Source organism: Cohnella thermotolerans DSM 17683 (assembly GCF_000429825.1).
Classification (GTDB): domain Bacteria; phylum Bacillota; class Bacilli; order Paenibacillales; family Paenibacillaceae; genus Cohnella; species Cohnella thermotolerans.
The window spans coordinates 56,456-114,126 of sequence record NZ_AUCP01000013.1 but is presented as its reverse complement, the minus strand read 5'-3'; the positions used below and the strand labels follow the sequence as shown (position 1 = coordinate 114,126).

The following is a 57,671-nucleotide window of genomic DNA, read 5'->3' as shown; positions in this document are numbered from 1 at the left end:
CTCGCGGGCGCCGATCGGATCTACCGCGCGCTGCGCGCAACGTCCGGCTACGCCAAATACCAGGGCGACATCGATCCGATCTTCCGCGCCATCGCGGAAGGCCGAAGGTGGGACGAGGAGGCGGACATCCGCCGCAAGTGGAAGATCGAGACGTAGCCGCGGCCCCTTTCGCGACGGCCGTCGTTATGGTAGGGTAAGAGTACGATAAAGGCACAGGAAGAGAGAGCGGAGGGAACGATGGAGAGAGAGCAACGTTCGGACATCGAACGGCGCAAGAACGAGCATATCGACATCTGCCTGAACGAGGACGTCCGGGGCAGCGGCGTGGACAGCGGCTTCGGCCGCTACCGGTTCCGGCACAACGCGCTGCCCGAGACGGATTTTGCAAGCGTCGACACGTCCGCGTCGTTCCTCGGACGTCCGCTCAAGGCGCCGCTTCTCATCAGTTCGATGACCGGCGGAACGACCGAGGCCTACCGGATCAACCTCCGGCTGGCCGAAGCGGCCGAGCGCCGCGGCTGGGCGTTGGCGCTCGGCTCCGGGCGGGCGGCGCTCGAGAATGCGGCGGCCGCCGAGTCGTTCCGGGTGCGCGGCCGGGCGCCCACCATACCGCTCGTCGCCAATCTTGGGGCGGTGCAGCTGAATTACGGCTTCGGCGCCGACGAATGCCGCCGGCTGATCGAACTGACGGAGGCGGACGGTCTGGTGCTGCATCTGAACGCCTTGCAGGAGGTGTTCCAGCCGGAGGGCAATACCGACTTCAGCGGCTTGCTCCGCAAGATCGAACGGGTGTGCCGGGAGCTGGACAAGCCCGTCGGCGTCAAGGAAGTCGGCTGGGGGCTGGACGGCGACAACGTGCGGAGGCTGACGGAGGCGGGCGTCAGCTTCGTGGACGTCGCCGGAGCCGGGGGCACGTCCTGGAGCGAGGTCGAGAAGCACCGGCTTCGGGACGTCGTTCGCCGCGCGGCTGCGGATGCGTTCGCCGGCTGGGGCTGGCCGACGGCGGCCTGCGTCGTCGAAGCGAGAGCGGCGGCGCCGGGCGGCTTCGTCATTGCCAGCGGCGGTCTTCGCGGCGGCGTCGACGCGGCGAAGGCGATCGCGCTAGGCGCGAATATGGCCGGCTTCGGCCGATCGCTGCTCGCATCGGCGATCGATTCGGTCGAGAAGCTCGAAGAGCGGCTCGCCGTCGTCGAATTCGAGCTGCGCGCCGCCATGTTCGGAATCGGAGCGGCGACGCTCGCGGATTTGGCGGCGACCGAGCGGCTCGTCAGAATCGACTGAGGGCAGCCGTTCCCCGAATGGGGAACGGTCCGTTTCTCTTACGCCCGATTAAGCGATAGCGGTTGTTTTTTGCTATAATATTAGGATACCGCCCGCCGTCGCCCGCTGTCCGGCCGTTCATCCGGGAAGCGCGGCGGCGAGCCGGGCGAAGCGCAACACCGTGGGAGGAAACCGATGGCCGGCTACACACCGATGATGCAGCAGTACCTCTCCGTCAAGGCTGAGGCACAGGACGCGCTGCTTTTTTTCCGTCTGGGCGATTTCTACGAAATGTTTTTCGACGACGCCCTTACCGCGTCCCGCGAGCTCGAAATTACTTTAACGGGGCGCGATGGCGGGCAGGAGGAACGGATCCCGATGTGCGGCGTTCCGTATCACTCCGCCGAAGGATACATAGCGAGATTGGTAGAGAAAGGCTACAAGGTCGCGATTTGCGAGCAGGTGGAGGATCCGGCTACCGCCAAAGGCGTCGTCCGGCGGGAGATCGTCCGCATCGTGACCCCCGGCACGGTCATGGAGACCAAAAATTTGGGCGAGACGGCGAACAACTTCATCGTCGGCACCGCCGAACGGGACGGCCGGTTCGGGCTCGCCGCCTGCGACCTGACGACGGGCGAGCTGTACGTCACTTCGTTCGACGCTGCCGGCGAAGCCATTCGCAACGAACTGAACGTGTATCGTCCCGCCGAAGCGGTCGGCGACGCGCCGTCGCTCCGGCGGCTGCGCGAGGAGGCGGCCGGCACGGGACGGACGCTGCTGTGCACCGAACGGGAAGCGGCGGACGACGCGCCGGAAGCGCTGGCGGCCCAATTTCCGGGCGAGCCGTGGGACCGCCACGAGCCGGTGCGGCGGTTGGCCGTCGCGCGGCTCGTCGCGTATTTGGGCGAGACGCAGAAACGTTCGCTCGGCCATCTGCGGTCGGTCAAGTCCTACGATCCGAAGCAGTTTATGGCGCTGGACGCGTTCACGCGCCGCAACCTCGAGCTGACGGAGACCGTCCGGGACCGCTCCCGCAAAGGCTCGCTGCTCTGGCTCCTGGACAAGACGCGCACGGCGATGGGCGCCCGGCTGCTCAAGCGCTGGATCGATCAGCCGCTGCTCGACAGCGTGGCGATTGAAGAGCGGCTGGACGCCGTCGAAGCGCTTCACGGCAACTGGATGCAGCGCGAGGAGCTTCGCCGGGAATTGAACGATGTGTACGACCTGGAACGACTGGTCGGGCGCATCGCTTACGGCACGGCGAACGCGCGCGACCTGAACGCGCTCAAGGCTTCGCTGCAGCGCATTCCCGCCATCCGCTCCGTCTGCGGGCAGCTTGGCGATTCGCCGCTCGCCCGCCTGGCGGACTCGCTCGACGACTGCGCCGACCTCGCGGAAGCGATCGCGGCCGCCATTGCGGACGAACCGCCGGTGTCGGTTCGCGAGGGCGGATTGATCCGCGGCGGGTACGACGCCAAGCTGGACGAGCTGCGGGTCGCGAGCCGGGACGGGAAGAAGTGGATCGCCGAGCTTGAGCGCAAGGAGCGGGAAGCGACGGGCATCAAATCGCTGAAAATCGGCTTTAACAAAGTGTTCGGCTATTACCTGGAAGTGACGAGAGCGAACCTGTCTTCTCTGCCGGAAGGCCGGTACGAGCGCAAGCAGACGCTCGCCAACGCGGAGCGGTTCGTGACGCCCGAGCTGAAGGAGAAGGAAGCGCTCATTCTGGAAGCCGAAGAGCGGATGGTCGATCTCGAATACGAGTTGTTCGTGCGGCTGCGCGACCGGATCGCGGAGCATATTCCGAGGCTGCAGAAGCTGGCGGAGCAGGTGGCGGCGCTGGACGTGCTGCAGTCGTTCGCGGAGGTGAGCGCGGAGCGGCGGTATACGAGGCCCCGCCTGAACCGCGGATACGACCTGATCGTCCGGGACGGCCGCCATCCGGTCGTCGAGGCGGTCAGCGAAGGGACGGCGTTTATCGCGAACGACGCCTCCCTGACGGAGGACAGCTCCATTCTGCTCATCACCGGGCCGAACATGGCCGGCAAGAGCACGTATATGCGCCAGGTCGCGATGATCTCGATCATGGCCCAGATCGGCTGCTTCGTGCCGGCGAAAAGCGCGGAACTGCCGCTGATCGACCGTATTTTCACGCGCATCGGCGCGGCCGACGACCTGGTCGGCGGACAGAGCACGTTCATGGTCGAGATGAAGGACATCCAGGTGATGACCGAGCAGGCGACCGCCCGCAGCCTCGTCATTATCGACGAGCTGGGCCGCGGGACGTCCACGGACGAAGGGATGGCGATCGCGCAGGCGGTCATCGAGTACGTGCACGACGCGATCGGCTGCAAGGCGCTCGTCTCGACCCACTTCCACGAGCTCGCGCATCTGGAGCAATCGCTGGCCAAGCTCCGCAACGGCTGCATGGCGGTCAAGGAGAGCGCGGACGGCGTCACCTTCCTGCGCAAGCTGGTGGCGGGAGCGGCCGATTCGAGCTACGGCATCTACTGCGCCCAGCTCGCCGGTTTGCCCGAATCGATCGTGTCGCGGGCGTACGGCCTGCTGGAAGCTTCGGCCGCAGGCGAGCTTGCGGCCGCGCGCGCCAATTCCGCGGAGCGGGCGGCGGACGATCGTGCCGGCAAGCTTCCGGCAGCCTCGGGCGAACCGCTCGCCGAGCCGCTTGACGAGCCCGGCGAAGCGATCGTCCAACTGGCCATGTTCGCCGAGCCGGAGCCGCCGCGGCCGGAACGTCACCGCAAGGCGGGCTCCGCTCCGGCGGACCGGATCGCGGACAAGCTGCGCAAGCTCGACGTGATGCGGATGACGCCGCTGGAAGCCTTGCAGTGGCTCAACGACGCGCGCAATCAATTAATAGAGAGCGGGGAACTTTCTTGATTCGGAACTCATCGATTCGTCTTCGCCGCGCCCTGTCTTTGCTGATGCTCTCCTCGCTGCTGGCAGGCGCCGCTCCGGCCGCCTACGCGGCCAGCGAAGCCCAGACCGAGGACGTCAAAAACCTGCTGGAGCAGTACCACCTGAGCAAACCTTCGGACGAAGAGCTCAACGATGCGGCCATCCAAGGCATGGTCGATTCGCTCGACGATCCGTACACTGAATATTTCACCGACGACGAGTGGAAGCAGTTCCAATCGTATCTGGAGCAAACGTATGTCGGCGTCGGCATCGTCACGGTGCTGGACGAAGGCACGCTGTACGTCCAGGAAGTCGTGCAAGGCAGCTCGGCCGCCAAAGCCGGCGTCCAGCCCGGCGACGCGATCGTGGCGGTCGACGGCCAGAGCGTCCGGGGGAAGACGCAATATCAGATCAATCAGATGATCGCGGGCAAGGACGGCACGTCCGTCATTCTTACGCTCAGCCGCAACGGCAAGACGCACGCGTACACGCTCACGCGGTCTTCCGTGCAGCTGCCGGCGGCGACGTCTAGGCTGCTGAACGGCGGCATCGGCTATTTGTCGCTGAGCGCGTTCACCTCGGACGCCGGCGAGAAGTTTGACGCCGAGCTCGGCAAGCTGGAGAACAAAGGCATGAGGGCGCTCATTCTCGACTTGCGGGACAACGGCGGCGGGTATGTGAACCAGGCGCAAAAAATCGCGGAAAACTTTATTCAAGACGGCGTGCTGGCCCACATGACCGACCGCGACGGGAAGGACAATCCGCTCGAAGTCAAAGGGGTACGCAAGCCGTATCCGGTCTACGTGCTCGTGAACGAAAACACCGCCAGCGCCTCCGAGCTGCTCTCCGGCGCCTTGCAGGATTACGGCGTGGCGAAGCTGATCGGGACGCAAACGTACGGCAAAGGCGTCGTGCAGCAGTTTTTCAACGTGTCGTCCGGCGGCGTGCTGAAAGTGACGATCGAGGAGTATTACACGCCGAACGGACACAAAGTCGATCATACCGGACTGAGGCCCGACATCCAGGTGCAGGGAGCGCCCCAGCAGCTGATCGCGGCCATCCGGGCGGCGGGCGGAGCTCCGGCGGGCCTGACGGCGGGCAAAGGCGTCGTCTCGATCGACGGCATCCGGATGGCCTCGAAGGCTTCCGTCGTCCGCAAGAACGGCGCCGTCTATATCGACTTGAAGCTGGCCTCTTCGTTCGCGGGGGCGGCGCTTCGGTACGATCCGGCCACGAAGACGATCGCGTTCGCGCTCGGCGGCAAGGCCGAACGGATCGCCGTATCGGATTCTAGGATTCTCGTGCAGAACGGATCGAGCAGCATCGACGTCCGGCTGCTAGCCAAGTGGGATGCCAATTTGAGCTGGTCGGACGCGGGCGGGGTTCTCAAGCTGACCAATCATCGATAAAAGAGAGGCGGGATACGGATGGGCGTCATACGGTTGCTGGACGAGCATTTGGCCAACCAGATCGCCGCCGGAGAAGTCGTGGAACGGCCGTCCTCCGTGCTCAAGGAGCTCATCGAGAACGCGGTCGACGCCGGAGCGACGACGATCGACGTGACGGCGGAGGAAGGCGGGCTGGCGCTGCTGCGCATCGTCGATAACGGCTCCGGCATCGCGCCGGACGATCTGAGGACGGCGTTCCAGCGTCACGCCACGAGCAAAATCGCGACCGGCAAAGATTTGTTCCAGATCGTCACGCTCGGCTTCCGCGGCGAGGCGTTGCCCAGCATCGCGGCCGTCGCCAAGGTGCGCTGCGTCAGCGCGTCCGATTCGAGCGGACTCGGCCGGGCGCTGGAGATCGAAGGCGGGACGGTCAAGCGCGAGGAAGACGCCGCGGCGCCGCAAGGGACGGATATGACCGTGCGGGAGCTGTTCTACAATACGCCGGCCCGGCTCAAATACATGCGGACGGTGCAAACCGAGCTCAGCCACTTGTCCGATGTCGTCTACAGGCAGGCGCTCGCCCGCCCGGACATCGCGTTTACGTTCGCGCATAACGGAACGACGTTGCTGCGGACGCCGGGCAACGGCGACTTGCGGCAGGTGGTCGCCGCCATCTACGGGACGGCCGCCGCGAAGGCGATGGTCGAAATTCGCGGGGAGCATCCCGATTACACGATCGGCGGCCTCGCGGCCTTGCCGGTGGAGACGCGGTCGAACCGCAACGCCGTCACCGTGCTCGTCAACGGCCGGTACGTGCGCAGCTCCGCCGTCACGCAGCCGCTGCTGCAAGCGTACCATACGCTGCTGCCGATCAACCGGTATCCGCTGGCGGTGCTGGATTTGCGCATGCATCCGTCGCTCGTGGACGTCAACGTTCATCCGGCGAAGCTGGAGGTCCGCTTCAGCAAGGAGTCCGAGCTGCGGGCTTTCGTGGAGGAATCCGTGCGCAAGGCGCTTGGCGGCCAGGCGTACATCCCTTCCGGGAACGCCGTCCGGACGCCGAAGACGCAAGTCTGGGTTCAGGATCAGATCCGCTTCCGGATGCCGCCGGATCGGCAGCCGGAAGCGGAGGCGGGAGGCGGTTCGTCCGCGGAAGCCGGCGGCGCTTACGAAGTGGCGGCCTCCTTCGAAAGTCTGGTGCGCGAGAGCGGGTTCGCGGGCAGCGCTTCGGTCTCCGAGGACCGGGAAAGCGGCGCGGCCGGAGCCCGGGTCGAAGCGAACCCGCAAGGAGCGGCCGCCCGAGCGCCGGAGCCCGGGGCTTTCCCCGGGAAGGCGGAGGAGACGGGATCGCGGGGCTATGCGAACCCAAGGCTCTCGGGCCCGCCGGCGGCCGGGACGGCGAATTTCGCGCGCGAACGGCCGGAGCGAGCGTCGGCGCCTTCCGCCCGGCTGCCGGAGCAAGTGTGGCAGTCGGCGTACGCGGCGCCCGAGCGGGAGCCGGCGCCGCCGGCTTTCCCCGAGCTGCACTGGATCGGCCAATTGCACGGCACGTATCTGATCGCGCAGAACGAGACGGGGCTCTACTTGATCGATCAACACGCCGCTCACGAGCGGATCAACTACGAATTCTACTTCGAGAAGTTCGGCAAGCCCGAGGAGGCGAGCCAGGAGCTGCTTCTTCCCGTCACCATCGGCTTCGCTCCGGACGAATGCGTCGCCCTGCGGAACCGGCTTCCCCTGTTTGAGCAAGTCGGCGTATACTTGGAGGATTTCGGGGGCAATACCTTTATCATACGCGCGGTGCCGCATTGGCTTCCGAAAGGGGAAGAAGCCGACATCGTCCGGGAGATGGCCGAGTGGGTGCTCGGCGAACGCAGCGTCGATCTTCGCAAGCTGAGGGAGAAGGCGTCCGTTCTCTGCTCCTGCAGAGCGTCCATCAAGGCGAACCAGCCGCTGACGCGGGAGGCCGGCGAGACGCTGATCCGGCGGCTCGCCGAATGCCGCCAGCCCTACACGTGCCCGCACGGCCGCCCGATCGTCGTCAGCTTCTCGACGTACGAATTGGAGAAAATGTTCAAGCGGGTGATGTAAATTGATCGTCACAACGACCGAGCGCCCGGAGCCGGGGACGATCGAGCGGGCGCGCCGGCTGGCGGCGGAACTGAAATGCGCTTGCGTTCCGCGCGGCCGGAACACGCTTCGCAAGCTCGGCCGCCTTCGGCCCGACGCCGCGGACGGCATTCTGGTCGTCGGCCCGGATACGCTGCGGTTCGTGCGCGGGGAAGAACCTCCGCTTTTTTACCATCCGAGCATGGGACTGATCCGGGTGAAGCGGCTTCGCGAGGGCGGCGACGACGGGCTGGTGCGGGCGGCCGACGCGCGGCCCGGGGATACGGTGCTGGATTGCACGGCCGGACTCGGCTCCGATTCGCTCGTGCTCTCGTACGCGGTCGGAGAGAGCGGCCGGGTGACGGCGCTGGAAGCGTCGGACGTTCTCCACGTCATCGTGCGGGAAGGCATGCGCGTGTACCGGTCGGAGCTGCCCGACGTCGACGAAGCGATGCGGCGCATCGAGCACGTCAAAACCGATCATCTGCGGTATCTCCGCTCGCTTCCGGACCGCAGCTGCGACATCGTCTACTTCGATCCGATGTTTACGAAGCCGGTCATGGCGTCGGCCTCGCTGCGGCCGCTTCGCGCCGTGGCGGAAGACGCGCCGCTCTCGGAGGAGAGCGTGGCCGAGGCTCGCCGCGTCGCCCGCAAGCGGATCGTGCTCAAAGAACACCGCGACAGCGGGGAATTCGAGCGTCTCGGCTTCGAGCGGGGCCGCATGACGGATTCCTCCGTCGCTTACGGAGTGATTGACGTTTGACGACGATTACGACGGCCGCGCCGCAAGTCGGAGGCGCGGCCGATGCGGAGGACAAGCGTCCTCCTTTGCTCGTGCTGGTGGGGCCTACGGCCGTCGGCAAAACCGAGCTCAGCCTGAGCGTCGCCGAGAAATTCGGCTGCGAAATCATTAGCGGCGATTCGATGCAAGTGTACCGGGGGATGGATATCGGGACGGCGAAGCTTCCGCCCGAAGAGCGGAGGGGCATTCCGCACCATCTGATCGACGTCCGCGATCCGAAGGAGCCGTTCTCCGCGGCCGACTTCCAGGAAGCATGCACCGCTGCGATCCGGGACATCCACGGCAGAGGCCGGCTCCCGTTCATCGTCGGCGGAACCGGCTTGTACGTCGAATCGGTCTGCTACGGCTACCGCTTCCAAAGCTACGGCAGCGACGAGGCGTTCCGCGAGCGGATGAGCGCTTTCGCGCGGGAGCACGGGTCGCAGGCGCTTCACGACCGGCTGGCCGAAGTCGATCCGCCGTCGGCGCGGAAGCTGCATCCGAACGACGAGCGGCGAATTATCCGCGCGCTCGAAATATACGAGCTGACGGGCCGGCCTCTGTCCGACCTGCAAAGCCAGGAACGGGGCGACGACAAGACGTCGCCGTACCGGCTCTGTCTCATCGGCTTGACGATGGACCGCGCCGAGCTGTACCGGAGAATCGACGCCCGGGTCGATAAAATGCTGGAGCAGGGGCTCGTGAAGGAGGTGTCCCGCCTGCTGGAGGAAGGCGTTCCCCGCGGGGCCGTCTCGATGCAGGCGCTCGGCTACAAGGAGATCGCCGCCTACCTCGCGGGCGAGCTCGATTACGAAGCCGCCGTTACGCTGCTGAAGCGGGATACGCGGCATTTCGCGAAGCGCCAGCTGTCGTGGTTCCGGCATATGAGAGATCTTCAATGGGTGGAGGCGGGCGAAGGAAGAAAAAACTCCGATCTTTTCAAAGAGATTTGTGCTATAATAGCAGGAAAGTTTCCATTCGATCTTGAATATATTTGTTCATAATCTATATGGCGATGGGGGTTACCGGTAATGAACAAGTCCATTAACATCCAGGATACGTTTCTCAATCAATTGCGCAAGGACAGTATTCCGGTCACGGTTTATTTGACCAACGGATTCCAAATCCGCGGCGTCGTGCGCGCCTTTGACAACTTCACGATCGTCATCGACAGCGAAGGGCGCCAGCAGATGGTATACAAGCATGCCATCAGCACGTTCACGCCGCAGCGCAACGTATCCCTTCAGCAGCAGGACACCGGATCGGATGCCTGAAGCGTTCCTCCTCCGGGGCGGGTTTTTGAAACTTTTCACCCCCACATTGCGTCTAACAGAATAGACCGGCCAATCGAGCAACCCGTGAGCGGGTTGTTCTTCTTTTGACTGGACCATCATAGAGACAGACAAAACTGCAAAAAGGGGAGATTCCATGAGATCGGCAGAAAAAGCGGACAAGAAGCGAAAGGGCAAAGCGCCGCGCGGCAAACGCAGCAAGGGAAGACCGTTGCTGTGGCTGTCCTTCGTCGTTCTGTTCGCCGTCGTCTGCGCAGTCGTAGGATATCTGCTTGTCATACTGAACGGGGAACGCATTCTGAGCCGCAACGTCGACAAGCTTAACGATATGGAGCAAGCCTCCCGCATCGTGGACGCTTCCGGCAACGAAATTTCCAAGCTCTATGTGTCCGGGGGCAACCGGGAATACGTGAAGATCAGCGACATTCCCAAAGAAGTCCGGGACGCCTTCGTGGCCGTGGAGGACAAGCGGTTCTACGAGCACGGAGGCGTTGACCTGTGGGGCATCGGCCGGGCGCTGGTAAAGGATATTATCGCCCGCAGCGCCGCGGAAGGCGCCAGCACGATCACGCAGCAGGTGGCGCGCAATCTGTTCCTGAACGCGGACAAGACGCTTTTCCGCAAGGGAACGGAGGCTTCCATCGCGCTTGCGCTGGAGAATCATAAATCGAAGGACGAAATTCTGGAGCTGTACCTGAACCGGATCTACTTCGGCAAAGGGAACTGGGGCATCAAGACGGCGGCGAAATATTACTTCAACGTCGACGATCTGAACAAGCTGACGACGGCGCAAATCGCCATCCTGGCCGGCATTCCGAAAGCGCCGAGCGTCTACAACCCGATCTCCAATCCGGAGAAGTCGATGGAGCGCCGGGCGGTCGTGCTCGGCATTATGGAAGACCAGGGACTGATTACCGAAGCGGAGAAGCAGAAGGCGCTGGCCTGGAAGTACGAGCCACCCGCGTCGTCGAAGCAGGGATCGCAGTATTTGACCTATATCGATTACGTGGTGGACGAAGCGCAGCAGGTGACCGGCATGACCGAAGACCAGCTGCTCACCGGCGGCTACACCATTTATACGACGATCGACACGGGCGCCCAGAAGGCGATGGAGGATCAGTTCGAGAACGACGACAACTTTGAGAAAAGCGAGGACGATACGCCGATCCAGGGCGCGATGGTCATCATGGACCAGCACGACGGCTCGCTCAAGGCGATGGTGGGAGGACGCGACTACGCCAAGAAGGGATGGAACCGCGTCACCAAGGGAAGACAGCCGGGTTCGTCGTTCAAGCCGATCGCTTCTTACGGGCCGGCGATCGAGACGGGCGACTACTTCCCGTGGTCGATTCTTCGGGACGACAAGGTTTGCTACGACAACGGCAAGTATTGTCCGACCGATTCCAACAGCAGAAAGTATATCGGAGCGGTCACGATGGCGGACGCGATCAAGGATTCCCGCAACCAGCCGGCCGTATGGCTGCTCAACCAGATCGGCGTGCAGAAAGGCATCGATTTCGCCGACAAGCTGGGCATCGAGCTGAGTCCCGAAGACCGGAACCTCGCCATCGCGCTCGGCGGCTTGACGGACGGGGTATCCCCGCTGCAGATGGTCCGCGCTTACGGCGCCTTCGCGAACGGAGGCACGCTGCAGGACCCGCACAGCATCGAGAAAATTACGAACATGTCGGGCAAGACGATTTATGAGTTCAAATCGAACGCCAAGCAGGTCATGAATCCGAAAACGGCTTATTACGTGACGGAAATTATGAAAGGCGTCGTCTCGGACGGCACCGGCACGAAGGCGAAAATAAGCGGACGGACGGTGGCGGGCAAGACGGGGACGACGCAGCTCGGCCTCAAGGGCGTCAGCTCCAGCGGCAACCGCGACGTCTGGTTCGTCGGCTATACGCCGGAGTGGACGGCGGCCGTGTGGATGGGCTACGACGTGACGGACAAGGATCATTACGTGAAGAAAAGCAGCGGCCAGGCGGCCGCCCTGTTCTCCAAGGTCATGTCCGCCGCCCTCAAGGGCCACAAGAAGCTGTCGTTCCCGAAACCGGAGGGCGTCGACCAGGTGAAGGCGCCGGATTCGGTGACGGGCCTGGTCGCCAACTACGATACCGAGCAGGTAAATGTGGGGCTGACCTGGACCCCCGTCGCCGGAAACAACATCACCTACAAGGTGTACCGCAAGGCGGACGGTGAGGCGAACTTCAGCCTGCTGGCCGAAATCGGCGAACCGGCCTACACCGATATGGCCATTCTTCCGGAGATGACCTACACGTACTACGTGACGGCGTACGACGCGAATACGAAAACCGAAGGGCCCGCCTCGCCGCAAGTGTCGGTGACGATCACGACGGACTTGCCGTCGGAGAGCCCGGGGCAGAACGGAGAACTGCCGCCGAGTGAGCCGCCCGCGGATTCGGGAACGGACACCGGCGTGCCGCCGACGGACGGGCAGGATCAGGGACCGGGACAAGGAGAAGTTCCGGGCCAAGATCAGGGACCCGGGCAAAGCCAAGAACCGGGTCAGGATCAAGGTCAGGGCCAAGGCCAAGATCAGGGATCCGGCCTGGGCCAAGGTCAGGGCCAAGGCCAAGGCGCGAACCAGGGTCAAGGGCAAGGCGACGCTCTAAATATGCAGGGAGGCTCGCCGAGCCCGCTGCCGGGCGCATCGGACACCGGCGTGACCGTTACGCCGGCCAGGTGAACCGGCAAGAGCGGAGGGGGGCTGTCCCCAAAGGTTGGAATAAACCTGCGGGATAGCCCCCTTTTTATCCAATCTTCATGAAGGAGCGACGCTACACATGGAAAGTCTAAAAGTAACGACCGCTGAGCAGCTTGCCGAAGGATTGCGCGTCCGCAAAGCGGTATTCGTGCAGGAACAAGGCGTGCCCGAAGATCTGGAATGGGACGAATACGACGCTTCGCCGGAAGCGTGCCGGCATTTTATCGTCAAGGATGGGGACGAGACGATCGCCGCCGCCCGCTGGCGGGAATACAAGCCCGGCATCGCCAAATTTCAACGCATTGCCGTGCTCGCAAGCTACAGAGGCCGTTCGGTCGGCCGGCTCATCGTCGGCGCCATGGAGGAGGATGCGCGCAGCAGCGGCTGCACCGGCGTCGTATTGGACGCCCAATGCTCCGCGGAGCCTTTTTACCGCAAGCTCGGCTATGAGACGGTATCGACCGAACCGTTCCTGGACGCCGGCATTCCCCACGTCCGCATGGTTAAAAATTGGCGTTGAAACGAGGCGTCCCGCCCGACGAATCCGCCGTTCGCTGGTGAGCGGCGGTAAGTTGTGGTAAGCTTTGTGTAAATCAATTACCGGAGACGAACACAGTCATGAAACGTAAATTTTCGGACCGGGCGAATTGGCGCCGGATACTTAAGAAAAGTTATGCCTGCTTTCCGATCGACGAGCCGAATTTCCACGGCTTCGTCACGATGTATCGTATTCACGATTTGAGGGACCCGCTGTGGAAGGAATACAACGGACGCCGGATGTGCCTGGCGGACAAGGGGTATTTATGGATGCAGCATTTTCCGCGCGGGGAGCATTTTGTCGTGACGACGATGTTTGACGATAAAGGCAAAGTCGTGCAATGGTACATAGACGTGTGCAAAACGCAAGGGCTGACCGATCAGCAGGTGCCCTGGTTCGACGACCTGTACTTGGATATCGTTGTGCTGCCGACCGGGGAGACGCTGCTTCTCGACGAAGACGAGCTGGAGGAAGCGCTGGACGAAGGGCACATTACCCCGCGGGATTCGGCCATGGCGCAGAAGACGGCCGGGCGCCTGCTCTCGATGATCCGGCAGAAGAAGTTCCCTTACTTCGATATGAGTTTGCGTCATCGCAAAACGCTGCTTGAGCAGCTCGGATGGGAGAAGGATGCAGAATGAACCTGCCGCCGCCCGAACGCACGGAGGGCGACGCGATGAACAGCCGTTCCCAAGCGAATGACAGGCCGAAGAGAGCTTCCCTCTCCGGAAGCCGCCGTCTGCTTCGCCTGCTGGCCTGGTGCTTGGCGCTGGGAGCCGCGGCGCTTATCGTTTGGTGCGCAACGTTGTTCTTCATCATCTTGCGCTACGACGGTCAGCCTGCAGGGGGCGCGCTGAAGCATGCGGACGTCGGCATCGTGCTGGGCGCCAGCTTATGGCGGGACAAGCCGAGCCCCGGGCTCCGGGAAAGGCTGGACCATGCGCTGGAGCTGTACCGCGCGGGGGATTTCGACCGTTTTCTCGTGAGCGGGGGATTGGACAATAACGGAGCGACGCTGACGGAGGCCGAAGGGATGCGCAATTATTTGCTGGCGCAAGGCGTACCGGCAGACGCGGTCGTAATGGAGACGAAATCCCACAGCACCTGCGAAAACTTGAAATTTTCGCAAGCGATCATGCAACACAACGGTTGGACCACCGCGATTATCGTCACGCATCAGTACCACGGTTCCCGTGCCGGGGACATCGCCGCTTCGCTCGGCTATTCTCCCGTGCAGGTCAGCGTCACGGACAGCCAGGCCATGAACATGGCCTACCACCGCACACGGGAAGTGCTGGCCTACACGAAGTGGCTCGGCCAGAAGTGGTTGTTGCATGGAGGCTGATTCGCCGGAATACATTGTTATTGCGGCGATTTGCCGACTGACGCGGCAGCGGGGGGATTCGTTTGAACGGAAGAATGGGAGTTGCGGGCAGCCGGAGTGCGGCTAACGCGAGACCTTCGCGGCAAATTAACGTCATCCTGAGATCCAACGATTCGGCGGGCGCGGCGACGACGTCTGCGCCGTTCGAGCCGATCAAGACGATTCCGAACAGCGGCCCGTGGCTCGAATGGCAGCGGGAGCTCGACAAGATGGTCGGTTTGGACAGCGTCAAGGAACTGGTGTTCGAAATATACGCGCTTCTCCAAATCGCCCAAATGCGCGGCGAGGCGGGGCTCCACAGCGAGGCCCACGTTTATCACATGATTTTCAAAGGCAATCCGGGAACGGGCAAGACGACGGTCGCCCGCTTGCTCGCGAAGCTGTTCCAGGGCATGGGGCTGCTGAGCAAAGGTCATCTGATCGAGGTGGAGAGGGCCGATCTTGTCGGCGAGTACATCGGCCATACGGCGCAGAAGACGAGGGATCTTGTGAAGAAAGCGCTCGGCGGCGTGCTGTTCATCGACGAGGCCTACAGTCTGGCGCGGGGCGGAGAGAAGGATTTCGGCAAGGAAGCGATCGACACGCTTGTCAAAGCGATGGAAGATTACAAAAATCAGTTCGTGCTCATTCTGGCGGGCTATACGGTGGAGATCGACTTTTTCCTGATGACGAATCCGGGGCTTCCGTCGCGTTTTCCCATTCAAATGGAGTTTCCCGATTATACGCTCGACCAACTCATTCAAATTGCGGTAGGAATGGCCAAGGAACGGGATTATACGCTGCTGCCCCAGTCGCTGGTGAAGCTCCGGCAGCTGATCGTGCAGGAGAAGGGAGAATCTCCGTTCCATTTCAGCAACGCCCGGTTTGTCCGGAACGCGCTGGAGAGAGCCATTCGCAATCAGGCGGTTCGGCTGCTGTCGCAATATCCGGAAGGTTCGCCGGGACGGCAGGAGCTGATGAGCCTGAGGCCGGAAGATTTGCGCGCTGCTGCGCCGTCCACGGCCGCCGCTTCGGCCGCCGCGTTCGCGGGGCCTTCGATCCTCTAAACGTCTTTCGAACATGGAGGCAACGATTCGTTACATGAGACCTACTTCATACGAGACAGAAGCCAACCTGCGCGAGCGGGCGCTTCTGGTCAGTCTGGTCACCGACGAGACGCGCCGCTCGGGCGTCGATCCGCAGCTGTCGCTCGACGAGCTGATCCAGCTGGCCGAGACGGCCGGCGTCGAAGTCGTGGAGACGCGAATGCAGAACAAGGACGTCCCGGACGCCAAATGGTTCGTCGGCAAGGGCAAGGCGCTCGAGCTCAAAGAGCTGATCGCGGAGCGCGGCATTACGACGGCGATCTTCGATCAGGAGCTGTCGGGGGCCCAGGTCCGGAATCTCGAGGAAGCGCTGGATGCGAAGATCATCGACCGCACCCAGCTTATTCTCGATATTTTCGCCGGTCGGGCGAAGACGAAGGAAGGCATCCTGCAGGTCGAGCTGGCGCAATTGACGTACCTGCTTCCGCGCTTGTCGGGACAAGGCAAAAATTTGTCCCGGCTGGGCGGCGGCATCGGGACGAGAGGACCCGGGGAGACGAAGCTGGAGACGGACCGGCGGCATATTCGCCGGCGGATCGGCGAGCTGAAGCGGCAGCTCGAGAGCGTGGCCGCGCATCGCGGTCTGCATCGCGAGCGCCGCCGCAAGGCGGGCGTCGTGCAAGTGGCGCTCGTCGGCTATACGAACGCGGGCAAGTCTACGCTGCTGCGGCAGCTGACGGCTGCCGACGTGCTGGCGGAGGATAAGCTGTTCGCCACGCTCGACCCGACTTCGCGCACGCTGAAGCTGCCGAGCGGCAAGGAAGTGCTGCTCACCGATACGGTCGGGTTCATTCAGCATTTGCCGCACGATCTGGTCGCCGCGTTCCGGGCGACGCTCGAGGAGGCGAACGAGGCGGATCTGCTGCTCCACGTGACCGACGCTTCTTCGCCGATGCGGGACCGGCAGCGGGAAGTCGTCGAGCAAGTGCTGACCGAATTGGGGGCCGCCGGCAAGCCGAAGCTGCTTGTCTACAACAAGATCGACGCCTGTTCGGCGGCTTCGATGGCGCTCCTTCCCGGCGGGCCGGACACGGTGCGCGTCAGCGCCTTTAGCGAACACGACATGAACCATCTGCTGCATCGCATCGAGGACAAGCTGCTCGGCGCCGTCTGCCGGCTGCGGATTCCGGCATCCCGCGGCGATCTGGCCGCCCTGGCGTACCGGGTGGGCGACGTCATGCAGCAGGAGACGGAGGAAGATTGGCTGGTGCTGACAATTCGGCCGAATCCGGCCGATATGGAGAAATACGGACATTCGCTGGAGCCCTACCGGCTGGACACGGACGGCACGGTACCGGCCGGCGAGAAGACAGAAACGGAGACGGAAGACTTCAAATGAGTAATTGGGACGGCAATTGGGAAAGCTTGGCGAGAACGGCCGAAGACAAAGCGGCAGGCCGTCTCGCCAAGATCGACGAGATCGCGGAACGCAATCAATGGAAAGTCATTCGGGCGTTTCAGAAGCATAAGGTGAGCGATTTTCATTTCGCGCCGTCGACCGGTTACGGTTATAACGACCGGGGACGGGAAGTGCTGGACGAAGTGTACGCGGAAGTGTTCGGCGCGGAGGCGGCCATCGTGCGTCCCCATCTCGTATCGGGAACGCACACGATCGGTGCGGCTCTATTCGGCGTTCTGCGGCCGGGAGACGAGATCGTCTTCGTGACCGGGAGACCTTACGATACGCTGCACAAGGTCATCGGGAAGCCGGGAGACGGCACGGGCTCTCTCGCCGATTGGGGCGTGAAGGCGGTCGAAGTGCCGCTCGCCGCGGGCGGAAGCGTCGACTGGGACGGGGTGGCGGAAGCCGTGACGGAGCGCACGAAAGTGTTCGCCATTCAGCGATCCAGAGGGTACGACTGGCGGCCCTCCTTTACGGTCGGGGAAATCGGCGAAATGGCGTCGCGGCTTAAACGGCTCAAGCCGGACGCGGTCGTCTTCGTGGACAACTGCTACGGCGAATTTACCGAAGAGCGCGAGCCGACGGAAGTCGGAGCGGACTTGATCGCGGGTTCCCTGATCAAAAATCCGGGAGGCGGGCTCGCCACGAGCGGCGGATATATCGCCGGCCGCAAGGATCTCGTGGAGCTGGCCGCTTACCGGGTGACGGTGCCCGGCATCGGCGGGGAAGTGGGCGCGATGCTCGGAACGACCCGGCTGATTTACCAAGGCCTGTATATGGCGCCTTTGCTCGTCGGACAAGCGGTCAAGGGCAGCGTATTTGCGGCTTCGGTATTCGAGGAGCTCGGCTTCGAGACCCACCCCGGACGGAACGACCCCCGCACGGATTTGATCCAGGCGGTGCGGTTCGATTCGCCGGCCCAGCTGATCGCCTTCGTTCAGGCGATTCAGAAGGCGGCGGCGGTCGATTCGCACGTCGTTCCCGAACCGTGGGACATGCCGGGCTACGAGCATCCCGTCATTATGGCGGCCGGAACGTTCGTTCAGGGAGGCAGCCTGGAGCTGTCCGCTGACGCGCCGATCCGCGAACCTTACATTGCGTTTATGCAGGGCGGCCTTACGTATGCGCATGTCAAATTGGCCGTACGCCAGGTGTTAACGGACTTCCGAAAACTCGGATTGCTGTAAACGAAGGACAAGACATTTTCGGCCTTTTGCGGCAAAAGATATCGTTATTAAACCTTACATTCCTTGACACCTTTGTGGGATGAAGTTAAAATGGAAGTGGTTACAAATATAAAGCGTCAAGATGGAAGGTTGATAAAGTATGGCTGCTGGAGACGAGATTCGCAGGAATATGGCGTTATTCCCGATCGGGATCGTCATGAAGCTGACGGACCTGACGGCCAGGCAAATTCGTTATTACGAACAGCACGAGCTCATCCAACCGGCCCGCACGGCAGGGAACCAGAGGTTGTTCTCGTTCAACGACGTCGAGCGTTTGCTCGAGATCAAGGCGCTGATCGAGAAAGGCGTGAATATTGCCGGAATCAAGCAAGTGATGAACCCGGTCGGCGAAGGCGACGACGACGGCACGATCATGAACGAGCAGACGGAAGTGAAGCGCCGCGAGCTGTCCGATTCGCAGCTTCACCGCATGCTGAAGCAACAGCTGATGGCCGGCAAGCGCCCCGGTCAGGTATCCCTCATTCAAGGGGAGCTGTCGCGTTTTTTCAAGAACAAATAATCCCTTTGCACGCAAACCAAGGAGGTTGCCATGAGCACGAATTACACGCGCGAAGACATTCTTCGGATTGCCAAGGAAGAGAACGTACGGTTTATCCGTCTGCAATTCACCGATTTGATGGGCATTATCAAAAACGTGGAAATTCCGGTCAGCCAGCTTGAGAAGGCGCTCGACAACAAGATGATGTTCGACGGCTCGTCGATCGAAGGCTACGTGCGGATCGAAGAATCCGACATGTACCTGTACCCGGATTTGAGCACGTGGGTCGTGTTCCCGTGGGTAACGGAAGATCGCGTCGCCAGGCTCATCTGCGACGTCTACATGCCGGACGGCACGCCGTTCGCGGGCGATCCGCGCGGCATTCTGAAGCGTGTGCTGCAGGAAGCCGAAGAGATGGGCTTTACCGCGATGAACGTCGGACCGGAGCCCGAGTTCTTCCTGTTCCAGACAGACGACAAGGGCAATCCGACGACCGAGCTGAACGACCAGGGCGGGTACTTCGACCTGGCTCCGACCGATCTCGGCGAGAACTGCCGCCGCGACATCGTGCTGATGCTCGAAGAGATGGGCTTCGAGATCGAAGCTTCGCACCACGAAGTGGCGCCCGGCCAGCATGAGATCGACTTCAAATACGCGGACGCCGTTCGCGCCGCCGACCAGATCCAGACGTTCAAGCTCGTCGTCAAGACGATCGCCCGGCAGCACGGCCTCCATGCGACGTTCATGCCGAAGCCGCTGTTCGGCATGAACGGGTCGGGCATGCACTGCCATCAGTCGCTGTTCCGCGGCAGCGAGAACGCGTTCTACGACCCGAACGACAAGCTCGGGCTGAGCGCGATTGCCCGCCAGTATATGGCGGGAGTTCTGAAGCACGCCCGCGGCATGGCGGCGATTACGAACCCGACGGTCAACTCGTACAAACGTCTGGTGCCCGGCTACGAAGCTCCTTGCTACGTCGCTTGGTCCGCCAGCAACCGCAGCCCGATGATCCGCATCCCGGCTTCGCGCGGTCTCAGCACCCGCGTCGAAGTGCGCAATCCCGATCCGGCGGCGAACCCGTATCTCGCGCTTGCCGTCATGCTTAAGGCCGGGCTCGACGGCATCCGCAACAAAACGGCGCTGCCGGCTCCGGTCGACCGGAATATCTACGTCATGACCGAAGAAGAGCGCATCGACGCCGGCATCCCGAGCTTGCCGATCAACCTGCAAGAAGCGCTGGCGGAAATGCTGCGCGACGAAGTCATCTGCGAGGCGCTGGGCGACCATGCGTTGACGCACTTCTACGAGATGAAGGAAATCGAGTGGGACATGTATCGGACCCAGGTTCACCAATGGGAGCGCGACCAGTATTTGTCGATGTATTAATCAATCATGAACAATCCCTCGGCGCATTGCGGGCCGAGGGATTTTTTGTTCGTTTGCATATGAGGAGGAGAGAAACTCGGCTCGGTTGGAGGGATTGGGGAGGAGGAGCGATGTAAGCCGACGTTAGCGTGTTACAGTTGCACCCGTTCACATTCTATGGCTTCGTCGGCACATGCGAACTGACCTAAACCGCTTTCGGGTCGTTGAACGTGTGTATAAACCTTTATAGAGAGAATCTCCGATATTCATAGCGCAAGCCCCTTCCACACGGGAACCAAACGTAACGCACTAGCTCTGCCTAAGCAAAATCATGGTCAAGTTGTTTTTCCACAAGCTGACTGCCGAGACTATTTTGACAGTCCCTCGCGGTCCGTAAGCTCCCAAACCACCCCGCCCCGGGTTCCGTACTTCCTCGAACTGAAACCCGCCAAAAAATCCGCCGCTAAGGTCTCTTGCGACCTTGAGCGGCGGATTTTGCTTTACCATGCTACTACCGTTCATGCCATTAATCAATGCGGCGAATTAAGCCGATGACTTTGCCGAGAATGCTTACTTTGTTCAACCGCAGCGGCTCCATCGAGCTGTTCTGCGGCTGCAGGCGAATGTGGTCGCGCTCCTTGTAGAACGTCTTCACCGTCGCCTCGTCATCCTCGGTCATGGCGACGACGATGTCGCCGTTGTTGGCCGACTGCTGCTGGCGGACGATGACATAGTCGCCGTCCAGAATGCCGGCTTCGATCATGCTCTCCCCGACGACCGACAGCATGAACACTTGCTGATCGCCGACCATATGCTCCGGCAGCGGATAATACTCTTCGATGTTCTCCGTCGCCGTAATCGGCACGCCGGCCGTCACTTTGCCGACGAGCGGCACCTTGCGCACCGCGAAGGCGTAATGCGTGTTCGATTCTCCATCCTCGTCCAAAATTTCGATCGCCCGCGGCTTGGTCGGATCGCGGCGAATGAGGCCCTTCTTCTCCAGACGGTCGAGGTGGCCGTGTACGGTCGAGCTGGAAGCGAGGCCGACGGCTTCTCCGATCTCGCGGACGGAGGGAGGATAGCCCTTCTCCTTCACTTCATTCTTAATGAATTCTAGTATCGCGGTCTGGCGATTGGACATCTTCGACACGCCCGTAACCTCCTAATGGAAGAGTTCATGATGACAAATTATAACACAGAACCGAAGTTCGCACAAACACTCGTTCTCTCGGAACGGATGTTCTAAAAATGGTTGAATCAAACACATGTTCGTGTTAGAATCAAACCAGAACAAACGTTTGGGGGGCGATGAAGATGGTACAAGCTTGGTTTCTTGGAACGAACACGCAAGCGAACAAAGTGGCTGCTCACTCTACATATAAGAACTCTGTCGCGGGACGAATTCGTCCTGACGGGCGGGCGCAGGCGCGCGCGAAGGCGGCGGGATGGAAGGCGGCCCGCGCTGTGTTCTTGCTGTTCGCGTTCGCCGTTCTTTTTGCCGGTTTTTCGCTGATGCGCTCGTTCGCGGACGAGTCGGCCATAGCGCCTGCAACCGCGGAAGAACGCGTCATCACGGCCGATGCGGGAGATTCGCTTTGGACCATTGCGGAACGGATCAAACCCGAAGGAATGGATACGCGCGACGCGATTTACCGGATCATGAAGCGGAACGGCCTCGTCTCGTCGAACATTCGGAGCGGAGAATCGTTGATCATTCCCGCCGGGGTATGGAGAGGGTGAAGAGCGGGCGGTAATTGGGAGAAGGATCGGGCGGCCGGTCCTTTTTCTATAGAGAGCGTTCCCGGATAGAGCGTTCCCGCAAGATGGCGCCGTAGCGGCCGGTTCGCCTTGACAACGGCTTGCGTAAAGTGTCAAATTAGAAGAAGGTTTGCACGGAAGGGGAGTGAATCGGAAATGAGCGATTTGGTAGCGAGAATCAACGAACTCGCCCGTAAACATAAAACGGTCGGACTGACGGAAGAAGAAAAGGCGGAACGCGAAGCGCTTCGCAAGAAATATTTGAGCAACTTCCGGCAGGCGTTCCGGCAGCAGCTCGACAGCATCGAGTTTACCGACGAACCGCCGAAGCCGACCATTGTGCACTAATCGACTTACGGATGCGATCGCGCGGCGGCGCCGCGGATGAAGCGAGGAGGATTATTCCCATGTCGCGATCTTGGGAACGCATGGTAGAACGCAATTCGAAGCAGTTGAACAAGCGGCGCAAGAAGGAAGGCAAAGCCGCCGTCCCCAAGCCCGCGCAGCAAGTCGACCGTTTCCAGGGAAGAAGCTATATTGTGCCCACGCTGCTGCTGCTGTTGGTCGTTTTTTTCGTTGTGATCTCGCAGCCGTGGTCGGAAGACTCCCAGACGACGGGCAGCCTGTTCTGGGTGACGATCGGCTGTTATGTGCTGCTGGCGGTGTTTTACTACTTCCGCAAGCCGTATTTGGCCGTCGGCAAAGATTTCGTGGAGACGCGCCGCTTCTCCGGGTACAAACGGCTGAAGCCCGCCGAAATTCGCAAAATCGTCCAGCAGCCGGGATACGTCGTCATCGAGACGGTCAAAGGCGGCAACTGGGTCTTTTCCAGGCTGATGAACCGGTTCCCGATTGAGCGGATGGGAGAGCGGCTTCGCGCATTCGCCGCCTTGCATCATATCGAATGGGAAACGAAGAGCAAATAGAAAACGCAGTTCACCTAGACAAGGGAGCAGGAAAATGACGATCAAAGCCGTATTGTTCGACTTGGATGACACTTTGCTGTGGGACGAACGCAGCATCAAGGAAGCTTTCGAAGCGACTTGCAAGGTCGGCGCCGAAGCGGCGGGACTGGATGCCGAAGCGCTGGAAGCGTCCGTACGCCGGGAAGCCCGAGCCTTGTACGAGAGCTACGAGACGTTTGCCTTTACGCAGATGATCGGCATCAATCCGTTCGAGGCGCTGTGGGGCCATTTCACGCAAGGCGACCACCCGATGTTCCGCAAGCTTCAGCAGCTCGCTCCCGAATACCGGCGCAATGCCTGGACCCGCGGTCTTGCCGCCCTCGGCGCGGACGATCCGGAGCTCGGGGCGAAGCTGGCCGAGTTGTTCCCGGCGCAAAGACGAAGCCTGCCGTTCGTATACGACGAGACGTTCGACGTCTTGACGGAGCTTCGCCAATCGTACAAGCTGCTGCTGCTGACGAACGGTTCTCCCGACCTGCAGCAGGAGAAGCTGGACGGCGTTCCGGAGCTTGCGCCTTATTTCGACGCGATTGTCATATCCGGCCATTTCGGCGAAGGGAAGCCGTCTCCGCGCCTCTTTGCGTTCGCGATGGACAAGCTCGGGATCACAGCGGACGAAGGCATTATGGTCGGCGACAAGCTAACGACGGATATCCAGGGAGCGAACGGCGTCGGCATGACTTCGGTCTGGATCAACCGGCACGGGTTGAAGCGGACCGGCGATATTGAGCCCTCCTACGAAATCGCCACTCTCCGAGAACTGATTCCTCTTATTCGACAATTGAACAACGCATAAAAAATCCCCGGCCAGGAACCATCGGTTCCGAATCCGGGGATCGTTTATTTTCGAGAAACGAAACGAATTACTTGACGAACGCCGGATCTTCGTACGGATGGGCGATCCAGCCTTCGGTCTCGATGAACAGGCGAACGGCGACAACTTTGCGAAGGTCGGTCAATGTGAAGAAGTGCGGATTGCCTTCCGGTACCGAGATGACGTCTCCGGGGGAGAGGATGACGTCGAAATAGCCGACGGAGTCGTCGCCTTTAATAATGAAGATGCCTTCGCCCGCCGTAATGGCGCGGACTTCGTCTTCCGTATGCGTGTGGACTTGCTCGAACTTCTTGAGCAGTTCCTCGATATTCGGGGTTTGTTCGCTCAACACGACGATGTCCCACGTTCTGTAACCGCGGCGTTGCGCCAGATCTTTAATCTCGGAATCGTAAGTGGCGAGAATCTCTTCCTTGTCTTCGGCGCTCAAGTTGAAGTTCTCCTGCAGGCGCTCCGGCAGCTTCTTCGGATCCCAATGCTCGTAAAGCACGCCTTGCTTATCCAGGAAGGAACGAACGTTCTCTTCCCCTTGGATCAATTCGCCGGTGTTGCGGACTTTAATTTTGGCCATAGATTAATCCTTCTTTCCCACTATGAATTTGTGCATTAATTATAACCCAAATCTCGTCTGTTGTCGACTAAGAGCGATACACATCTTTCCGTCGTACACCGATTCTGGTAGTATAAAGGTTAACGATTTTGCAGACGAAGGAAGAGGCATCTAAACATGACTTTAACGCATTCGAAACCGTCTTTGCAAGAGGCGCTCCAGCGGCGCATTCTCATCCTCGATGGCGCGATGGGCACGATGATCCAGCAAGCGGAGCTGACCGCGGCTGATTTCGGGGGCGAAGAACTGGAGGGCTGCAACGAGATGCTCGTTCTGACCCGTCCGGACGTGATTGCCGGCATTCATGCCGCTTATTTGGAAGCGGGTTCCGATATTATCGAGACGAACACGTTCGGGGCTACCTCCGTCGTGTTGGCGGAATATGACATTCCGGAAAAGGCTAGAGAAATCAACCTGGCTGCGGCCAAACTGGCCAGAGAGGCGTGCGACCGCTACTCGACGCCGGATAAGCCGAGGTATGTGGCGGGCGCGCTAGGGCCAACGACGAAAACGCTGTCGGTTACCGGCGGCGTAACGTTCGACCAATTGGTCGATGCTTATCGCGAGCAAGCCGAAGCGTTGATCGAAGGCGGCGTCGACGCGATGTTGATCGAGACATGCCAGGATACGCTGAACGTCAAGGCAGCCGGCATCGGCGTCAGGCAAGCATTCGAGAAGACGGGGCGGGAGCTTCCGATCATGATCAGCGGAACGATCGAGCCGATGGGAACGACGCTCGCCGGCCAGAACATCGAGTCGTTCTATATTTCGCTGGAACATTTGAATCCGATCTCCGTCGGCTTAAACTGCGCGACCGGACCGGAATTTATGCGGGACCATATTCGCACGCTGGCCGGTCTTGCGCATATGGCGGTCAGCTGTTATCCGAACGCCGGCCTTCCGGACGAGAACGGCCACTACCACGAATCGCCGGACGCGCTGGCGAAGAAGCTTCGCGCATTCGCGGAACAAGGCTGGATCAACGTGGCGGGCGGCTGCTGCGGAACGACGCCGGCGCATATTGCCGCCATCGCGCAGGCGATGGCGGACGTCGCGCCGCGCAAGCTGGAAGGCGCCCACCCGCCGGCCGTCTCCGGCATCGAGACGGTCTATATCGAGAACGACAGCCGGCCGTACATGGTCGGCGAGCGGACGAACGTGCTCGGCTCGCGCAAATTCAAAAGGCTGATCGCCGAAGGCAAATACGAGGAAGCGTCGGAGATCGCACGGGCCCAGGTGAAGAACGGGGCCCACGTCATCGACGTATGCGTTCAGGACCCGGATCGCGACGAATCGGAGGATATGAAGAAATTCCTCGAATTCGTCACGAAGAAGGTTAAAGCGCCGCTTATGATCGATACGACGGACCCTGCCGTTATCGAATTGGCGTTCAAGTATATTCAGGGCAAGTCGATCGTCAACTCGATCAACCTCGAGGACGGGGAAGAGAAGTTCGAGAAGGTCGTGCCGCTTCTTCATCGGTACGGCGCGGCTGTCGTCGTCGGCACGATCGACGAGCGGGGCCAGGCGATCAAGCGTCAAGACAAGCTGGAGGTTGCGCTCCGCTCCTACGATTTGCTTGTGACCAGATACGGCCTCAAGGGAGAGGATATCATTTTCGATCCGCTGGTCTTTCCTGTCGGCACAGGGGACGAGCAATATATCGGCTCCGCGAAAGAGACGATCGAAGGCATTCGGCTGATCAAGCAGGCGCTGCCGCATTGCAAGACAATTCTCGGGATCAGCAATATTTCGTTCGGTTTGCCCGACGCCGGGCGAGAGGTGCTCAATTCGGTGTTTCTGTACGAGTGCACGAAAGCCGGGCTCGATTATGCGATCGTCAATACGGAGAAGCTGGAGCGGTACGCGTCCATTCCGGAGCATGAGCGCCAGCTGGCGGAGCAGTTGCTTTACGACACGAACGACGCGACCCTCGCCGCATTCGTGGCGGCCTTCCGCGACAAGAAGGTCGAGAAGAAGGTCAAAGCCGACAATTTGACTTTGGAGCAAAGGCTTGCGGGATACGTCGTCGAAGGTAGCAAAGAGGGACTGTACGCGGATCTGGACGAAGCGCTGACCAAATACGCGCCGCTCGACATCATTAACGGCCCGCTCATGGACGGCATGTCCGAGGTCGGCCGCCTGTTCAACAACAACGAACTGATCGTCGCGGAGGTGCTGCAAAGCGCCGAAGTCATGAAGGCGTCCGTCGCCTATCTGGAACCGCATATGGAGAAGACCGAATCCGCGGTGAAGGGAAAAATCATGCTCGCGACCGTCAAAGGAGACGTGCACGACATCGGGAAGAACCTCGTCGAGATCATTTTGGCCAACAACGGCTATCATATCGTCAATCTCGGCATCAAGGTGCCGCCGGAGCAGCTCATCGAAGCGTACCGGGCGGAGAAGCCCGACGCGATCGGCCTGTCCGGGCTGCTCGTCAAGTCCGCGCAGCAGATGGTGCTGACGGCGCAGGATTTGCGCAACGCCGGCATCGACGCGCCGATTCTCGTCGGCGGGGCCGCGCTGACGCGCAAATTCACGAAGACGCGCATTGCGCCCGAGTACGACGGGGTCGTGCTCTATGCGAAGGATGCGATGGACGGGCTCGATCTGGCGAACAAGCTGACCGATCCCGAACAGCGCGCGCGCATCGAGCAGGAGCATCGCGCCGCCTTGGCCGTGCTTCGAGAGGAAGGCGAGCAGAAGAAAGAGCTGCCTGAGCTGACCCGGGCGCGCCGTTCGAACATCTCGCAAGATGTGCCGGTATTTTTGCCGCCGGATTACGAGCGCCACGTGCTGCGGGATTACCCGCTCTCACACGTTATGCCGTACGTGAATTTCCAGATGCTGCTGGGGCATCATCTGGGGGTGAAGGGCAAAGTCGACGAGTTGCTCGCCGCCGGCGACGAGAAAACCGTTCAATTGAAAGAAACGGTGGACGGCATCATCCGCGAAGCGCAGCAGCAAGGCTGGCTGAGGCCGCAAGGGATGTACCGCTTTTTCCCGGCGCAATCGCAGGGCAACGACATTCTCGTCTACGACCCGAACGACACGACGAAGGTGCTGCACCGGTTCTCGTTCCCGCGCCAAGCCGTGGAGCCTTACCTGTGTCTGGCCGACTTTCTCAAGCCGGTGGAGAGCGGCATCATGGACACGGTCGGCTTCCTCGTCGTCACCGCCGGACAAGGCGCGCGCGAGCAAGCCGAGTACTGGAAGCAGAAGGGCGACTACTTGCGTTCCCACGCTTTGCTGTCCACGGCGCTCGAGGTGGCCGAGGGCATGGCGGAGCGCGTCCATCAGATCATGCGCGACAACTGGGGCTTCCCGGATCCGGTGGAGATGACGATGAAGCAGCGCTTCGGCGCCCGGTACCAAGGCATTCGCGTGTCGTTCGGCTACCCGGCCTGCCCGGACCTCGAGGATCAAGGGCCGCTGTTCGAACTGATGAAGCCGGAGGACATTGGCGTTCATCTGACCGAAGGGTTCATGATGGAGCCGGAAGCTTCGGTCTCTGCCATGGTGTTTGCCCACCCGGAAGCGCAATACTTTAACGTTGATAAAAGTTAATGTCATTAATTAAGGATGACGCTTCGTTTTTTACTCGAATCGGGCCTAAATCCGGTTTCGCCGCATAAAGTAACAAACGTTCCGCTTCTCTCATCAGCACTCAAAGCGTCAAAGCTTATCCGTAAAAAAAGCGGGCCCGCGGGCCCGCTTTTTTTCGGCGCTTACCTTCGCTTCAGGATTCGTCCTCGATTTCTTCTTCGAACCGCTTCACGCTATGACGGCGCCGCGCGTTCTTGTCCGAGATCGCTTCGCGTTCCTGCGGGCTGATCTCGTCGGCGTGCTCGTCCAAATAGTCTTCCGCTTCTTCCAGGTTGTCGAGCGTATTGTCCGCTGCGTTGCGAAGCTTCCTCGCGTTGTCGGCGCGGTTGTCGGGTTTGGCCATCGAACATTCTCCTTTGAATAAGATGGGGCCGCTTCGGTTCCCGTCCGATAGCATGGCATTCCGTTCGATTTTCTATCCGCAGCGTTCGAGGATACGGGCGCTTACGAAGCGTTAACGTTCCGGTAATACGGGACGAACGGTTCGCATGTACGCTCAAGACGATCCATGAAGGACCGGAACGGCAGCAGCCGTCCGCAACCCCTACCGGAAGAGAGGCGGGATAGGAGTGGATACGGGGTCTCATTTGCTGTTCGGAGCGACGCTGGCCGGCGTTGCGCAGTTGCACCCGGCGGTTCATGGCGATCCGGGCTTGTCGGCGGCCGTCTTGTGCGCGGCGCTGATCGGCTCCAACGCGCCCGATCTCGATGCCGTATGCCGGCTCAAAGGAACCGACGTTTACGTGAAGCACCACCGCGGCTGGAGCCACTCGATCCCCGCGCTGCTGCTCTGGCCGAGCGCGATCGGCCCGTTGACAGCCTGGGCGTTCGGCGTAACGCCGCATGCTTTCCTTCTCGCGCTGTGGGCGGCGATCGCGGTCTTCCTGCATGTCGCCCTGGACTGGACGAACGCTTACGGCGTCCGGTGCCTGCTTCCGTTCCGCCGGGAGTGGCTGCATCTGGATTCGCTGTGCCTGACGGATCCGTATTTGATTGTGCTGCACGCAACGGCCGCTGCCGGCTGGGCGGCCGGGTGGTGGGGGCATCCCGGAGCGGTTTGCCTGGCCGCCTGGGCCGCCACGGCGCTGTATGCCGGCTGGCGCATTGCGCATCACGGCATCGCCGTGCGCCGCGTCAAACGCCGCTACCGCCGGTGGCAAGCCGTTCACGTGCTGCCCGATCCGCTATGGCACCGCTGGCATTATGTCGTTCAAACCGAGCATCGCTACTTGATGGGCCAAATCGTCGGCCGCCGGCTGCTCCCGATGGGGGAGCTGCCGAGGGCGGACGCCGAAGGCCACGATTACGTGCGGATATCGCGGGGCGCCGCAAACGTAAAGGCGCTGCTGCAATTCGCCAAGCGGGCGTACGTGAAATGGCAGGCGCAGCCGGACGGCGGCTATCTGGTCATCTGGACCGACCTTCGATTCTGGCAAGAGAGGCATTGGCCGTTTCGCGCGGAGGTGCGGCTCGACGGACAGTTCAACGTGATCGAACAGACGCTGGGTTGGCACAAAAAAGCGTGGGAGCCGCCTTACGTGTGAAGACTGGATAAGGGTTCGGGGCAGCGAAGCGGCGTGAATAGCGCGGAAGCTGCCGGCGCAAGCGAAAGGGCTGACACTCTGAGGGAATGACCTCGGAGTTCAGCCTTTTCGAGCGTTCAGGGACTGGGCTCCGTAAGTCGACGATGCAGGCAGCGGGAAGCCCGAACCATCCCCCAGGCTTTTGCAAGCCGCAACCCGGCGGTGGAAACGATCCGGCGACGAGGTCCGGATTCGGCATGGCAGTTGCGGAATTGGCATGTTATCGGATTGACGCAGCAGCTGCCATTCGGGAACGTCCCGCGCCGCGAATCGCCGTAACTTTTCCCGGGAAAGCGCAGAACCCGACACCGCTTGTCGCACCGGCATCCAAAGGGGCAAAACCAGGGAGATCTTCCCGAATAAGGGGAATTCGTTCGACAAATGGCGACGAAAGCGCGGCAGCCGTTGATGGGCGAACATGTATTCTGTACAATGGAGGAAAGAACTTATCGAAGGAGCAATTCGCTGTGAATCCATGGACGGGCAAAGCGGCCTCTGTTGAGGAATGGCTCGACATTCTGCGCGGGCATCCCGAGATCATGGCCAACGTCACGCATTGGCATACCCAGCCGGCCAAGCCGGCGCGCACCGTTCCGATGCCGGGCGGCATGAACCCGAAGCTGCTGGAGGCGCTGGCGGCCAAGGGCATCCGCGAGCTGTACACGCATCAGGCGGCCTCCTACCGGGCCGTTCGCGAAGGCCGGCATGTCGTGACGGTGACCCCGACGGCGTCCGGGAAGACGCTGTGCTACAACCTGCCGGTTTTGGAGCATCTCCTTAAGGACGACAGCGTCCGGGCGTTGTACCTGTTCCCGACCAAAGCGCTGGCGCAGGACCAGGTGGCGGAGCTTCAGGAGCTGGCGAACCTGATGGAAGCGGACATCAAGACGCATACATACGACGGCGACACCCCGCCGACCGTCCGGCAAGCGATCCGCAACGCGGGGCATATCGTCGTGACGAATCCGGACATGCTGCATTCGGCCATCCTTCCGCATCATACGAAATGGGTCAAGCTGTTCGAGAACGTCCGCTACATCGTCATCGACGAGCTGCACGCCTACCGGGGCGTATTCGGCAGCCACGTCGCGAATGTGATCCGGCGGTTGAAGCGGATTTGCAAATTTTACGGCAGCAATCCGCAGTTTCTGTGCGCGTCGGCGACGATCCGCAATCCAAGGGAGCACGCGGAGCGGCTCATCGGCGAGCCGGTGGCGCTGGTCGACGACAACGGGGCGCCTTCGGGCGAGAAGCATATGGTGTTCTACAACCCGCCGGTCGTGAACCAGCAGCTCGGCATCCGCAAATCGAGCGTCCTGGAGTCGCAGAAGCTGGCCGCGCTGCTGCTGAAGAGCGGCATTCAGACGATCGTGTTCGCCAGAAGCCGCGTGCGGGTGGAAATATTGCTCACCTATTTGCAGGATTTGGTCAAAAGGGAGCTCGGCACGAAGTCGATCCGCGGTTATCGCGGCGGTTACCTTCCGAAGCTGCGGCGCGAGATCGAACGAGGGCTGCGCAGCGGGGAAATCCGCGGCGTCGTCAGCACGAACGCGCTCGAGCTCGGCATCGACATCGGCCAGCTGCAGGCTTGCGTGCTGAACGGCTATCCCGGCTCGATCGCGAGCACGTGGCAGCAATCCGGCCGGGCGGGACGGCGGCACGGCAGCTCGGTCACGTTCCTCGTGGCGAGCAGCAACCCGCTGGATCAATATCTGATTCAGAACCCTGACTATTTCTTCGGAACGCCGCCGGAGGAAGCGCGCATTCATCCCGACAATTTGCTCATTCTGCTCGATCATGTCAAATGCGCCGCATACGAGCTGCCGTTCGAGGAAGGCGACACGTTCGGCGGCGAGAAGCTGTCCGATCTGCTCGAATTTCTCGCGGAGGAGAAGGTCGTTCACCGCGCGGGCAACCGGTGGTACTGGATGGAGCAGGCGTTCCCGGCGCACAACGTATCCCTGCGCTCCGCGGCCCAGGAAAATTTCGTTATCATCGACATGACGGAAGGCCACCGCGTCATCGGCGAAGTGGACCGGTTCAGCGCGCCGACGCTCATTCACGAAGAAGCGATCTATTTGCACGAAGGCGTGCAATACCAGGTCGAGAAGCTCGATTATCCGGAGAAAAAGGCGTACGTGCGCCAGGTGAACGTCGACTATTTCACCGATGCGAGCCTGGCGGTGGAGCTGAAGGTGCTGCACGTCGACCGGGAGTGCGAATCGGGCCCGATCGTTCGCCAATACGGCGAAGTCAGCGTGACGGCCAAACCGACGATTTTCAAAAAAATCCGTTTAAGGACGCACGAGAACATCGGCTCCGGCCCGATTCATCTTCCCGAGGAGGAGCTGCATACAAGCGCCTATTGGTTTTCGTTCACGGAGGAAGCCGGGGCGGGCCTCAGCGCGAACGACATGCAAATGGCGCTGCTCGGCCTTGCCAACGTGCTGATCCATCTGGCGCCGCTGCATCTGATGTGCGATCCGTTCGACATTCGCGTCGTGCCGCAGGTCAAATCGACCCATGCGAAGAAGCCGACGATTTATTTCTACGACCGGTATCCGGGAGGCATCGGGCTGAGCCAGCGTCTGTACGAGATGCACGACGAGCTGCTGGAGGAGGCCGAGCGGCTCATCGTCGGCTGCGGCTGCATGAGCGGCTGCCCGGCATGCGTCGGCCCCATCGAGGAAGTGGGGCTGCTCGGCAAGGAACTGTCGCTCGGACTGCTGCGAAGGACGCGTGAGGTGCGATGAGCGGCCTGCGGGAACGGCTGGAGCGGCTGCGCGGGTCCTCCTCAACGGGCAAGCCTGGCGCGGACGCCGCCGCCGAAGGGGCGGCTGGCGGGACTTCCGGCGCCGAGCCGGCCGAGCAGCTGCACGAGGCGTTCGAGAAGCTGGGCGTCGGGCGGATCGACAATGAGTACGGCAGCTTTCTGCTTCGCCGAAGGGCGTATTCTCTCGATTACCGCCACGGCTATTACGAGTTGGGCGCGCTGCTGCGGTATGCGCCCTGGCTGGATCGCGTCGCGTACCGTCAGAACGGCAAAGGCCGAACGATAGAGCAGGTTCCCCCGGAGCCTCTGAACGCCGCTCAGCTGCTGTTCCTCGACACGGAGACGACGGGGCTCGGCGTCGGCGCCGGCAACGTTCCGTTTATGATCGGGATCGGATACGTAGAGCCGGAGCAAGGCCAATTGATCGTGGAGCAGACGCTCATCCGCCATCCGGGGGAAGAGAAGGCGATGCTTCACTATTTGCTCGGCCGGCTGGCCCGCTGCACGCATCTGGCGACGTACAACGGCCGCTCGTTCGACTGGCCCGTTCTCGCCGGACGCTTCATTTTGAACGGCTGGCGGAGCACGGGGGCGGAGCCCGGCCATCTGGACTTCCTGCACCCGTCGCGGGCGCTCTGGCGCAACACGCTCGAATCCTGCCGGCTGAGCCGGATCGAGGAGGAGCGCCTCGGCATCGCCCGGGGCCCCGACGTGCCGGGTTCGCTGGCGCCGGAGCTGTACGTCCGGTATCTCGGAGACGGTGACGCCTCCCATTTGGAAGGCGTGTATTTGCACAACGAGCGGGACGTGCTGACGCTGGTCGCGCTCGCATCGCATTTCGGCGCCCTGCTGTCCGGAGAGGCGACCGGAGGCGCGGCGGGCGCCGGGGTTCCCGAAGGCGCTGAGGAGCTGTACCGCACGGCGGCCTGGCTGGACACGCATGGCAGGCCCGAGCTGTCCGAGCCGCTGTTCCAGACGTTGGCCGGAAGAGAAGATCCGTCCGCGGCGAGATGGTGGATGCAGACGGCGCTGCGCTACAAGCGTCTGGGGAGAATGGAACAGGCTGTCCGGCTATGGGAGCGCGCGGCTCGCCGCGCGGAGCAATCGCCCTTCCCGTCGTTCGAAGCGCACGTCGAACTCGCGATGCATTACGAGCACCGGGCCAAAGATTACGCCAAAGCGCTTAAGTACGCGGAGCAAGCGCTGGAACTCGCGCTGCGGCGCTTCGGGTCGCTTCGCGAGACGCCTCGCAGCCGCGAGGAGCGCGAAGGGCTGCGACGCCGGGTGGAGCGGTTGCGCCGCAAAGCGGGTTTTTCGTGACGGCGGCTTGCCATCGGTCAGCGAAACAGGGTATTGTTGGAGAATGGCGACGGCCTTATATCCGAACGAAGGCGAGTGAACACCATGAACGAATCGCGGGCGCCGAGCCGCAAGCTTCGCCGACCGAAGGCGATGCTCTTCGATCTGGACGGAACGCTGTACCGGGGGGATGAACCGGTACCCGGAGCGGATAAGCTTATAGAAGAACTGCAAAGCCAAGGCGTGCCCTGCTGGTACGTCACCAATAATTCGACCCGGACGCCGGCGCAAGTGGCGGAGCATTTGCATAAAATGGGCATTCCGGCGACGCCGCGGCAAGTCGTGACATCGGCGGAAGCGACGGCGCACTACGCCAAAGCCCGATATCCGAACGCCGAGGCGTTCGTCCTCGGCGAGCACGGGCTGCTCGAGGCGATGCGCGAAGCCGGGTTCACGCTTGCGGAAGGGGCGAGCGCGCAGCTTGTCGTCCAGGGAATCGACCGGTCGCTAACCTATGACCGGCTGACAGCGGCCGTCCGGCTGCTGCTCGGGGGCGCCGCTTATTTGCTCACGAACCCGGACCGGCAGCTGCCGGTGGCGGACGGCGTGCTTCCGGGCGCCGGCAGCATCGCCGCGGCGCTGGAAGCCGCGAGCGGCGTCCGGCCGACGGTCATCGGCAAGCCTTCGCCCATTCTGATGAACTTCGCGTTGGAGAGGGCGGGCATACAAGCGGAAGAAGCCTGGGTCGTCGGCGACAATCCTTCCACGGACATCGCCGCCGGCCTGGCCGTCGGGTGTCCCACGGTGCTCGTCCTCACAGGCTTGTGCACCGAACAAGATTGGAGAAGCCGCTGCGAAGCGGCGGGCGCAATGCCGGACGCCGTATGCCGAGGTCCCTCGGAACTGGCCGAAAGATGGCGGCAAATCGCAAGTCAACGAGAAGAATCGACGAAGGGATGAGGCTATCATGCCGGAATGGCCGGAAATGGACACCTATCGGCGTCTGCTTTCGCCGCTGGTTTGCGGACATACGATAACCGCGGTCGATGTAAACCGCGAGAAGACGATCAACGAGCCGATCGGCGTTTTTCAGGCTGCGCTCATCGGACGCAAAGTGCTGTTCGTGGAACGGAGAGGCAAGTATCTGCTGTTCCATCTCGACGACGGCAACCGTCTGCTGCTCCACCTGATGCTCGGCGGCTGGCTTTATTACGGACGCGAGCCGGAGAAGAAAAAGAGCGAGTACCAGGTGATCTGCACGTTCGATAACGGGGAGCGGCTGTTTTTCGGAGGCCTACGGCTCGGGTTTCTGCATCGCTTAAGCGCCAAAGGCGCCCAGGAGAGGCTGAAGGAGCTCGGGCCCGATCCGTTCGATTCCCGGCTGACGGCCCCCGTTTTCGCGAACCGTCTAAGCAAACGAAAAGGCAAACTGAAGCCCGTACTCGTCGATCAGAAGCTGGTGTCCGGCATCGGCAACTGCTACGCCGACGAAATTTGCTTCGACGCGCAGGTGCTGCCGGCCGCCGCCATTCCGGAGTTGAAGGAGGAGACGAAGCTTCGGCTGTTCGCCTCGATGCGCAAGGTGCTGGAGGAAGCGGCGGCGAACGGCGGCTACATGGACCGCAAGTTCACCGAGGACGATACGTTCGTTGGCGGCCATGACGAGCGGTGCTTCGTCTACGACCGCGAAGGGGAACCTTGTCCGCGCTGCGGAAGCCCGATCCGGATGGATATGGTCAGCTCCCGCAAAATGTTCTACTGCCCGTCCTGCCAGAGGCCCGAATGAGATGATCGTCGGCAGCCATGTGAGCACCCGGGGCGGTTATCGGGAAGCGGCGCGCGGCGCCGTCCGGATCGGCGGCAACGCGGTCCAGTATTTTCCCAAAAATCCGAGAAGCATGCAGCTGAAGTCGTTCGATCGCCAGGATGCGGAGCGGTGCGCCGAGTGGTGCCGGAACAACGGCGTCGTCTCGGTCGCGCATGGGCCTTATTTGATCAATCCTGCCGCGGAAGGCGAAGTTGCCGACCGGATGGCGGCAAGCACGCGGAACGACCTGGAGATCGCCGAGGCATGCGGCTCTGTGGGCGTCGTCGTTCATTTCGGCGTGTACAAAGGAGACAACCTGCTGGACGGTTACCGGAACATCGTCAAATGGGTCGATCAAGCGCTCGACGGATGGACGGGAAGCGCCAAAATTTTGCTTGAAAACCAGGCGGGGGACCACGGGCCGATGGGCACGACGCCGGAGGAGCTGACGACGATCCGATCGCTCAGCGCAAGACCCGAAGCGATCGGCTTCTGTCTCGACACGTGCCACCTGTTCGCCAGCGGACAATGGAACGGAACGAATTGGGACGAGTTCCGGGAGCGGGCCGGGAAGCTGGCGTTCTGGGACGGCCTCGCCGTCGTTCATCTGAACGATTCCCGCTATCCGTCCGGGTCCGGACGGGACCGACACGCCCGAATCGGGGAAGGCTTCATCGGTGCGGACGGGTTCCGCGAGCTGCTTCGCACGCCGGAGTTGGACAAGGTGCCGCTTATTCTGGAGACGCCTGTCGGCCAGGACGGCACGCATGCGGGCCAGATTGCGCGGGTTCGCCAATTGTCAGGGATGGAGGAGTGACCGTGATCAACGTATTTTTGGACGACGTCCGCCGTTGTCCGCCCGGATTCGTCGCGGCCCGATCGGCCGACGAATGTCTGGCGCTGCTTGCGGAATGCGAAGTGAATCTGCTGTCGCTGGACTTCGAACTCGGCATCGGGCAGCCGAACGGCCTCGCCGTCGTGCACGGCCTTATTGCCGCGGCCCGGTATCCGAAGGAGGTTTACGTCCATTCGTCCAGCGCGATGGGGCGTGCCATGATGGTGAAGGCGCTGCGCGAGGCCGCGCCGGGCGATGTGATCGTGCACGACGGCCCCATGCCGGAGGCCGTTCTGCAGGCTGCGGCGGCAGCGAAGGAAGGCCGGTAGCGCATGAGGGAGTGGGAAGCCGGAAGCTGGGAGAAGGAGCTGGCCGCCCCTGGCGCGCCCGGCGTTCTTTTCGTTCATACGCCGCTGTGCGGAACGTGCGCGCTCGCCCGCAAAATGCTCGGCGTCGTCGAGGCGATGATGCCGGAGCTGGCGATCGCATCCGCCAATTTGAATGTGATGCCGGGACTCGCGGAACGGTTCCGCATCGAGAGCGTTCCTTGCCTGCTCGTTCGGGAGCGGGACGGAACGTGGAGCAAAACGTACCGGTTCGGCTCGGTGGTCGAGCTTGCCGACAAATTAAGGCCGCTTATGAGTAGATAAAGGCATGGGGACAGACCGGGGAGGAGCTGGGGATCATGATCAAGCTGCACCATTTGACGCTGCGCCGGGGGGAGCGCGACATCCTTCGGGGTGTCGATCTCGAGGTGAAGGAAGGGGAGCACTGGGTGCTGCTCGGCCGCAACGGTTGCGGCAAGACGACGGTATTGGAGATGATTACGGGTTATCTGTTCCCGACCTCGGGAAAGGTGGATGTGCTCGGCAACCGGTACGGAACGGTCGACGTGCGCGAGGTTCGCAAGCAGATCGGCTACATCGGCCCGTCGTTGATCGAGAAATTTACGCTGCGCGATCCGGTGTGGGAGATCGTCGTGGGCGGATTGAACGCCTATTTGCGGGTGTACGAGGAAGTGCCGGAAGAAGTGAAGGAACGCGCTCGGCAGGAGCTTGACCGGGTCGGTTTCGGCCATATGGCGGAACAATCGTTCGGAACGCTGTCGCAAGGGGAGCGCAAGAAGGTGCTGCTTGCGCGCACGATGATGGCCGATCCGCGTCTGCTCATTCTGGACGAGCCTTGCGCGGGACTCGACCTGTACGAGCGGGAGAAGTTCCTGGAGGCGCTGAACGGCCTTGCCAGGCGGAACATGTCCATGCTGTACGTGACGCATCATATCGAGGAGATCATCCCGCTGTTCACGCACGTGGCGCTGATGGCCGAAGGCCGGATCGTCGCCTCCGGACCGAAGCGCGAAGTGCTGACGCCGGAGCTGCTGCGCTCCGCCTACGACGTGCCCGTCTCGGTCGAATGGCACGACGACCGTCCGTGGATTCGGGTAGGAAAGGAATCGAACGAATGACTGATTTTATTGCGACGGCCAATCCCGGCTTCGCCCCATATGCGATGGAGGAACTGAGAAGACGGTTCCCCGGCGTTAAGCTTGCGGGACTCGCCCCCGGCGAGACGTTCAAGCTGTCGCCCGGCCCGCTGCCGGACGGCGAGCTGATCGATTCGCTGCGCCGGGACGAACCGATTTTTCTAAGGCATCTGTTCCCGGTTCAGGAGGAAGTGCCGCTCTCTTCGGACCCTGAGGAGACGGCCGCGGCCATGAAGCGGTTCGCGCAAACCCGCGCAGATGCGCTCGGAGGTACAGCGGTGGCGGTGCAAGTGCGCAAATCGCCCGACAGCCCGTTTCCGTTCTCTTCGGCGGAAGGCCGGGACGCGATCGTCCCGGCTTTGGTCGACATGGGCGCGGAGCCGGTGGCGAAGGACGCCAAATGGATTCTGTCCGTCTATGCGGCGAAGAAGACGCTTTATCTCGGCTTGTCGAAGCCGCGCGACAACCTGTCCGATTGGCCGGGCGGCGCGGTCCGCTTCAGGCGCGAGGAAGGGCTGATCTCGCGGGCCGCCTTCAAGCTGCTGGAAGCCGAACGGACATTCGGATTGCCGCTGGGACGCTTCACGAACGCGCTCGATCTGGGTGCGGCCCCGGGCGGCTGGACGTCCGTGCTGCTGGAGCGCGGCGTCGACGTGACGGCCGTCGATCCCGCCGAGATGCACGAATCGCTGAAGGGTCATCCGCGTCTGCGCCATCTCCGGAAGAACGCGGCGGAGCTGTCGTTCGCGCCGGGCTCTTTCGATTTGCTCGTCTGCGACATGAGCTGGGACCCGCACCATACGTGCCGGATCGTATCCGGCCTGGCTCCCGCCTTGTCGGCCGGGGCTTCGGGCATCATTACGCTGAAGCTGATGTACCGCAAGCCGCTGCAGACGATCTCCGACCTGCTGGAACAATACCGTCAAACGTTCGAAATTCGGAGAGTCAAACAGTTGTTTCATAACCGCGAAGAGGTTACACTATGGGTACGCAAGCCTTGACGGACCGGGAAAGCATCCCGCGCCGGAAGACCGATGCCAGTCTCCGCTGGCCTCCCTTCCGACGCGGGATTTTTTGCTTATGACGCCCTTAAACCGGAAGAAGGCTGCGAATTTTATAGGGATCACCCCTGTCTTGGAGCGTGAGTCGCCGTGAAGGGATGGAAGGAGCCGGCCGGGGACGTCTACCGGACGGAGCCCGGTTGCCTGTTGGCCGGCCGGTACCGGATCGTCGGGCCGATCGGCCAAGGAGGCATGGGCAGCGTTCATTTGGCCGAAGACGTGAGGCTGGCCGGCAAGCTGAGGGCCGTCAAGCTGACGAAAGCTTTGCCGGAGGAGAGGGAGGCGTTTATAGCGGAAGCCCGGCTGCTCAGCCGGTTGGAGCATCCCCATCTGCCGCAAATTGTCGATTATTTCCCTCCCGACCGCAACGGGACGGCCTGCATCGTGATGGAATACGTAGCGGGAGAATCGCTTGGCGCGAGATGGCTGCAGGCGGGCGGGCGCATGCCGTTCTCCAGGTGGCTGAAATATATGCTGGACCTTTGCGACGTGCTCCGGTATTTGCACGCCCAGGAGCCGCCCGTCGTGTTTCGCGATCTGAAGCCGGCCAACGTTCTCATCGACGCAAGCGACCGGGCGATTCTGGTCGACTTCGGCATCGCCAGGCTGTACCGGAAGGACGCCAGTGCGGACACGCTTCGGCTCGGCACTCCGGGCTTTGCCGCACCGGAGCAGCTGCGAGGCGAGCAGTCCGACGCCCGGACCGATCTGTACGGATTGGGCGCGCTCGCCTATTACTTGCTGACCGGCGGCAGCTTCGCTTACCGGCGATCGGGCAGGGCGAAGCTGGACCGGGACGTTCCGCCCCTGTTTGAGGAGCTGTTGGAGCGGCTGCTCTCCGATCGGCCGGAGCATCGCCCGTCCGGCGCGGCGGAGCTGTACGAGGAGCTGCGTGCGCTCGCCGATTCCGAGCGCGGCCGGCCGCTCGCCGGCGATCGGGATCGGCTCCCGCAACCTTACGGCCCGGACGATGCAGGCCGGCCCACGGCCGGCGGAGCGACCATCGCCGCGTTCGTCTCCGCGTATCCCGGCGCGGGGGCGACGTTCGTGGCGCTGGCGCTGTCCGCCCGGCTGGCCGAGCTGGAAGTTCCGCACGCGCTCGTGGAATGTCCGGGCGGAGAGGCGGAGCTGTATTCCGTGCTGGACGGCGAGCGGAACATGCCGCCGAGAAGCGTCTTCGCCGACCCGAGCGGGGTTCGGCCGTCGTCTCCCGCGTGGCGGAGCGGCACAGCCGCCTATTATCCGCTGAACCCGGAAGCCGCGCCGCTGAGGGCGCCGGAGAACACCTTTGCCGACTGGCTCGCCCGTCTGGGCCCGTCCCTGGTGCTGCTGGACGTCTCAAGCGGCTGGGAGACGCCCGGGGTGGCGGAATGGGTCGGCCGGAACGCAGGCGCGATCTACTTCGTCGCGGATTGTTTGCCGTCCAGATGGAACGGGCGCAGGCAGCGGGCGAGCGTCCGGATGGAGGAAGAAGCGCGCCGCCGGGGAGCGGATGCGGGGTGGATCGCCAACCGGGATCACGACTTCCCGGCGCGCGCCGATTGGTTGGCCCTGTTCCCCCGGCAGCCGCAGCTGGAAGTGCCCGACATTCCGATCGGCGAAGTTTCCCGGATGTTATGGAAGGGAGGTCCGTTCGCCTTCGGCGAACGGCTGGCGGCGAAGCTGGACCGCTTCATCCGGCGGGAATGGATGAGGCGGTAGCGTGAGGCGCCCTTGGCGCGTGCAGGCCGCGGCAGATGGAAAGCGTTAACCGTCGATCGATATAGACAAGCATGCTACAATAAAGGTCGAGGATTCATTCGGCTCCGTCCATAAACCGATCGATTTTATCGTTGCGCCCGCCGGATTTTTGCTGCTGACGGTTTGGCGCCAGCCGCCATGGCCGGTCGCGGCGTTCGGCGCGGCATTTGGAATTATAGCGTTATAACGGAGAGGTGTATGTATGAGCGAGAAAATTCTTATCATAGAAGACGAAGACGGAATCGCGCGGATTCTTCAGCTCGAGCTGGAGCATGAAGGCTATGAAGTCGGCCGGGCCAAGGATGGCCGGGCCGGTCTCGAGATGGCGACGGAAGGCGGCTGGGACTTGGTGCTGCTCGACGTCATGCTGCCGGGCCTGAACGGCATCGAGGTGCTGCGGCGCCTGCGGCAGAACGACCATACGGTGCCCGTCATTTTGCTGACGGCGCGGGACACCGTTCCGGACAAGGTGAGCGGCTTCGAGCACGGAGCCAACGATTACGTCACGAAGCCGTTCGCGATGGAAGAGCTGTTGGCTCGGGTCCGCAATTTGCTGCGCATATTCAAAGCGTCCCGCGAAGGCGAGAGCGAGGATGTCATCCGCGTCGGCGATTTGACGATCGAGCTGATGACGCGCAAAGTGTTCCGCAAGGACCACGCGATCGATTTGACGCCGCGCGAATTCGAACTGCTGCACTATCTCGCCCGCCACAAGAACGAGGAGAAGACGCGCGACGAAATTTTGTCCGACGTCTGGGGTTACGAATATATCGGCGACACGAATGTAGTGGATGTGTACATCCGGTATTTGCGTCAAAAGATGGACAAAGGATACCGCCACAAGCTGCTGCATACGGTCAGGGGCGTCGGTTATATGATGAAGGAGCCTGACGCATGACGCTTCGCTCCCGCTATACGCTTTTTACTGTATTCTGGTTGATCTTCATCTTGCTGTTGTATAATATTTTTGTTTATTTCTTCGTCATCCGCGTGACGACGCGTGGAGAGCTGCAGTTGATCGCCAGCAAGGCCGATCTTGTCGTCGAGACGCTCCGCAAGAACAAATACCAGCCGCTCGACGATCCGAAGCTGCTCAGCGACATGTACAACGCCAACGAAGTCATTCGCATCGTGCGCAAGGATTCCACCGTCGTCAACGTGGTGGGGATCGACAAGGAGCTCATGTCCATCACGCCCGTCATCAGCAACGTCACCCGTTCGGATTCGGTTCGCATTGACGGGCAGCGGGCGCTGATCTATTCGGTTCCGATCTATCGGAACGACACGCTGATCGGCGTGGTGGAAGGGATGCGGCGGCTTACCGCGCTCGACGGCTACCTGCAAATTTTGTTGGGCGCGCTAAGCGTAACGAGCATCGGGGCGATCGTCTTCGCCATCTTCGGCACGTACTGGTTCACCTCCCGGCTGACCGGACCGATCGGCCAGATGGTGCAGACGATGCGCGAGATCGACCGAAGCGGCGTTTTGCACCGGGTGAAGATGGGGCGCGAAGAGACGGTCGAGCTGCAACAGCTCATTCGCGCGTTCAACCAGATGATCGATCGCATCGATCGCAGCATCGAGCGGCAGAAGCAATTCGTCGCGGACGCGTCGCACGAGCTGAAGACGCCGCTGACCGTCATCGGAAGCTACGCCGACATGCTCAAGCGGTGGGGACGGGACAACGCCGAGGTTCGCGACGAGGCCATCGAGGCGATTGTGAAGGAGACGGAACGGCTGAAAAAGCTGACCCATTCGATGCTGACGCTGGCCGAAGCCGAGCAGGACGATTGGCTGCACGCCAGCCGCTTCGACGTCTCTAAGGTTGTGAAGGAACTGGCCGTCGTACTCGGCACGACGTTCCAGCGGGAAATTCGCGTTCACGCTCCTTCCGGTTCTGTCGCAATGGTCGGAGACAAGGATAAGATCCGCCAGCTGCTGCAAATTTTGATCGACAACGCGATCAAATACAGCAAGGAGCCGATCGACGTTCGCATTCAGCTCGTCAAAAACAACGTGAAGATAGAAGTGACCGACTACGGTATCGGCGTGCAAGAGAGCGAAATCCCGTTTCTGTTCGAGCGGTTCTACCGGGTGGACGAAGCCCGTCACCGTTCGACCGGAGGGAGCGGGCTGGGGTTGTCGATCGCGAAGAAGATCGTCGACCTTCACGGAGGGAGCGTCGAGGTGTTCAGCAAGCCCGGCAACGGAACGACGATCGTCCTTCAGTTCCCGCGCAATTTGCACCATTCATAAACAGTAGACGGAAGGATAGGATGGCCATTATGAAGATGAGAGTATCGGCGGTTCAATTCGAACTGCGCGACGTCGAACATTTCGGCGCGTTTGAGGAACAGGTGAAGCATTACGTGCGCAACGCTTCCGAATACGGATCGAAATTCGTGCTGTTCCCGGAATTTGTGACGACGCCGCTGCTGGCGATCGGCGATACGACCGGCCGAGGCCGGCCCGTCGGCGAATTGGCCGATTATACGGAAGCATACCGGACCCTGTTCTCCGGCCTGGCGCAGGAATACGGGATGTACATTGTCGGTGGGACGCATGTCACCCGTGCGGGCGACAAGCTTCGGAACACCGCGTTTCTGTTTGCGCCGGACGGGCGCGTGTTTACGCAGGATAAGCTGCACATTACGCCGACGGAGCGGGAAGAGTGGAACGTGTCGCCGGGAGAAGGCGTGTCGGTGTTCGAGACCGAATACGGCAAGATCGGCTTGCTGACCTGCTATGACATCGAATTCCCGGAGATCGTGCGCATCGTTCGGGCCCAAGGAGCGGACGTCGTGTTCTGCCCTTCGTGCACCGACGACCGGCACGGCTTCTACCGTGTCCGGTATTGCTGCCACGCCCGGGCGGTGGAGAACCAGATCTACATCGTAACGACCGGCACCGTCGGTTCGCTGCGCAAGGTCGACTTCATGCGAGCCAATTACGGCCAAGCGGCCGTCATCTCGCCGAACGACATCCCGTTCCCGCCGCGGGGCATTCTGTGCGAAGGGGAGATCAACGCGGACATGCTCGTGACGGCCGACCTCGATCTGTCGCTGTTGGAGGACGTGAGGAAGGCGGGTTCCGTCACGACGTGGCGCGACCGGCGCACGGACCTTTACCCGGATTGGGCTTAAGCGGCGCGGTCGAAGAAGGAGGGGACATCATGTTCAAAAGCTGGATCGCAACCGATGGCGAACGCATGGTTCCGGCTGTCATCCGCAATTACGGGCGCCAAGACTTCGCCGGATTGATCGACGTGCAGAAGGCGTGCTTTCCGCCCCCGTATCCGTCCGAGCTGTGGTGGAACGAAGCGCAGCTGAACGAACACGTGACGCGGTTTCCCGAAGGCGCGTTGTGCGTGGAAATGGAGGGCCGAATCGTCGGTTCGATGACGGCGCTCCGCCGCACCCTTCGAGGGGACGAGCGCCACGATTGGGCTTCCGTCACCGACGACGGCTACATACGCAACCACGAGCCCGACGGCGACACGCTGTATGTCGTCGACATCTGCGTCAGGCCCGAATATCGCCGTTTCGGACTCGGCCGCTGGCTCATGCATTCGATGTACGAGACTGTCGTCCATCTCGGCTGCCGCCGCCTGCTCGGCGCCGGGCGCATGCCGGGTTATCACCGGGTAGCGGATCGCCTGACGCCCGAGCAGTATGTCGAGAAAGTAAAGACGGGCGAATGCAAAGACCCGGTGCTGACGTTCCTGCTCAAATGCGGACGGCTCCCGGTCGGCGTCGTGCGCGACTATTTGGAGGACGAGGAATCCGGGAACAACGCGGCGCTCATGGAATGGAGAAATCCGTTTGCGGCCCATGAATGACGCCCGCACTTCAAGCAAAAACGAGCCTCAGCGCCAGTACATAAGAGGCTTCAGAACGTTGGTGTTCCAAATTTCCGGGTCGATCACGTTGGCGAATCTGAAAGTAAAAGACAGCGTTATTGCATGACAGGACAGATAATTGCAAGGAGATGAGCAGCGCATGTTGGAATACCGGAAAATCACGTCCGTGGACGACCCTTATTTCGCGAAAATGCACAAGCTGATGGGCGAAGTGTTCCCGCCGGAGGAAGTGCTAGCGTTCGAGCTGTGGAAGGAGCCGCTGGAGGACCCGACCATTCAAGTGTACGCAGCCGTGCTTGACGGCGAAGTGGTCGGAGCGACCGAGTATCGTTACCGGCCCGAGCTGCAGGTGGCGATGACCGACTTTACGATAATCGGCCGAGCCGGGCTGGGCATCGGGCGCTTCCTGCTCGTGGAAAGGGAGAAGCACCTTCGGCAGTTGGAGCGCGAATCCGGCACGACGTCGCTCGGCATGTTCGCCGAAATTTACGATCCCGGGACCGAAGCGGCGGCGTCGCACAGCTTCGGCAGCTTGCAGCCGATGAATCCGGTCGTGCGGCGCGAAGTGCTGTCCCATCTCGGCTTCCGCAAGCTCGATATCGATTACGTTCACCCGTCCTGGGACCACGAAGGCAAGGCCGTGAGAGGTCTCGATTTCTGCTTCCGTCCGGCGGACGACTCGCTGACTGCGCTTCCTTCCTCGCTGCCGAGCCGCTTCCTGCGGTGGTATTATTCGGCGCTGCCGAACAAGCCGCGGGAGTGGGAAGAGATGATGCAGGCGCTGGAGGCGCGGGAGAGCGTCGCGCTGCTGCCGATTTAAAGGGTAGGGAGCGAACGGTTCTAGGCATGAAAATAACGTTTCTGGGCAACGGAGATTCGCTCGGCACGCCGAGAGTTTATTGCGATTGCGACGTATGCAAGGAAGCGAGGACGACGGGGCTGAACGTAAGGCTTCGTCCTTCGATCTGGCTGGAAAGCGAAGGGGAAGAGCCGCTACTGGTCGACTGCGGGCCGGATTGGCGGACGCAGATGGAGAAGCTTGGCGTAAGAAGCGTCAGGCATGGGCTCCTGACCCATGCGCACTTCGACCATATCGGCGGCTTGGTGGAATGGGCCGACGGTTGCCGTTGGCGGGAGGAGACGGCGGACCTCCGCGCCCCAAGCGAAGTGCTGGCGGAAGTCGTTCAGCGGTTCCCCTGGCTCGAAAGCCGGTTCCGCATGATCGCCGTCGACGGCGGCTGGAGCTATGGCGGCTGGAGCGTCCAGCCTTGGAAGGTAAATCACGGGAAAAACGGGTTCGCCTACGCCTACCGCTTCCAAAGGCAAGACGGCAGCGGACGGGCTTGGGCTTATTGCCCGGATTCGTTCGACCTGTCCGAAGCCGAGAAAGCGCCCCTTCGCGGCCTCGAGCTGCTCGTGCTCGGCACGAGCTTCTACGAGGAGCCGTATCCGCGGGAAACCCGGTCGCTCTACGACGTCCGCGAAGGCCTAAAGCTTGCGGAAGAGGTCGGGGCGGAACAGGCGATATTCACCCATCTGTCGCACGATATCGACTTGAGGAAGGATTACGGCCTGCCCGCCGGCATCCGCTTCGCCCGCGAGGGACTCATCGTCGAGCTGTAAGCCGCGTCAATCCCGGCTGCGGATGACGAGAAGCTGTCCTTCGCCGAGGGCGATCGTGCCTTCCGGATCCGCCAGCCTGTTGCTGATGCCGAGCGACATGCCGATGCGCAGCGTGGCGTTCCGCAGCGGGTAAACAAAACCGTTCAGCGTAATGCCCGACGCCTCCGGGGTCAGGGGCAGCAGCGAAATATTCGGATAGCGGGGGTCCGCTTCCACCCGGCAGACGTTCGGTCCGGAGAGGAGGCGGATTTCGTTATGCTCGTCGGCCAGCGCCGCCGAGACGGATGCGTCCGCGGCGAGCCGGAGCAGATGAACGTTGGCCAGGCTATGGTCGAACCGGGTGCCGAGGCCGCCGACGATGACGACATTCCGGCAGCCTCTGGCGATGGCCTCGCGCAAAGCGAGCTCGGTGTCGGTCCAATCTTTGTCGGCGGCATCGAACGTTTTGCATTCGAGCGCCGCTTCGCGGACGGCGGCGAGCTGGTCGGGACGGATCGAATCGAAGTCCCCGACCGCCAGATGGGGCGCGAATCCCCGCTCGATCAGGAACAGCGCGCCCCGATCCGCTCCGATCAGGAAGTCGCCGGGACGGATAAGGGGCGGCGCCCAATCCCCGAGGCGCCCTCCGGTAAAAATCAAAGCGCGCGTTTGCGCCGCATTCGTCATGGGATGAAATCCTCCTTGGTGCGCCGTTGCCGGTTGTCCGGCATCTCCAACAGTATAACGCGGAAGCGGCGCCGATGCGAAGAACAAAAACAGTTGCGAAGCTCGAATTCGAGCCGATACAATAGGGATAATTTGCGGAATTTCGGCAGGTATGGTCGGATTCGGCGGTTATAGCGGTTATAAAGGAAAAGCGGGGCGGATTCGTTGCATTGGGACATGTTTCACCTGTTCAGCTTGATCGGTACGATCGCGTTCGCGGTCAGCGGGGCGATCGTGGCCATGGAGGAAGAATACGATATTCTCGGCGTATTCGTGCTCGGGCTCGTTACGGCCTTCGGAGGCGGCGTCGTGCGCAATCTGCTGATCGGCGCTCCGGTCACGACGCTGTGGAATCAAAGTCTGTTCCTCAATACGGCGACGATATCGATTTTTATCGTCTTTATTTTGCCGGTCGCCTGGATTCAACATTGGAAGAGGGCGGAGGCGTTTTTCGACGCGATCGGTTTGTCCGCCTTCGCGATTCAGGGCGCGCTCTACGCCGTCGAAGCGAAGCTCCCCTTGAACGCGGTTACCGTGGCCGCCATGCTGACCGGCATCGGCGGCGGCATGATTCGGGACATTATGGCGGGCCGCAAGCCGCTCGTGCTTCGCGACGAAATTTACGCCGTATGGGCGCTCGGGGCGGGTTTTGCGGTCGGGCTCGGGCGCGTCTCGGGGACGTGGGAGCTGTTTGTTCTTTTCCTGCTCGTCGTGACGTTCCGGATGCTATCCGTTCATTATAAGTGGAAGCTGCCGAGGCGGTCCTTGCGGCCGGTTCCAAGCAACCGAAAGGATGGTTCGACATGACTTATCGCGTGTTATTCGTTTGTCTGGGCAACATTTGCCGCTCCCCGATGGCGGAAGCGGTGCTTCGGCATCAACTTCGGGAAGCGGGGCTCGGCGATCGGGTGGAGGTCGGTTCGGCGGGAACGGGGGACTGGCATATCGGCCGGCCCCCGCACGAAGGAACCCGCAAGCTGCTGAAACGCCACGGCATCTCCTACGAAGGGATGACGGCAAGTCAATTGCGGCGGGAGGACGGGGACCGGTACGACTTGATCGTCGCGATGGACGGCCGCAACGAACGGGATATTCGCGCGGTCATCGGACCCGGCGCGCGGGCGGAAGTGATTCGCTTCCTGACGCTGGTGCCCGAGCTCGGAGTCGATGACGTCCCGGATCCCTACTATACCGGCAACTTTGAAGAGGTGTACGAGATGGTGCGGGAAGGATGCTCGCGGCTCGTCAAGCGGATCGAAAGCCGGCTTGCGGGCGGGGAGTAAGCCGCCAAGCGGTGTCCGCCGCCGGCATGCAAGAACGCCTTCGCCACCGGCCGCGTCCCGGTTCGCGAAGGCGTTCTTTCTTATCGTCTCACATATGCGCCGACGGTCCGAGAAACGCGCCGAGCGCTTCGGGCAGTTCGGATTGCCAGAAGCCCCATTTGTGCTCGCCGTTTTTCTCGCGGTAATCGATATACGCGCCGCGCTGCTCCAGCATCCGGCGGGCGAACCGGTTCAGCTCCACGAAGTTGAACGTGCCGTGGTCGGTCTCGTAGGCGTTCTCCTGAAGGCCGACCGTCATCCAGACGGACAAGCCGGACAGATCGGACGCCGCCCGGATTTGGGCGATGGAGCCTTCGTAATAAGCGCCGGACAGCGACAGGACGCGCGTGAACAGATCGGGCCTCTCGATGGCGATGGAGAGGCTGACGGCGCCCCCGAGCGAATCGCCGGCGAGCAGCCGCTCCTCCGGCTTCCTGCGGACGGCCGTATTTTGTTCGACGAACGGAACGAGTTCCAGAGTGAAAAACCGCACATAGGCCTCGTGGCGCTCTCCGCCCCGCATGTACTCGGACGTCCGGAGCTTCTTGTCCACGTCGACGCCCACGATGACGAACGGCTCCCAGCCGTCTTCCAGGATCAGCTTCTGCGCGATCGTCGCGATCCGTCCGAAGTTGAAGAAATCTTCGCCGTCTTGGCAATAGACGACCGGATAGCTAAGCAGCTCCTGGTAGCCGGGCGGAAGGTAGACGCGAATCGTTCTTTTTCCTTCGGGCAAATAGCGGCTCGGCACTTCGTGCCGGACAATGGTGCGTTTGAACAGGCGATCGTCGGTCATCGGACAACATCCTCTCTTTGCTGTCTGTAGGGTATGGCTGGAGGCCCGCATGGGCACAACATAGGGAAGGCGGGTGCGGGTTCGGTTCCGCCCTCGTTCGTGTTAGCCATCCGGCCCGGAAGGCGGAATGCGACACGTCCAAGCGGGGCGAACAAGCTCGTGAAATCGTTGTCACGATGCGAATTGCAGCACGCCGTCCCTCTCGTTTGTATCACCCTGTTTTACTCAAAAACGAATTCTGTACTATAAACAAACGCAAGCAAGAATCAAAGTAAAATAAGCAAAAATGGCTATTTTGCTTTGACCAAATGAGTCATACAGAGCTATAATAATTCTATAACAGAAAGCCCTCTTCCACAATTCTAGACGAGGTGAGCGATAATGAGTAAAGGTTCTTTGGACGCTCCGGCTAAGCCGGTTCAATCTCTTTCGCACGAAGTGCGCTCGGAAGACGTCGCGCCGCTGCGGATATTGTCTCCCGAAGGAGAAGTCATCAACCCCGACCGGATGCCCGAACTGACCGACGAACAATTGAAAGAAATCATGTACCGCATGGTGTTCACCCGCACCTGGGACGACCGCGCCGTCAATCTGGGCCGCCAGGGGCGCCTGGGCTTCTATGCGCCGGTGTCCGGCCAGGAAGGCACGATGGTCGGCAGCGAATACGCCCTGACCAAGGAAGATTTCATCTGCCCGGGTTACCGCGACATGCCGCAGATCGTCTGGCACGGCCTGCCGCTGTACCAGGCGTTCCTGTATTCCCGCGGTCACCAGCACGGCGGACAGATTCCGGAAGGCGTCAACGTGCTGATGCCTCAGATCATTATCGGCGCGCAAATTTTGCACGCGACGGGCATCGCCATGGGCTTCAAGCTGAAAGGCGAGAAGCGCGTCGCCATCACGTACACCGGCGACGGCGGCTCTTCGGAAGGCGACTTCTACGAAGGCTTGAACTTTGCCGGCGCCTTCAAGCTGCCGGTCATTTACTTCGTGCAGAACAACGGCTACGCCATCACGACGCCGTTCGCGAAGCAGACGGGCGCGCAATCGATCGCGCATAAGGCGCTGGCGGCCGGCATCCGCGGCGTTCAAGTCGACGGCATGGACGTTCTCGCCGTCATCTCCGCTGTTCGCGAAGCGGCCGAGATCGCCCGCGAAGGCGGCGGCGCGACGCTGATCGAGGGGCTGACGTACCGTTTCCGCCCGCACTCGATGTCCGACGACGCAACGAAGTACCGCACGAAGGACGAAGAACAGGAATGGAGCCTCAAAGACCCGATCGTCCGCTTCAGCAAGTTTTTGGAAGCGAAGGGCTTATGGACGGAAGAAGACACGGCGCGCGTTCGGGAAGAAGCGAAGGCTGCCGTAAACGAGCATATCAAGAAAGCCGAGCAGACGGAGAAAATGACCGTGGCCGGGCTGATCGACAGCATGTTCGAGCACACGCCGCCGCACCTGGAAGAGCAAAAGGCGGATTTCTAAGCCAATCAACGAAGCTGATAAACCATAGATGGGAGAGTTAGCAGCATGGCACAAATGAATATGATCGAGGCCATTAAAGACGCAATGCGGGTCGAGCTGAAGCGCGACCCGAACGTGCTCATCTTCGGCGAGGACGTCGGCCATGTCGGCGGCGTGTTCCGGGCGACGGAAGGGCTTCAAGCCGAATTCGGCGAACATCGCGTGTTCGATACGCCGCTCGCCGAATCCGCCATCGGCGGCCTGGCCGTCGGTCTTGGCACCCAGGGGTTCCGTCCGATCGCTGAAATTCAGTTCGTCGGCTTCATCTTCGAAGCGCTCGACCAAATGTTCGTTCAAGCCGCGCGCATGCGCTACCGCTCCGGCGGCCGCTACAACGCGCCGATCGTGTTCCGCACGCCGTTCGGCGGCGGCGTCAAGGCGGCGGAGCTGCATACGGATTCCTTGGAAGGCTTGGCCATCCAGACGCCGGGCATCAAGGTGATCGTGCCTTCCAATCCTTACGATGCCAAAGGCTTGCTCATTTCCGCGATCCGCGACAACGATCCGGTCTTCTTCATGGAGCATTTGAACTTATACCGCGCGTTCCGCGACGAAGTGCCGGAAGGCGAATACACTGTGCCGATCGGCAAAGCCAAAGTCGTTCGCGAAGGGACGGACGTGACGATCATCGCCTACGGCCTGATGGTCCATACGGCGCAGAAGGCGGCGGACGAGCTCGAGAAGAACGGCATCAAGGCCGAGATTATCGATCTGCGCACGCTGCAGCCGCTTGACATCGACACGATCGTCGCCTCCATCCAGAAGACGAACCGGGCGATCGTCGTGCAGGAAGCCCAGAAGTCCGCAGGGGCCGCCGCGGAAATTATCGCCCAGATCAACGAGAAGGCGATCCTCCATCTGGAAGCGCCGGTGTTGCGCTGCGCCGCTCCGGACACGGTTTATCCGTTCGCCCAAATCGAGGACGCATGGCTGCCGACGCCGGCCCGCATCGTGAAGAAAGTTAACGAAGTGCTGCAGTTCTAACTAGACAGGAGGATTCGACGTGGCTCGATTCGAATATCGCTTCCCGGAGCTCGGCGAAGGCTTGCATGAAGGCGAAATCGTCAAAATGCACATTGCGCCGGGCCAGACGGTGACGGACGAAGATATCATTATGGAAGTTCAGAACGACAAGGCGATCGTGGAAGTTCCTTGTCCGGTGAACGGCAAAGTGCTTGAGGTGTTCGGCAAGGACGGCCAAGTCATGCATGTCGGCGAAGTCGTCGCCGTCATCGAGGCCGAAGGCGAGCTGCCGGATTCGATTCACGCTTCCGAAGCGCAATCGGCTCAAGGCAATGCGCCGCAGGGCGGCGCCGATACGCAAGGCCAACCTGCGCAAGCGCCGGCGGCCGAAGCTGCCCAAGCGCAACCGGCCGCTGCGGCTAAGCCTGCCGACAAAGCGCTCGTGCTCGCCACGCCGAGCGTGCGGAAGCTCGCCCGCGAGAAGGGCGTCGCTATCGCCGACGTGCCCGGCACCGGCAAGAACGGCCGCATTACGCGCGAAGACGTGCTCGCGTTCGCGGCCGGCGGCGCGCCCGCGCAAGCGCCGGAAGCCGCAGCCGCAGGCGGACAAGCCGCGCCCGCTCCGGCCGCCCGCGCCGTTCAAGCGGGCCCGGGCGTCGAGGAGCGCGTGCCGTTCAAGGGCATCCGCAAGGCGATCGCGAACGCAATGGTCAAATCGGCTTATACCGCTCCGCACGTCACCTTGATGGACGAAGTCGACGTCTCCGCACTCGTCGCGCTGCGCAGCCGCTCCAAGCCGGTCGCCGAGAAGAAAGGCGTCAAGCTGACCTATCTGCCGTTCATCGTCAAGGCGCTCGTCGCGGCCTGCCGCGAATTCCCGGCTTTGAACGCCACGATCGACGAAGCGGCAAACGAAATCGTCTACAAGAAGTATTACAACATCGGCATTGCGACCGACACGGACAACGGCCTCATCGTCCCGGTCGTCTTCGACGCGGACCGCAAGAACATCTGGACGATCGCGAACGAGATCCGCGATCTCGCATCCCGCGGCCGCGAAGGCAAGCTCGCGCCGAACGAGATCAAAGGCAGCACGATTACGATTACGAACATCGGCTCGGCCGGCGGCATGTTCTTCACGCCGATCATCAACTTCCCGGAAGTCGCCATTCTCGGCACCGGCCGCATCTCCGAGAAGCCGGTCATCAAGAACGGCGAGATCGTTCCGGCGCAAGTGATGGCACTGTCGCTCAGCTTCGACCACCGCATCATCGACGGCGCAACCGCCCAGAACTTCTTGAACTACATTAAACAGCTGCTCGCCGATCCCGAGCTGCTCGTCATGGAGGTATAAGACAATGGTCGTAGGAGACGCTTCTCTCGATATCGATTTGCTCGTCATCGGAGCGGGCCCCGGCGGTTACGTCGCGGCCATCCGCGCCGCCCAGCTCGGCCAGAAAGTCATTATCGCGGACAAGGGCAACTTCGGCGGCGTCTGTCTGAACGTCGGCTGCATCCCGTCCAAAGCGCTCATTAATGCCGCTCATCATTACGAAGAAATGCTGCATGCCGACAAGTACGGCTTGTCCGCCGAGAAGGTGGGCGTTGATTTCGGCAAGGTGCAAGAATACAAGCAATCCGTCGTCAAGAAAATGACCGGCGGCGTCGAAATGCTGCTGAAGGCGAACAAGGTGGAGATGTTCTCCGGCGAAGTCATGTTCATCAACGAGCATGAAGCGCGTCTGTTCAACGACCAGGAAGCGCCGCGATACCGGTTCAAAAACTGCATTATCGCGACCGGCTCCCGTCCGATCGAGCTTAAAGCCTTCCCGTTCGGCGGGCGCATTCTGTCCTCGACCGAAGCGCTGTCGCTGCCGGAAGTGCCGAAGAGCCTGATCGTCATCGGCGGCGGCTACATCGGGGCGGAGCTCGGCCAAATGTATGCCAAGTTCGGCACGCAAATTACGATTCTCGAAGGCGCCGACACGATTCTGCCGGGCTTCGACAAGGATATGAGCCAGCTCGTCGTCAAGAAGCTGAAGAAGAACAACGTCGAGATCGTCAACGGCGCCTTGGCCAAGAGCGCGGAGCAAACGGACAAAGACGTTACCGTTACGTATGAAGCGAACGGCGAGACGAAGACGGTAACGGCCGAGTATTTGCTCGTTACCGTCGGCCGTCGCCCGAACACGGACGGCGAGCTGGGCCTCGACCTGATCGGCGTCAAAGTCGGCGAACGCGGCCTGATCGAAGTCGACGACCAATGCCGCACGAACATCCCGCACATCTACGCCATCGGCGACATCGTGCCGGGACCGGCGCTGGCGCACAAAGCTTCCTACGAAGCCAAAGTTGCAGCCGAAGCGATCGCGGGCCTGCCTTCCAAAGTCGATTACAAGTGCATTCCCGCGGTCGCGTTCACCGATCCCGAATGCGCAAGCGTCGGCTATACGGAGAAGGAAGCGAAGGACAAAGGCTACAACGTCAAGTCGAGCAAGTTCCCGTTCGGCGGCAACGGACGCGCGGTAACGCTCGACGGCGCCGACGGCTTCATGAAGATCGTCTCCGACGCGGATAGCGGCCTTGTGCTGGGCGCGCAAATCGCCGGCGTCGAAGCTTCCAACATGATCGCCGAGCTCGGTCTCGCCATCGAGATGGGCGCCACGGTCGAAGATATCGCCTTGACGATCCACGCGCACCCGACGTTGGGCGAAATTGCGATGGATACGGCGGAGCTCGCCTTGGGCCATCCGATCCATACGATTGCGCCGAAGCGCTAAGGCTGGCGTATGCGTAACACAAAAAGCCGTTCCCCCGGCAGACGATGCTGTGCGGGAATGGCTTTTTGACATTGCGTATCTTATGCGTTCTTCTCGAACCAGAGGTTCTGGAAATCGATCCAGCCGAGCGAGTTCAGGCTGACGCCGCGCAGCGACGGATGGTGGTAGGTGTTGAGTTGGCGGTGGTGGAGGAACAGAATGACGGCTTCGTCGCGCAGCCGGTCTTCGATCTCCCGCAGCAGCAACCGTCTGCCCGCAGCATCCGCGGTCAGGGCGGCGTCGATCCGGTTCAATATCCAATCCAGCCGCTCCTCGTCCAAGAAGGACTGAACGATGCACGCTCCATGCTCGTAATGCTCGATCTCGCAAACTTCGTCTTCCGCAAAGACGACGCCGGAGATCGTGAAGTCCGTCTCCTGGATGCAGGACGAATCGGTCACCTGATCCCAGGTGGTGACGACGATCTCGGTATTGATGCCCCATTCGGCCAGCCGGTTCGCGATCCAGTTGGCGTCCGTCTCGTACTTCTCGTGAGCGCCGAAACGAAGCACGGCTCCGTCGTACCCGCTCTCCCGAAGAGCGGCGCGGATCCGCTTCGGATCGTAAGCCCCGATCGGCAGAGACGCGCTTACTTCGGGACGAAAGCTGGCGGCCGGCAGCGCCCGTTCGCCTCCGAGATCCTCGATCATCGCCGGGGGATGGAGAATCATGCGGACGGCTCTCCGGAACGCTTCGGACTGCTGCGGTCCAAGCCGGTTCAAGTTCCAGGTCACCATCGTACAGCCCCGGCACAGCTTGATCAGCCGCTGCCAATTCTCGTCCGGCTTCTTCTCGTCTTCGCTCGGGTCCGTATCGAACGTGTGCAGCACCTCCGGCCAGCAGCTCGGATCCGTGAGGCAGTCTTCCGGCATGATGACGATCTGCACACCGTCGAGGTACGCCCGACCCGCGTAATAATTCGCGAAGGAGGCCAATTCGATCAGATGAGGCGTCAAAGCGGCTAGACGGAACGGACCGGACCCGATCGGCAACTGCCAAAAGTCGGCTTCCTCGCGTCCCGCCAAATCTTTGGGCAAAATGGAGGCGGCGGCGGAGCACATAAACCGGTCGAAAATCCGGTTCGGCCGGTGCAAGCGGAAGCGAAGGACGCGGGGCCCTCGCGGCTCCACAGCCGCCACGCCGCGCATGAGCCAGCGGTTGGGCGTATCTCCGGCGAGGCGTTCAAACGTGAACGCCGCGTCTACCGACGTCAGCTCCCGGCCGTCATGGAACAGCACGCCTTTGCGAAGGTAGAACGTCCACTCGGTTCCTTCCTCGTTCGACGTCCAATGGTGGGCGATGCCCGGCACGATGCGCTCGAGCTTCTCGTCGAATCGAACGAGCCGATCGTAAATTTGCCGGACGAGGTGCGCGTCGAACGCATAGTTGACTTGGGCGGGATCGAGCGACACCACCGGACGGTAAACGGGGAAGCGAAGAATATCGCTAGCCGTAGCGCCTTCGAGCTTTTCCTGCTGGTAGCCGAAATGGCCGTTCAGCCAGTCCAGAAACTTAGGCTTGGCGGAAGAGTCGTGCCCGAATTCGTTCAGCAGCTCGAACGATTGCTTGTAGTCGCCGCGCTGCGCCAACCCCCGCGACAGCTCGAGCAGAAGCGGTTCCTTATCGGCCTTGAACGAGAGGCGCGAACGGTTGCCGCGCCCTCGGCCGGGGGACCACTCGATCAAATGGTCGTCCGCGAGCTTGCGCAGAATGAGCTTGGCGTTCCGGGGCGTGCAGTACAAGGCGTCCGCCAGCTCTTCCAGCGTCACTTCGACGGGCGTCCCGACGGCGCGGCGGCCGTTGAACCGATCGTACAGCGACAGATAACGTTCGATAGACGAAATGGCTCATTCCTCCCGGGTGACGGCGTTCGATAAGAAAAACTTCTATCGAAGCCCTCGAACTTAAACTTTCTGCAACGTTCAAAAGAGGAAATCATTGATTTACATTTTACGCCTCGCTTGCCCTTTTGACCACTGCTGCGGCCAGCAGGAGAAAAAATATTCCGGACTCCGTCTCGTCTTCCGTCCCTCGGAAAGACTATAATGGAACAGACAGGCGGCGGCAGCCCGCAGAGAGGAGCAATCATTATGGAGACAAAGGCCAAACCGATCAGCAGGTCGCGTTCCATCCAGACGACGCTCGTTTTTCCGGGCGACACCAATTACCACGGCACGATGTTCGGCGGCAATCTGATGAAATTCATCGACGAAGTTTGTGTCATTGCGGCGATGCGTCATTGCGGAAGAAGGGTCGTTACCGCTTCGACGGACAGCCTGGATTTCAAGTCGCCGATCCGGATGGGCGAGGCGGTGGAGCTCGAGGCGTTCGTCACCTGGACCCGGCGCACGTCCATGGAGCTGTACTGCATCGTCCGGGCCGAAAATTTGGAAACCGGCGAGCGCCGGGAGACGGTGACGGCGTTCAGCACGTTCGTAGCCGTGGACGAGGAGGGCCGCCCGACGGAAGTGCCGCCCGTCTACCCGGAGACGGAGGAGGAACGCAAGCTGCACGAGAGCGCGCCGGAAAGGTACGAGCACCGGAAGCGGCGCCGGCTGGAGCAATTTTCGCAAAATTAAAGTGTCCTTGCGTGCGACCATCGAGAAGTCGACAGGCGGAGCGCCCAATGATACAATCATCCATAAAAAGACGACAAAAAGGTGTGTTGGCGTTGCGCAATTATTTGGATCTGTTGCAGGATATTCTCGATCACGGGGTGCGGAAGGACGACCGGACGGGTACGGGGACGCTTAGCGTCTTCGGACGGCAGCTCCGGTTCGACTTGTCCGAAGGGTTTCCGCTCGTCACGACGAAGCGTATTCATCTGAAATCGGTCGTTCACGAGCTGCTCTGGTTTCTGCGCGGAGATACGAACATCCGTTACCTGAAGGAAAACGGCGTGACGATCTGGGACGAATGGGCGGACGAGAACGGCGATCTCGGTCCCGTCTACGGCTCCCAATGGCGAGCGTGGGAGACGGCGGACGGGCGGACGATCGACCAGATCGCGCAGGTCGTCGAGGCCATCAAGAACAATCCCGATTCCCGCCGTCATCTCGTCAGCGCCTGGAACGTGGGGGAGATCGACCGGATGAAGCTGCCGCCGTGCCACTTCGTTTTCCAATTTTACGTTGCCGAAGGCAAGCTGAGCTGCATGCTGACGATGCGCTCGGTCGACACGTTCCTAGGCCTTCCGTTCAATATCGCCTCTTACGCTCTTCTGACCCATATGGTGGCGCAGCAGTGCGATTTGGAGCCCGGCGAATTCATCTGGTCGGGAGGAGACGTGCATATTTACGCCAACCATCTGGAGCAAGTGAACCTGCAGCTTACCCGCGAGCCGTATCCGCTTCCGAAGCTGATCATCAAGCGGAAGCCGGAGTCGATCTTCGATTATACGTTCGAAGATTTCGAGTTCGAGGGCTACCGGTATCATCCCGGCATTAAAGCGCCGGTGGCCGTATAAGGGAGCGCGGAGGGCGTCCGGAAGGACGCTTTTTTCATCGCTTGCTGGCCAATCGTATCCGAACGTTTCCAGACATTTGTAACCGATTGTTCGGTAGTCACGAATTAAGGCCTTATGGTATGATGGAAATAACACAAAAGTAAGGGTGTCGCTTATGTCCATTACGCTCATCGCCGCCGTCGCCGCGAACGGCGTCATCGGCAAAGACAATGCGTTGCCTTGGAGACTTCCGGCCGACATGGCCTTCTTCAAAGCGCAGACGA

General features: G+C 61.4%; 54 protein-coding genes (2 of these 54 running past the window's edge). 48 read left to right on the top strand and 6 right to left on the bottom strand.

The window, feature by feature from the left end; translation table 11 throughout:
* The 17 genes from G485_RS28205 to glnA all read left to right on the top strand — a co-directional run.
* Positions 1–156, top strand: partial view of a putative amidoligase domain-containing protein gene (locus G485_RS28205; RefSeq protein ID WP_051318004.1) — the final stretch only. It extends 1,482 nt beyond the left edge of the window; the window shows 156 of its 1,638 coding nt (coding positions 1,483–1,638); its start codon lies off the left edge, out of view; the stop codon is at positions 154–156.
* Between the two features lie 81 nt (positions 157–237).
* A complete protein-coding gene (fni, locus tag G485_RS0104145; protein ID WP_027091511.1) occupies positions 238–1,281 on the top strand; it encodes a type 2 isopentenyl-diphosphate Delta-isomerase in 1,044 nt (347 codons plus the stop codon).
* Between the two features lie 174 nt (positions 1,282–1,455).
* Positions 1,456–4,158: a DNA mismatch repair protein MutS gene (gene mutS, locus G485_RS0104140; RefSeq protein ID WP_027091510.1), complete on the top strand. Its 2,703-nt coding sequence runs from the start codon at positions 1,456–1,458 to the stop codon at positions 4,156–4,158.
* Positions 4,155–5,585 carry a S41 family peptidase gene (locus tag G485_RS24995; RefSeq protein WP_051318003.1) on the top strand — a complete coding sequence of 477 codons (1,431 nt, stop codon included), beginning with the start codon at positions 4,155–4,157 and terminating at the stop codon, positions 5,583–5,585. Before mutS ends, G485_RS24995 begins: the two co-directional genes overlap by 4 nt.
* An 18-nt stretch (positions 5,586–5,603) precedes the next feature.
* On the top strand, positions 5,604–7,655 hold the full coding sequence (gene mutL / locus G485_RS0104130) for a DNA mismatch repair endonuclease MutL (RefSeq protein WP_027091509.1): 2,052 nt from the start codon (positions 5,604–5,606) through the stop codon (positions 7,653–7,655).
* A gap of 1 nt (position 7,656) precedes the next feature.
* Positions 7,657–8,436, top strand: coding sequence for a class I SAM-dependent methyltransferase (locus G485_RS0104125; protein ID WP_027091508.1), 780 nt, complete (start codon positions 7,657–7,659; stop codon positions 8,434–8,436).
* A gap of 71 nt (positions 8,437–8,507) precedes the next feature.
* Positions 8,508–9,458, top strand: a complete 951-nt coding sequence (gene miaA, locus G485_RS0104120) for a tRNA (adenosine(37)-N6)-dimethylallyltransferase MiaA (protein WP_035154695.1) — start codon at positions 8,508–8,510, stop codon at positions 9,456–9,458.
* Between the two features lie 27 nt (positions 9,459–9,485).
* Positions 9,486–9,728 (top strand): RNA chaperone Hfq, encoded by a 243-nt coding sequence (gene hfq, locus G485_RS0104115; RefSeq protein ID WP_027091506.1) that lies wholly within the window; start codon positions 9,486–9,488, stop codon positions 9,726–9,728.
* 154 nt (positions 9,729–9,882) lie between these two features.
* Complete coding sequence (locus G485_RS24990) at positions 9,883–12,462, top strand: PBP1A family penicillin-binding protein (RefSeq protein ID WP_051318002.1); 2,580 nt, start codon at positions 9,883–9,885, stop codon at positions 12,460–12,462.
* Positions 12,463–12,559: 97 nt separating this feature from the next.
* On the top strand, positions 12,560–13,000 hold the full coding sequence (locus G485_RS0104105) for a GNAT family N-acetyltransferase (RefSeq protein WP_027091505.1): 441 nt from the start codon (positions 12,560–12,562) through the stop codon (positions 12,998–13,000).
* A gap of 98 nt (positions 13,001–13,098) precedes the next feature.
* Complete coding sequence (locus G485_RS0104100; protein WP_027091504.1) at positions 13,099–13,659, top strand: ribonuclease FAU-1 family protein; 561 nt, start codon at positions 13,099–13,101, stop codon at positions 13,657–13,659.
* On the top strand, positions 13,656–14,363 hold the full coding sequence (locus G485_RS24985) for a YdcF family protein (protein WP_240489055.1): 708 nt from the start codon (positions 13,656–13,658) through the stop codon (positions 14,361–14,363). Before G485_RS0104100 ends, G485_RS24985 begins: the two co-directional genes overlap by 4 nt.
* 62 nt (positions 14,364–14,425) lie before the next feature.
* Complete coding sequence (locus tag G485_RS24980) at positions 14,426–15,448, top strand: AAA family ATPase (protein WP_051318001.1); 1,023 nt, start codon at positions 14,426–14,428, stop codon at positions 15,446–15,448.
* A 34-nt stretch (positions 15,449–15,482) separates the two neighbouring features.
* Entirely contained in the window at positions 15,483–16,826 is a 1,344-nt protein-coding gene (gene hflX, locus G485_RS24975; protein ID WP_051318000.1) for a GTPase HflX, read from the top strand.
* Positions 16,823–18,076, top strand: coding sequence for a methionine gamma-lyase family protein (locus G485_RS0104080; RefSeq protein ID WP_027091503.1), 1,254 nt, complete (start codon positions 16,823–16,825; stop codon positions 18,074–18,076). The genes hflX and G485_RS0104080 overlap by 4 nt, the downstream gene beginning before the upstream one ends.
* Before the next feature lie 139 nt (positions 18,077–18,215).
* Positions 18,216–18,635 carry a MerR family transcriptional regulator gene (locus tag G485_RS0104075; protein ID WP_035154669.1) on the top strand — a complete coding sequence of 140 codons (420 nt, stop codon included), beginning with the start codon at positions 18,216–18,218 and terminating at the stop codon, positions 18,633–18,635.
* Positions 18,636–18,665: 30 nt separating this feature from the next.
* Positions 18,666–20,000 (top strand): type I glutamate--ammonia ligase, encoded by a 1,335-nt coding sequence (gene glnA, locus G485_RS0104070; protein ID WP_027091501.1) that lies wholly within the window; start codon positions 18,666–18,668, stop codon positions 19,998–20,000.
* Between the two features lie 505 nt (positions 20,001–20,505).
* On the opposite strand, the gene lexA is transcribed toward glnA, so the two are convergent.
* Positions 20,506–21,129: a transcriptional repressor LexA gene (gene lexA, locus G485_RS0104065; RefSeq protein ID WP_027091500.1), complete on the bottom strand. Its 624-nt coding sequence runs from the start codon at positions 21,127–21,129 to the stop codon at positions 20,506–20,508.
* 164 nt (positions 21,130–21,293) lie between these two features.
* Between lexA and G485_RS28750 the strand changes: the two genes are divergently transcribed.
* From G485_RS28750 to G485_RS0104045, 4 genes are all read left to right on the top strand, one after another.
* Positions 21,294–21,719 carry a LysM peptidoglycan-binding domain-containing protein gene (locus G485_RS28750; RefSeq protein WP_169732290.1) on the top strand — a complete coding sequence of 142 codons (426 nt, stop codon included), beginning with the start codon at positions 21,294–21,296 and terminating at the stop codon, positions 21,717–21,719.
* Positions 21,720–21,893: 174 nt separating this feature from the next.
* Positions 21,894–22,085, top strand: coding sequence for a DUF896 domain-containing protein (locus G485_RS0104055; RefSeq protein WP_027091499.1), 192 nt, complete (start codon positions 21,894–21,896; stop codon positions 22,083–22,085).
* Between the two features lie 59 nt (positions 22,086–22,144).
* Positions 22,145–22,663 (top strand): hypothetical protein, encoded by a 519-nt coding sequence (locus tag G485_RS0104050; RefSeq protein WP_027091498.1) that lies wholly within the window; start codon positions 22,145–22,147, stop codon positions 22,661–22,663.
* A gap of 34 nt (positions 22,664–22,697) precedes the next feature.
* Positions 22,698–23,498 (top strand): HAD family hydrolase, encoded by an 801-nt coding sequence (locus G485_RS0104045; RefSeq protein ID WP_027091497.1) that lies wholly within the window; start codon positions 22,698–22,700, stop codon positions 23,496–23,498.
* Between the two features lie 67 nt (positions 23,499–23,565).
* On the opposite strand, the gene G485_RS0104040 is transcribed toward G485_RS0104045, so the two are convergent.
* Positions 23,566–24,105 (bottom strand): 1,2-dihydroxy-3-keto-5-methylthiopentene dioxygenase, encoded by a 540-nt coding sequence (locus G485_RS0104040; RefSeq protein WP_027091496.1) that lies wholly within the window; start codon positions 24,103–24,105, stop codon positions 23,566–23,568.
* A gap of 156 nt (positions 24,106–24,261) precedes the next feature.
* Between G485_RS0104040 and metH the strand changes: the two genes are divergently transcribed.
* The gene (gene metH, locus G485_RS0104035) at positions 24,262–27,714 is read left to right on the top strand and encodes a methionine synthase (RefSeq protein WP_027091495.1); all 3,453 of its coding nucleotides are present in this window, start codon (positions 24,262–24,264) and stop codon (positions 27,712–27,714) included.
* Between the two features lie 172 nt (positions 27,715–27,886).
* Here metH and tlp read toward each other — a convergent pair whose 3' ends face one another.
* Complete coding sequence (gene tlp, locus G485_RS0104030) at positions 27,887–28,096, bottom strand: small acid-soluble spore protein Tlp (RefSeq protein ID WP_027091494.1); 210 nt, start codon at positions 28,094–28,096, stop codon at positions 27,887–27,889.
* 226 nt (positions 28,097–28,322) lie between these two features.
* Between tlp and G485_RS0104025 the strand changes: the two genes are divergently transcribed.
* The 17 genes from G485_RS0104025 to G485_RS0103945 all read left to right on the top strand — a co-directional run bounded on the left by G485_RS0104025 (position 28,323) and on the right by G485_RS0103945 (position 45,816).
* Positions 28,323–29,297 carry a metal-dependent hydrolase gene (locus tag G485_RS0104025; protein ID WP_027091493.1) on the top strand — a complete coding sequence of 325 codons (975 nt, stop codon included), beginning with the start codon at positions 28,323–28,325 and terminating at the stop codon, positions 29,295–29,297.
* A 506-nt stretch (positions 29,298–29,803) separates the two neighbouring features.
* A complete protein-coding gene (locus G485_RS0104020; RefSeq protein WP_027091492.1) occupies positions 29,804–32,089 on the top strand; it encodes a DEAD/DEAH box helicase in 2,286 nt (761 codons plus the stop codon).
* Positions 32,086–33,429, top strand: a complete 1,344-nt coding sequence (locus G485_RS0104015) for a ribonuclease H-like domain-containing protein (protein ID WP_027091491.1) — start codon at positions 32,086–32,088, stop codon at positions 33,427–33,429. Before G485_RS0104020 ends, G485_RS0104015 begins: the two co-directional genes overlap by 4 nt.
* A gap of 84 nt (positions 33,430–33,513) precedes the next feature.
* Positions 33,514–34,368 carry an HAD-IIA family hydrolase gene (locus tag G485_RS0104010; RefSeq protein ID WP_027091490.1) on the top strand — a complete coding sequence of 285 codons (855 nt, stop codon included), beginning with the start codon at positions 33,514–33,516 and terminating at the stop codon, positions 34,366–34,368.
* Between the two features lie 7 nt (positions 34,369–34,375).
* On the top strand, positions 34,376–35,194 hold the full coding sequence (mutM, locus tag G485_RS0104005; protein ID WP_027091489.1) for a bifunctional DNA-formamidopyrimidine glycosylase/DNA-(apurinic or apyrimidinic site) lyase: 819 nt from the start codon (positions 34,376–34,378) through the stop codon (positions 35,192–35,194).
* Between the two features lies 1 nt (position 35,195).
* Positions 35,196–36,032, top strand: coding sequence for a deoxyribonuclease IV (locus tag G485_RS0104000; RefSeq protein WP_027091488.1), 837 nt, complete (start codon positions 35,196–35,198; stop codon positions 36,030–36,032).
* A gap of 2 nt (positions 36,033–36,034) precedes the next feature.
* Entirely contained in the window at positions 36,035–36,379 is a 345-nt protein-coding gene (locus G485_RS0103995; RefSeq protein WP_027091487.1) for a cyclic-phosphate processing receiver domain-containing protein, read from the top strand.
* A gap of 3 nt (positions 36,380–36,382) precedes the next feature.
* Positions 36,383–36,700 carry a thioredoxin family protein gene (locus G485_RS0103990; protein ID WP_027091486.1) on the top strand — a complete coding sequence of 106 codons (318 nt, stop codon included), beginning with the start codon at positions 36,383–36,385 and terminating at the stop codon, positions 36,698–36,700.
* Positions 36,701–36,735: 35 nt separating this feature from the next.
* Positions 36,736–37,515, top strand: a complete 780-nt coding sequence (locus G485_RS0103985) for an ABC transporter ATP-binding protein (RefSeq protein WP_027091485.1) — start codon at positions 36,736–36,738, stop codon at positions 37,513–37,515.
* Positions 37,512–38,534 (top strand): 23S rRNA (cytidine(2498)-2'-O)-methyltransferase RlmM, encoded by a 1,023-nt coding sequence (locus tag G485_RS0103980; RefSeq protein ID WP_035154612.1) that lies wholly within the window; start codon positions 37,512–37,514, stop codon positions 38,532–38,534. Before G485_RS0103985 ends, G485_RS0103980 begins: the two co-directional genes overlap by 4 nt.
* A 150-nt stretch (positions 38,535–38,684) precedes the next feature.
* Entirely contained in the window at positions 38,685–40,295 is a 1,611-nt protein-coding gene (locus tag G485_RS28200) for a serine/threonine protein kinase (protein ID WP_051317998.1), read from the top strand.
* Between the two features lie 241 nt (positions 40,296–40,536).
* Positions 40,537–41,232 (top strand): response regulator transcription factor, encoded by a 696-nt coding sequence (locus G485_RS0103970; RefSeq protein ID WP_027091483.1) that lies wholly within the window; start codon positions 40,537–40,539, stop codon positions 41,230–41,232.
* The gene (locus tag G485_RS0103965) at positions 41,229–42,590 is read left to right on the top strand and encodes a HAMP domain-containing sensor histidine kinase (RefSeq protein ID WP_027091482.1); all 1,362 of its coding nucleotides are present in this window, start codon (positions 41,229–41,231) and stop codon (positions 42,588–42,590) included. Before G485_RS0103970 ends, G485_RS0103965 begins: the two co-directional genes overlap by 4 nt.
* Before the next feature lie 29 nt (positions 42,591–42,619).
* Positions 42,620–43,477 (top strand): carbon-nitrogen hydrolase family protein, encoded by an 858-nt coding sequence (locus tag G485_RS0103960; protein ID WP_027091481.1) that lies wholly within the window; start codon positions 42,620–42,622, stop codon positions 43,475–43,477.
* A gap of 29 nt (positions 43,478–43,506) precedes the next feature.
* Complete coding sequence (locus tag G485_RS0103955; protein WP_035154610.1) at positions 43,507–44,172, top strand: GNAT family N-acetyltransferase; 666 nt, start codon at positions 43,507–43,509, stop codon at positions 44,170–44,172.
* A gap of 160 nt (positions 44,173–44,332) precedes the next feature.
* Positions 44,333–45,013 carry a GNAT family acetyltransferase gene (locus G485_RS0103950; protein ID WP_084423095.1) on the top strand — a complete coding sequence of 227 codons (681 nt, stop codon included), beginning with the start codon at positions 44,333–44,335 and terminating at the stop codon, positions 45,011–45,013.
* A gap of 26 nt (positions 45,014–45,039) precedes the next feature.
* Positions 45,040–45,816, top strand: coding sequence for an MBL fold metallo-hydrolase (locus G485_RS0103945; RefSeq protein ID WP_027091478.1), 777 nt, complete (start codon positions 45,040–45,042; stop codon positions 45,814–45,816).
* Positions 45,817–45,822: 6 nt separating this feature from the next.
* On the opposite strand, the gene G485_RS0103940 is transcribed toward G485_RS0103945, so the two are convergent.
* On the bottom strand, positions 45,823–46,482 hold the full coding sequence (locus tag G485_RS0103940; protein ID WP_027091477.1) for a thiamine diphosphokinase: 660 nt from the start codon (positions 46,480–46,482) through the stop codon (positions 45,823–45,825).
* 216 nt (positions 46,483–46,698) lie between these two features.
* Here G485_RS0103940 and G485_RS0103935 point away from each other — a divergent pair, with 216 nt between their 5' ends.
* Both G485_RS0103935 and G485_RS0103930 read left to right on the top strand, forming a co-directional pair.
* Entirely contained in the window at positions 46,699–47,328 is a 630-nt protein-coding gene (locus G485_RS0103935; protein ID WP_035154606.1) for a trimeric intracellular cation channel family protein, read from the top strand.
* Complete coding sequence (locus tag G485_RS0103930) at positions 47,325–47,804, top strand: low molecular weight protein-tyrosine-phosphatase (protein ID WP_027091475.1); 480 nt, start codon at positions 47,325–47,327, stop codon at positions 47,802–47,804. The genes G485_RS0103935 and G485_RS0103930 overlap by 4 nt, the downstream gene beginning before the upstream one ends.
* Before the next feature lie 88 nt (positions 47,805–47,892).
* On the opposite strand, the gene G485_RS0103925 is transcribed toward G485_RS0103930, so the two are convergent.
* Complete coding sequence (locus G485_RS0103925) at positions 47,893–48,639, bottom strand: alpha/beta hydrolase (protein WP_027091474.1); 747 nt, start codon at positions 48,637–48,639, stop codon at positions 47,893–47,895.
* 381 nt (positions 48,640–49,020) lie between these two features.
* Here G485_RS0103925 and pdhA point away from each other — a divergent pair, with 381 nt between their 5' ends.
* From pdhA to lpdA, 4 genes are read left to right on the top strand one after another with little or no spacing between them, the layout of a single operon-like run.
* A complete protein-coding gene (gene pdhA, locus G485_RS0103920) occupies positions 49,021–50,121 on the top strand; it encodes a pyruvate dehydrogenase (acetyl-transferring) E1 component subunit alpha (protein WP_051317997.1) in 1,101 nt (366 codons plus the stop codon).
* Positions 50,122–50,166: 45 nt separating this feature from the next.
* On the top strand, positions 50,167–51,144 hold the full coding sequence (locus G485_RS0103915; protein WP_027091472.1) for an alpha-ketoacid dehydrogenase subunit beta: 978 nt from the start codon (positions 50,167–50,169) through the stop codon (positions 51,142–51,144).
* A gap of 19 nt (positions 51,145–51,163) precedes the next feature.
* The gene (locus G485_RS0103910; protein WP_027091471.1) at positions 51,164–52,477 is read left to right on the top strand and encodes a dihydrolipoamide acetyltransferase family protein; all 1,314 of its coding nucleotides are present in this window, start codon (positions 51,164–51,166) and stop codon (positions 52,475–52,477) included.
* Positions 52,478–52,481: 4 nt separating this feature from the next.
* Positions 52,482–53,903, top strand: a complete 1,422-nt coding sequence (gene lpdA, locus G485_RS0103905) for a dihydrolipoyl dehydrogenase (protein WP_027091470.1) — start codon at positions 52,482–52,484, stop codon at positions 53,901–53,903.
* An 80-nt stretch (positions 53,904–53,983) separates the two neighbouring features.
* On the opposite strand, the gene G485_RS0103900 is transcribed toward lpdA, so the two are convergent.
* Entirely contained in the window at positions 53,984–55,759 is a 1,776-nt protein-coding gene (locus G485_RS0103900; protein ID WP_035154604.1) for an ABC transporter substrate-binding protein, read from the bottom strand.
* A 273-nt stretch (positions 55,760–56,032) separates the two neighbouring features.
* Between G485_RS0103900 and G485_RS0103895 the strand changes: the two genes are divergently transcribed.
* From G485_RS0103895 to G485_RS0103885, 3 genes are all read left to right on the top strand, one after another.
* Positions 56,033–56,521, top strand: coding sequence for an acyl-CoA thioesterase (locus G485_RS0103895; protein ID WP_027091468.1), 489 nt, complete (start codon positions 56,033–56,035; stop codon positions 56,519–56,521).
* Positions 56,522–56,613: 92 nt separating this feature from the next.
* Positions 56,614–57,408 (top strand): thymidylate synthase, encoded by a 795-nt coding sequence (thyA, locus tag G485_RS0103890; RefSeq protein WP_027091467.1) that lies wholly within the window; start codon positions 56,614–56,616, stop codon positions 57,406–57,408.
* A 154-nt stretch (positions 57,409–57,562) separates the two neighbouring features.
* Positions 57,563–57,671, top strand: the start of a protein-coding gene (locus G485_RS0103885; RefSeq protein WP_027091466.1) for a dihydrofolate reductase. Its footprint extends 380 nt past the window's final position; 109 of the gene's 489 nt are visible here — the first part of the coding sequence; its start codon is at positions 57,563–57,565; its stop codon lies beyond the right edge, outside the window.

Excerpts from the sequence above, each read along its gene's own strand:
- fni (WP_027091511.1), top strand. The coding sequence starts at position 238 with ATGGAGAGAGAGCAACGTTCGGACATCGAACGGCGCAAGAACGAGCAT.
- mutS (WP_027091510.1), top strand. The coding sequence starts at position 1,456 with ATGGCCGGCTACACACCGATGATGCAGCAGTACCTCTCCGTCAAGGCT.
- mutL (WP_027091509.1), top strand. The coding sequence starts at position 5,604 with ATGGGCGTCATACGGTTGCTGGACGAGCATTTGGCCAACCAGATCGCC.
- hfq (WP_027091506.1), top strand. The coding sequence starts at position 9,486 with ATGAACAAGTCCATTAACATCCAGGATACGTTTCTCAATCAATTGCGC.
- G485_RS24990 (WP_051318002.1), top strand. The coding sequence starts at position 9,883 with ATGAGATCGGCAGAAAAAGCGGACAAGAAGCGAAAGGGCAAAGCGCCG.
- G485_RS0104105 (WP_027091505.1), top strand. The coding sequence starts at position 12,560 with ATGGAAAGTCTAAAAGTAACGACCGCTGAGCAGCTTGCCGAAGGATTG.
- G485_RS0104100 (WP_027091504.1), top strand. The coding sequence starts at position 13,099 with ATGAAACGTAAATTTTCGGACCGGGCGAATTGGCGCCGGATACTTAAG.
- G485_RS24985 (WP_240489055.1), top strand. The coding sequence starts at position 13,656 with ATGAACCTGCCGCCGCCCGAACGCACGGAGGGCGACGCGATGAACAGC.
- hflX (WP_051318000.1), top strand. The coding sequence starts at position 15,483 with ATGAGACCTACTTCATACGAGACAGAAGCCAACCTGCGCGAGCGGGCG.
- G485_RS0104080 (WP_027091503.1), top strand. The coding sequence starts at position 16,823 with ATGAGTAATTGGGACGGCAATTGGGAAAGCTTGGCGAGAACGGCCGAA.
- G485_RS0104075 (WP_035154669.1), top strand. The coding sequence starts at position 18,216 with ATGGCTGCTGGAGACGAGATTCGCAGGAATATGGCGTTATTCCCGATC.
- glnA (WP_027091501.1), top strand. The coding sequence starts at position 18,666 with ATGAGCACGAATTACACGCGCGAAGACATTCTTCGGATTGCCAAGGAA.
- G485_RS28750 (WP_169732290.1), top strand. The coding sequence starts at position 21,294 with ATGGTACAAGCTTGGTTTCTTGGAACGAACACGCAAGCGAACAAAGTG.
- G485_RS0104055 (WP_027091499.1), top strand. The coding sequence starts at position 21,894 with ATGAGCGATTTGGTAGCGAGAATCAACGAACTCGCCCGTAAACATAAA.
- G485_RS0104050 (WP_027091498.1), top strand. The coding sequence starts at position 22,145 with ATGTCGCGATCTTGGGAACGCATGGTAGAACGCAATTCGAAGCAGTTG.
- G485_RS0104045 (WP_027091497.1), top strand. The coding sequence starts at position 22,698 with ATGACGATCAAAGCCGTATTGTTCGACTTGGATGACACTTTGCTGTGG.
- G485_RS0104040 (WP_027091496.1), bottom strand. The coding sequence starts at position 24,105 with ATGGCCAAAATTAAAGTCCGCAACACCGGCGAATTGATCCAAGGGGAA.
- metH (WP_027091495.1), top strand. The coding sequence starts at position 24,262 with ATGACTTTAACGCATTCGAAACCGTCTTTGCAAGAGGCGCTCCAGCGG.
- tlp (WP_027091494.1), bottom strand. The coding sequence starts at position 28,096 with ATGGCCAAACCCGACAACCGCGCCGACAACGCGAGGAAGCTTCGCAAC.
- G485_RS0104015 (WP_027091491.1), top strand. The coding sequence starts at position 32,086 with ATGAGCGGCCTGCGGGAACGGCTGGAGCGGCTGCGCGGGTCCTCCTCA.
- G485_RS0104010 (WP_027091490.1), top strand. The coding sequence starts at position 33,514 with ATGAACGAATCGCGGGCGCCGAGCCGCAAGCTTCGCCGACCGAAGGCG.
- mutM (WP_027091489.1), top strand. The coding sequence starts at position 34,376 with ATGCCGGAATGGCCGGAAATGGACACCTATCGGCGTCTGCTTTCGCCG.
- G485_RS0104000 (WP_027091488.1), top strand. The coding sequence starts at position 35,196 with ATGATCGTCGGCAGCCATGTGAGCACCCGGGGCGGTTATCGGGAAGCG.
- G485_RS0103990 (WP_027091486.1), top strand. The coding sequence starts at position 36,383 with ATGAGGGAGTGGGAAGCCGGAAGCTGGGAGAAGGAGCTGGCCGCCCCT.
- G485_RS0103985 (WP_027091485.1), top strand. The coding sequence starts at position 36,736 with ATGATCAAGCTGCACCATTTGACGCTGCGCCGGGGGGAGCGCGACATC.
- G485_RS0103980 (WP_035154612.1), top strand. The coding sequence starts at position 37,512 with ATGACTGATTTTATTGCGACGGCCAATCCCGGCTTCGCCCCATATGCG.
- G485_RS0103970 (WP_027091483.1), top strand. The coding sequence starts at position 40,537 with ATGAGCGAGAAAATTCTTATCATAGAAGACGAAGACGGAATCGCGCGG.
- G485_RS0103965 (WP_027091482.1), top strand. The coding sequence starts at position 41,229 with ATGACGCTTCGCTCCCGCTATACGCTTTTTACTGTATTCTGGTTGATC.
- G485_RS0103960 (WP_027091481.1), top strand. The coding sequence starts at position 42,620 with ATGAAGATGAGAGTATCGGCGGTTCAATTCGAACTGCGCGACGTCGAA.
- G485_RS0103955 (WP_035154610.1), top strand. The coding sequence starts at position 43,507 with ATGTTCAAAAGCTGGATCGCAACCGATGGCGAACGCATGGTTCCGGCT.
- G485_RS0103950 (WP_084423095.1), top strand. The coding sequence starts at position 44,333 with ATGTTGGAATACCGGAAAATCACGTCCGTGGACGACCCTTATTTCGCG.
- G485_RS0103945 (WP_027091478.1), top strand. The coding sequence starts at position 45,040 with ATGAAAATAACGTTTCTGGGCAACGGAGATTCGCTCGGCACGCCGAGA.
- G485_RS0103940 (WP_027091477.1), bottom strand. The coding sequence starts at position 46,482 with ATGACGAATGCGGCGCAAACGCGCGCTTTGATTTTTACCGGAGGGCGC.
- G485_RS0103935 (WP_035154606.1), top strand. The coding sequence starts at position 46,699 with ATGTTTCACCTGTTCAGCTTGATCGGTACGATCGCGTTCGCGGTCAGC.
- G485_RS0103930 (WP_027091475.1), top strand. The coding sequence starts at position 47,325 with ATGACTTATCGCGTGTTATTCGTTTGTCTGGGCAACATTTGCCGCTCC.
- G485_RS0103925 (WP_027091474.1), bottom strand. The coding sequence starts at position 48,639 with ATGACCGACGATCGCCTGTTCAAACGCACCATTGTCCGGCACGAAGTG.
- pdhA (WP_051317997.1), top strand. The coding sequence starts at position 49,021 with ATGAGTAAAGGTTCTTTGGACGCTCCGGCTAAGCCGGTTCAATCTCTT.
- G485_RS0103915 (WP_027091472.1), top strand. The coding sequence starts at position 50,167 with ATGGCACAAATGAATATGATCGAGGCCATTAAAGACGCAATGCGGGTC.
- lpdA (WP_027091470.1), top strand. The coding sequence starts at position 52,482 with ATGGTCGTAGGAGACGCTTCTCTCGATATCGATTTGCTCGTCATCGGA.
- G485_RS0103895 (WP_027091468.1), top strand. The coding sequence starts at position 56,033 with ATGGAGACAAAGGCCAAACCGATCAGCAGGTCGCGTTCCATCCAGACG.